The 51,959-nt window shown below is 67.6% G+C and carries 54 protein-coding genes; 31 read left to right on the top strand and 23 right to left on the bottom strand.

Going from position 1 to position 51,959, the window contains the following annotated elements; all coding sequences use genetic code 11:
- Both SP6_RS09715 and sucC read right to left on the bottom strand, forming a co-directional pair.
- On the bottom strand, positions 1 to 726 hold a 726-nt coding region (locus SP6_RS09715; protein ID WP_042468904.1), incomplete at its 3' end, for an electron transfer flavoprotein subunit beta/FixA family protein.
- Between the two features lie 153 nt (positions 727 to 879).
- The gene (sucC, locus tag SP6_RS09710) at positions 880 to 2,079 is read right to left on the bottom strand and encodes an ADP-forming succinate--CoA ligase subunit beta (protein ID WP_007405207.1); all 1,200 of its coding nucleotides are present in this window, start codon (positions 2,077 to 2,079) and stop codon (positions 880 to 882) included.
- 195 nt (positions 2,080 to 2,274) lie between these two features.
- Here sucC and SP6_RS09705 point away from each other — a divergent pair, with 195 nt between their 5' ends.
- Together SP6_RS09705 and SP6_RS09700 are read left to right on the top strand one after the other, a co-directional pair.
- Positions 2,275 to 2,814 (top strand): sterol desaturase family protein, encoded by a 540-nt coding sequence (locus SP6_RS09705; protein ID WP_082052471.1) that lies wholly within the window; start codon positions 2,275 to 2,277, stop codon positions 2,812 to 2,814.
- 26 nt (positions 2,815 to 2,840) lie between these two features.
- Positions 2,841 to 3,173, top strand: a complete 333-nt coding sequence (locus SP6_RS09700; protein WP_007405238.1) for a PilZ domain-containing protein — start codon at positions 2,841 to 2,843, stop codon at positions 3,171 to 3,173.
- A gap of 187 nt (positions 3,174 to 3,360) precedes the next feature.
- Here SP6_RS09700 and SP6_RS09695 read toward each other — a convergent pair whose 3' ends face one another.
- On the bottom strand, positions 3,361 to 4,296 hold the full coding sequence (locus SP6_RS09695; RefSeq protein WP_007405295.1) for a ribose-phosphate pyrophosphokinase: 936 nt from the start codon (positions 4,294 to 4,296) through the stop codon (positions 3,361 to 3,363).
- A 97-nt stretch (positions 4,297 to 4,393) separates the two neighbouring features.
- Between SP6_RS09695 and gltX the strand changes: the two genes are divergently transcribed.
- The 4 genes from gltX (at position 4,394) to SP6_RS20390 (ending at position 7,477) form a co-directional block, all read left to right on the top strand.
- Positions 4,394 to 5,719, top strand: a complete 1,326-nt coding sequence (gene gltX / locus SP6_RS09690; protein WP_007405227.1) for a glutamate--tRNA ligase — start codon at positions 4,394 to 4,396, stop codon at positions 5,717 to 5,719.
- Positions 5,720 to 5,806: 87 nt separating this feature from the next.
- Entirely contained in the window at positions 5,807 to 6,703 is an 897-nt protein-coding gene (locus tag SP6_RS09685) for a tetratricopeptide repeat protein (RefSeq protein ID WP_037568749.1), read from the top strand.
- A 4-nt stretch (positions 6,704 to 6,707) separates the two neighbouring features.
- Positions 6,708 to 7,313, top strand: a complete 606-nt coding sequence (locus SP6_RS09680; protein WP_007405331.1) for an LON peptidase substrate-binding domain-containing protein — start codon at positions 6,708 to 6,710, stop codon at positions 7,311 to 7,313.
- Positions 7,310 to 7,477 (top strand): Trm112 family protein, encoded by a 168-nt coding sequence (locus tag SP6_RS20390; protein ID WP_007405277.1) that lies wholly within the window; start codon positions 7,310 to 7,312, stop codon positions 7,475 to 7,477. Before SP6_RS09680 ends, SP6_RS20390 begins: the two co-directional genes overlap by 4 nt.
- 130 nt (positions 7,478 to 7,607) lie before the next feature.
- On the opposite strand, the gene SP6_RS09675 is transcribed toward SP6_RS20390, so the two are convergent.
- Genes SP6_RS09675 through SP6_RS09665 form a run of 3 tightly spaced genes read right to left on the bottom strand, consistent with a single transcriptional unit; the run spans position 7,608 to position 9,811 of the window.
- Positions 7,608 to 8,180, bottom strand: a complete 573-nt coding sequence (locus SP6_RS09675; RefSeq protein WP_082052469.1) for an MAPEG family protein — start codon at positions 8,178 to 8,180, stop codon at positions 7,608 to 7,610.
- Entirely contained in the window at positions 8,164 to 8,577 is a 414-nt protein-coding gene (locus SP6_RS09670; protein ID WP_007405201.1) for a VOC family protein, read from the bottom strand. The genes SP6_RS09675 and SP6_RS09670 overlap by 17 nt, the downstream gene beginning before the upstream one ends.
- A 19-nt stretch (positions 8,578 to 8,596) precedes the next feature.
- Complete coding sequence (locus SP6_RS09665) at positions 8,597 to 9,811, bottom strand: UbiH/UbiF/VisC/COQ6 family ubiquinone biosynthesis hydroxylase (protein WP_007405282.1); 1,215 nt, start codon at positions 9,809 to 9,811, stop codon at positions 8,597 to 8,599.
- 124 nt (positions 9,812 to 9,935) lie between these two features.
- Here SP6_RS09665 and SP6_RS09660 point away from each other — a divergent pair, with 124 nt between their 5' ends.
- Complete coding sequence (locus SP6_RS09660; RefSeq protein ID WP_007405245.1) at positions 9,936 to 12,257, top strand: DNA translocase FtsK; 2,322 nt, start codon at positions 9,936 to 9,938, stop codon at positions 12,255 to 12,257.
- A 103-nt stretch (positions 12,258 to 12,360) separates the two neighbouring features.
- Here SP6_RS09660 and SP6_RS21240 read toward each other — a convergent pair whose 3' ends face one another.
- The 6 genes from SP6_RS21240 to hemC form a co-directional block, all read right to left on the bottom strand.
- Positions 12,361 to 13,131 (bottom strand): hypothetical protein, encoded by a 771-nt coding sequence (locus SP6_RS21240; RefSeq protein WP_007405306.1) that lies wholly within the window; start codon positions 13,129 to 13,131, stop codon positions 12,361 to 12,363.
- Between the two features lie 65 nt (positions 13,132 to 13,196).
- Positions 13,197 to 13,793: a response regulator transcription factor gene (locus SP6_RS09650; protein WP_007405192.1), complete on the bottom strand. Its 597-nt coding sequence runs from the start codon at positions 13,791 to 13,793 to the stop codon at positions 13,197 to 13,199.
- Complete coding sequence (locus tag SP6_RS09645) at positions 13,790 to 15,436, bottom strand: ATP-binding protein (protein ID WP_206378584.1); 1,647 nt, start codon at positions 15,434 to 15,436, stop codon at positions 13,790 to 13,792. Before SP6_RS09645 ends, SP6_RS09650 begins: the two co-directional genes overlap by 4 nt.
- A 61-nt stretch (positions 15,437 to 15,497) precedes the next feature.
- The gene (locus SP6_RS09640; protein ID WP_007405301.1) at positions 15,498 to 16,466 is read right to left on the bottom strand and encodes a hypothetical protein; all 969 of its coding nucleotides are present in this window, start codon (positions 16,464 to 16,466) and stop codon (positions 15,498 to 15,500) included.
- Positions 16,463 to 17,146: a uroporphyrinogen-III synthase gene (locus tag SP6_RS09635; RefSeq protein ID WP_007405269.1), complete on the bottom strand. Its 684-nt coding sequence runs from the start codon at positions 17,144 to 17,146 to the stop codon at positions 16,463 to 16,465. Before SP6_RS09635 ends, SP6_RS09640 begins: the two co-directional genes overlap by 4 nt.
- Positions 17,147 to 17,153: 7 nt before the next feature.
- Positions 17,154 to 18,065 (bottom strand): hydroxymethylbilane synthase, encoded by a 912-nt coding sequence (gene hemC, locus SP6_RS09630; protein WP_042468901.1) that lies wholly within the window; start codon positions 18,063 to 18,065, stop codon positions 17,154 to 17,156.
- Between the two features lie 67 nt (positions 18,066 to 18,132).
- Here hemC and tsaD point away from each other — a divergent pair, with 67 nt between their 5' ends.
- Positions 18,133 to 19,158, top strand: coding sequence for a tRNA (adenosine(37)-N6)-threonylcarbamoyltransferase complex transferase subunit TsaD (gene tsaD, locus SP6_RS09625; RefSeq protein ID WP_007405228.1), 1,026 nt, complete (start codon positions 18,133 to 18,135; stop codon positions 19,156 to 19,158).
- A complete protein-coding gene (locus SP6_RS09620) occupies positions 19,155 to 20,132 on the top strand; it encodes an NAD(P)H-dependent glycerol-3-phosphate dehydrogenase (protein WP_007405275.1) in 978 nt (325 codons plus the stop codon). The genes tsaD and SP6_RS09620 overlap by 4 nt, the downstream gene beginning before the upstream one ends.
- A gap of 138 nt (positions 20,133 to 20,270) precedes the next feature.
- On the opposite strand, the gene SP6_RS09615 is transcribed toward SP6_RS09620, so the two are convergent.
- Complete coding sequence (locus SP6_RS09615; RefSeq protein ID WP_007405310.1) at positions 20,271 to 22,127, bottom strand: AsmA family protein; 1,857 nt, start codon at positions 22,125 to 22,127, stop codon at positions 20,271 to 20,273.
- 123 nt (positions 22,128 to 22,250) lie between these two features.
- On the opposite strand from SP6_RS09615, the gene SP6_RS09610 reads away from it, so the two are divergent.
- Genes SP6_RS09610 through SP6_RS09595 form a run of 4 tightly spaced genes read left to right on the top strand, consistent with a single transcriptional unit; the run spans position 22,251 to position 24,374 of the window.
- Positions 22,251 to 22,562, top strand: coding sequence for a YggT family protein (locus tag SP6_RS09610; protein ID WP_007405270.1), 312 nt, complete (start codon positions 22,251 to 22,253; stop codon positions 22,560 to 22,562).
- 6 nt (positions 22,563 to 22,568) lie between these two features.
- Entirely contained in the window at positions 22,569 to 22,871 is a 303-nt protein-coding gene (locus SP6_RS09605; RefSeq protein WP_037568746.1) for a DUF167 domain-containing protein, read from the top strand.
- A complete protein-coding gene (gene folD / locus SP6_RS09600; RefSeq protein ID WP_007405232.1) occupies positions 22,868 to 23,746 on the top strand; it encodes a bifunctional methylenetetrahydrofolate dehydrogenase/methenyltetrahydrofolate cyclohydrolase FolD in 879 nt (292 codons plus the stop codon). Before SP6_RS09605 ends, folD begins: the two co-directional genes overlap by 4 nt.
- Before the next feature lie 4 nt (positions 23,747 to 23,750).
- Positions 23,751 to 24,374, top strand: a complete 624-nt coding sequence (locus SP6_RS09595; protein WP_007405196.1) for a MarC family protein — start codon at positions 23,751 to 23,753, stop codon at positions 24,372 to 24,374.
- Between the two features lie 136 nt (positions 24,375 to 24,510).
- Here SP6_RS09595 and SP6_RS09590 read toward each other — a convergent pair whose 3' ends face one another.
- Complete coding sequence (locus tag SP6_RS09590; protein WP_086011129.1) at positions 24,511 to 26,217, bottom strand: hypothetical protein; 1,707 nt, start codon at positions 26,215 to 26,217, stop codon at positions 24,511 to 24,513.
- A gap of 202 nt (positions 26,218 to 26,419) precedes the next feature.
- On the opposite strand from SP6_RS09590, the gene SP6_RS09585 reads away from it, so the two are divergent.
- From SP6_RS09585 to SP6_RS09555, 7 genes are all read left to right on the top strand, one after another.
- Positions 26,420 to 26,803, top strand: a complete 384-nt coding sequence (locus SP6_RS09585; RefSeq protein WP_037569844.1) for a GtrA family protein — start codon at positions 26,420 to 26,422, stop codon at positions 26,801 to 26,803.
- A 4-nt stretch (positions 26,804 to 26,807) separates the two neighbouring features.
- Positions 26,808 to 27,536, top strand: a complete 729-nt coding sequence (locus tag SP6_RS09580) for a class I SAM-dependent methyltransferase (protein ID WP_007406677.1) — start codon at positions 26,808 to 26,810, stop codon at positions 27,534 to 27,536.
- An 86-nt stretch (positions 27,537 to 27,622) separates the two neighbouring features.
- Positions 27,623 to 28,732 carry an 8-amino-7-oxononanoate synthase gene (locus tag SP6_RS09575; RefSeq protein ID WP_007406662.1) on the top strand — a complete coding sequence of 370 codons (1,110 nt, stop codon included), beginning with the start codon at positions 27,623 to 27,625 and terminating at the stop codon, positions 28,730 to 28,732.
- Positions 28,729 to 29,349, top strand: coding sequence for a dethiobiotin synthase (gene bioD, locus SP6_RS09570; protein WP_007406693.1), 621 nt, complete (start codon positions 28,729 to 28,731; stop codon positions 29,347 to 29,349). The genes SP6_RS09575 and bioD overlap by 4 nt, the downstream gene beginning before the upstream one ends.
- Positions 29,346 to 30,593 (top strand): adenosylmethionine--8-amino-7-oxononanoate transaminase, encoded by a 1,248-nt coding sequence (locus SP6_RS09565; RefSeq protein WP_007406661.1) that lies wholly within the window; start codon positions 29,346 to 29,348, stop codon positions 30,591 to 30,593. Before bioD ends, SP6_RS09565 begins: the two co-directional genes overlap by 4 nt.
- Positions 30,594 to 30,664: 71 nt before the next feature.
- Positions 30,665 to 34,114 (top strand): glycosyl hydrolase 2 galactose-binding domain-containing protein, encoded by a 3,450-nt coding sequence (locus tag SP6_RS09560; RefSeq protein ID WP_233420097.1) that lies wholly within the window; start codon positions 30,665 to 30,667, stop codon positions 34,112 to 34,114.
- On the top strand, positions 34,111 to 34,863 hold the full coding sequence (locus SP6_RS09555) for an SGNH/GDSL hydrolase family protein (protein WP_007406678.1): 753 nt from the start codon (positions 34,111 to 34,113) through the stop codon (positions 34,861 to 34,863). Before SP6_RS09560 ends, SP6_RS09555 begins: the two co-directional genes overlap by 4 nt.
- On the opposite strand, the gene SP6_RS09550 is transcribed toward SP6_RS09555, so the two are convergent.
- Together SP6_RS09550 and SP6_RS09545 are read right to left on the bottom strand one after the other, a co-directional pair.
- The gene (locus tag SP6_RS09550) at positions 34,842 to 35,261 is read right to left on the bottom strand and encodes a PaaI family thioesterase (RefSeq protein ID WP_007406659.1); all 420 of its coding nucleotides are present in this window, start codon (positions 35,259 to 35,261) and stop codon (positions 34,842 to 34,844) included. The genes SP6_RS09555 and SP6_RS09550 overlap by 22 nt on opposite strands.
- Positions 35,258 to 35,668, bottom strand: coding sequence for a PaaI family thioesterase (locus SP6_RS09545; RefSeq protein ID WP_227876564.1), 411 nt, complete (start codon positions 35,666 to 35,668; stop codon positions 35,258 to 35,260). The genes SP6_RS09550 and SP6_RS09545 overlap by 4 nt, the downstream gene beginning before the upstream one ends.
- 62 nt (positions 35,669 to 35,730) lie before the next feature.
- Between SP6_RS09545 and SP6_RS09540 the strand changes: the two genes are divergently transcribed.
- Positions 35,731 to 36,516 carry a crotonase/enoyl-CoA hydratase family protein gene (locus SP6_RS09540; RefSeq protein ID WP_007406676.1) on the top strand — a complete coding sequence of 262 codons (786 nt, stop codon included), beginning with the start codon at positions 35,731 to 35,733 and terminating at the stop codon, positions 36,514 to 36,516.
- 79 nt (positions 36,517 to 36,595) lie between these two features.
- On the opposite strand, the gene SP6_RS09535 is transcribed toward SP6_RS09540, so the two are convergent.
- A complete protein-coding gene (locus tag SP6_RS09535; RefSeq protein ID WP_007406660.1) occupies positions 36,596 to 37,051 on the bottom strand; it encodes a peptidylprolyl isomerase in 456 nt (151 codons plus the stop codon).
- A 116-nt stretch (positions 37,052 to 37,167) separates the two neighbouring features.
- Here SP6_RS09535 and mgtE point away from each other — a divergent pair, with 116 nt between their 5' ends.
- From mgtE to SP6_RS09520, 4 genes are all read left to right on the top strand, one after another.
- Positions 37,168 to 38,580: a magnesium transporter gene (gene mgtE / locus SP6_RS09530; protein ID WP_037569850.1), complete on the top strand. Its 1,413-nt coding sequence runs from the start codon at positions 37,168 to 37,170 to the stop codon at positions 38,578 to 38,580.
- A 159-nt stretch (positions 38,581 to 38,739) separates the two neighbouring features.
- Positions 38,740 to 39,999 carry a NupC/NupG family nucleoside CNT transporter gene (locus SP6_RS09525; RefSeq protein WP_007406695.1) on the top strand — a complete coding sequence of 420 codons (1,260 nt, stop codon included), beginning with the start codon at positions 38,740 to 38,742 and terminating at the stop codon, positions 39,997 to 39,999.
- Positions 40,000 to 40,258: 259 nt separating this feature from the next.
- Positions 40,259 to 40,405 (top strand): hypothetical protein, encoded by a 147-nt coding sequence (locus SP6_RS20925; RefSeq protein ID WP_007406679.1) that lies wholly within the window; start codon positions 40,259 to 40,261, stop codon positions 40,403 to 40,405.
- A 25-nt stretch (positions 40,406 to 40,430) separates the two neighbouring features.
- On the top strand, positions 40,431 to 41,747 hold the full coding sequence (locus tag SP6_RS09520; protein ID WP_007406674.1) for a carbohydrate porin: 1,317 nt from the start codon (positions 40,431 to 40,433) through the stop codon (positions 41,745 to 41,747).
- A 26-nt stretch (positions 41,748 to 41,773) separates the two neighbouring features.
- Here SP6_RS09520 and SP6_RS09515 read toward each other — a convergent pair whose 3' ends face one another.
- Positions 41,774 to 42,643: a 3-hydroxyacyl-CoA dehydrogenase NAD-binding domain-containing protein gene (locus SP6_RS09515; RefSeq protein WP_037569843.1), complete on the bottom strand. Its 870-nt coding sequence runs from the start codon at positions 42,641 to 42,643 to the stop codon at positions 41,774 to 41,776.
- Between the two features lie 79 nt (positions 42,644 to 42,722).
- Between SP6_RS09515 and SP6_RS09510 the strand changes: the two genes are divergently transcribed.
- Positions 42,723 to 43,754 carry a DUF1176 domain-containing protein gene (locus tag SP6_RS09510; RefSeq protein ID WP_007406666.1) on the top strand — a complete coding sequence of 344 codons (1,032 nt, stop codon included), beginning with the start codon at positions 42,723 to 42,725 and terminating at the stop codon, positions 43,752 to 43,754.
- A gap of 28 nt (positions 43,755 to 43,782) precedes the next feature.
- Positions 43,783 to 44,397, top strand: coding sequence for a YbhB/YbcL family Raf kinase inhibitor-like protein (locus SP6_RS09505; protein WP_007406669.1), 615 nt, complete (start codon positions 43,783 to 43,785; stop codon positions 44,395 to 44,397).
- Between the two features lie 75 nt (positions 44,398 to 44,472).
- Here the strand turns inward: SP6_RS09505 and SP6_RS09500 are convergent, their stop codons facing one another.
- The 3 genes from SP6_RS09500 to SP6_RS09490 all read right to left on the bottom strand — a co-directional run bounded on the left by SP6_RS09500 (position 44,473) and on the right by SP6_RS09490 (position 46,432).
- Positions 44,473 to 44,712: a hypothetical protein gene (locus SP6_RS09500; protein WP_126053154.1), complete on the bottom strand. Its 240-nt coding sequence runs from the start codon at positions 44,710 to 44,712 to the stop codon at positions 44,473 to 44,475.
- 47 nt (positions 44,713 to 44,759) lie between these two features.
- Positions 44,760 to 45,779 (bottom strand): GGDEF domain-containing protein, encoded by a 1,020-nt coding sequence (locus SP6_RS09495; RefSeq protein WP_007406668.1) that lies wholly within the window; start codon positions 45,777 to 45,779, stop codon positions 44,760 to 44,762.
- A 119-nt stretch (positions 45,780 to 45,898) separates the two neighbouring features.
- Entirely contained in the window at positions 45,899 to 46,432 is a 534-nt protein-coding gene (locus SP6_RS09490) for a peroxiredoxin (protein WP_007406689.1), read from the bottom strand.
- A 95-nt stretch (positions 46,433 to 46,527) separates the two neighbouring features.
- Here SP6_RS09490 and SP6_RS09485 point away from each other — a divergent pair, with 95 nt between their 5' ends.
- Positions 46,528 to 47,346 (top strand): inositol monophosphatase family protein, encoded by an 819-nt coding sequence (locus tag SP6_RS09485; RefSeq protein WP_037569842.1) that lies wholly within the window; start codon positions 46,528 to 46,530, stop codon positions 47,344 to 47,346.
- 131 nt (positions 47,347 to 47,477) lie between these two features.
- On the opposite strand, the gene SP6_RS09480 is transcribed toward SP6_RS09485, so the two are convergent.
- On the bottom strand, positions 47,478 to 49,595 hold the full coding sequence (locus SP6_RS09480; protein WP_007406664.1) for an AsmA family protein: 2,118 nt from the start codon (positions 49,593 to 49,595) through the stop codon (positions 47,478 to 47,480).
- Positions 49,596 to 49,772: 177 nt separating this feature from the next.
- Between SP6_RS09480 and rpmI the strand changes: the two genes are divergently transcribed.
- Positions 49,773 to 49,976, top strand: coding sequence for a 50S ribosomal protein L35 (gene rpmI / locus SP6_RS09475; RefSeq protein ID WP_007406658.1), 204 nt, complete (start codon positions 49,773 to 49,775; stop codon positions 49,974 to 49,976).
- Positions 49,977 to 49,997: 21 nt separating this feature from the next.
- Positions 49,998 to 50,363, top strand: a complete 366-nt coding sequence (gene rplT, locus SP6_RS09470) for a 50S ribosomal protein L20 (RefSeq protein ID WP_007406685.1) — start codon at positions 49,998 to 50,000, stop codon at positions 50,361 to 50,363.
- Positions 50,364 to 50,451: 88 nt separating this feature from the next.
- Here the strand turns inward: rplT and SP6_RS09465 are convergent, their stop codons facing one another.
- Positions 50,452 to 51,093 carry a Crp/Fnr family transcriptional regulator gene (locus SP6_RS09465; RefSeq protein ID WP_007406657.1) on the bottom strand — a complete coding sequence of 214 codons (642 nt, stop codon included), beginning with the start codon at positions 51,091 to 51,093 and terminating at the stop codon, positions 50,452 to 50,454.
- A 361-nt stretch (positions 51,094 to 51,454) separates the two neighbouring features.
- On the opposite strand from SP6_RS09465, the gene SP6_RS09460 reads away from it, so the two are divergent.
- The gene (locus SP6_RS09460; RefSeq protein ID WP_007406688.1) at positions 51,455 to 51,859 is read left to right on the top strand and encodes a DUF1489 family protein; all 405 of its coding nucleotides are present in this window, start codon (positions 51,455 to 51,457) and stop codon (positions 51,857 to 51,859) included.
- Positions 51,860 to 51,959: the final 100 nt, after the last annotated feature.

Here is a 51,959-nt window from a genome sequence, read left to right as displayed (position 1 = left end):
GAGTTTCTCGACCAGCTCATCGACCGAGCCGACCTTGACGCCCGCCTGGCGCTTACCGGGCTCGGCGACATGGGTGATCGTCAGCCGGGGCGCGACGTCGACGCCGTAGTCGGCGGTGGTCTTGGTCGCCATCGGCTTGGACTTGGCCTTCATGATGTTGGGCAGCGACGCATAGCGCGGCTCGTTGAGGCGCAGGTCGGTGGTGACGATCGCGGGCAGCGTGAGGGCCACCGTCTCCAGACCGCCATCGACCTCACGGGTGACGTTGGCGGTCTCTCCATCGATCTCGACCTTCGAGGCGAAGGTGCCCTGCGCCCAGCCGAGCAGCCCCGCCAGCATCTGGCCGGTCTGGTTGTTGTCGCCGTCGATCGCCTGCTTGCCCAGGATCACCAGGCCCGGCTGTTCCTCTTCCACGACCTTGGCCAGCAGCTTGGCGACGCCCAGCGGCTCGACCGGCTGGTCGGCGGTGATGAGGATCGCCCGGTCCGCGCCCATGGCGAGCGCGGTGCGCAGCGTGTCCGCCGCCTTGGGCTCGCCGATCGAGACGACGACGACCTCGGTCGCCGCCCCCTTTTCCTTCAGCCGGATCGCCTCTTCCACCGCGATCTCGTCGAACGGGTTCATCGACATCTTCACGTTCGCCAGATCGACGCCCGTCCCGTCCGCCTTCACACGCGGCTTCACATTGTAATCCAACACCCGCTTCACGGGCACGACGATCTTCATCGCGGTTCCTTCCCGGCTGAACAGCCAAATATGCCGTCGTCTTTGGCGGCGTTGCGAGCGCATCGCAAGAGGTACACCCGACCAACGAAAAGGGGCCCGGACGTTTCCGCCCGAGCCCCCCTTTTATTGGTCCGTCAGGGCCGAAGGTGCGGATCAGGCGACCTTCTGCACCTCGGCGACGATCTTCTTGGCGGCATCGCCCAGATCGTTGGCGGGGACGATGGCGAGACCCGAATTGGCGAGGATTTCCTTGCCCTTCTCGACATTCGTACCCTCGAGGCGGACGACCAGCGGAACCTGCAGGTTCACTTCCTTCGCCGCCGCGACGATGCCGTCGGCGATGATGTCGCAGCGCATGATGCCGCCGAAGATGTTGACCAGGATGCCCTTCACGGCGGGATCGCTCAGGATGATCTTGAACGCCGCAGTGACCTTCTCCTTGTTCGCGCCGCCGCCGACGTCGAGGAAGTTGGCCGGGAACATGCCGTTCAGCTTGATGATGTCCATCGTCGCCATGGCGAGGCCGGCGCCGTTGACCATGCAGCCAATGTCACCGTCGAGCTTGATGTAGGCCAGGTCGTACTTCGACGCCTCCAGCTCCATCGCGTCTTCCTCGGTGGTGTCGCGCAGTTCCATCAGGTCCTTGTGACGGAACATGGCGTTGCCGTCGAAGCCGACCTTGGCGTCGAGCACCATCAGCTTGCCGTCCTCGGTGACGGCGAGCGGGTTGATCTCGATCTGCTCGGCATCGGTGCCCAGGAACGCGGCGTACAGCTTCGACGCGACATTGGCGGCCTGCTTGGCGAGGTCGCCGGTCAGCTCCAGCGCGGCGGCGACGGCGCGGCCGTGATGCGGCATGAAGCCGGTCGCGGTGTCGATGTCGATCGAGTGGATCTTCTCGGGCGTGTCATGCGCCACGGTCTCGATGTCCATGCCGCCTTCGGTCGAGGCGACCATCGAGACGCGGCCGGTCGCGCGGTTGACGAGCAGCGCGAGGTAGAATTCCTTGGCGATGTCGACGCCGTCGGTCACGTACAGGCGATTGACCTGCTTGCCCGCTTCGCCGGTCTGGATGGTGACCAGCGTGTTGCCCAGCATGTCGGTGGCGTGCGCACGGACTTCCTCGGCCGTCTTGGCCAGGCGGACACCGCCCTTGGCGTCCGGGCCGAGTTCCTTGAACTTGCCCTTGCCACGGCCGCCCGCATGGATCTGCGCCTTGACGACGTAGAGCGGTCCGGGGAGCTTGGACGATGCCTCGACGGCCTCCTCGACGGTCATCGCGGCGAAGCCGGCGGGGACGGGCACGCCGAACTTGGCGAGCAATTCCTTGGCCTGATATTCGTGGATGTTCATGCGCTAGCCTTCCGCCTCTCGGGTGGTTCTAGGGAAATTGGGTGCGGCTAAAGCACAGGCTGGCGGACAAATCCACCCCGAAACGGCGTTAATGCAAATGCATTGCAAGTGCGATTTATAGGGGGTCAGGCCGTTCGTCCCATGCGGCCAATGGAATAGGAAGCAAATTCATCGCGGATGGGTTATGGCGACTCGATGAACTGGGCTTTCGGCATTCTTCTGTTTCTCGGCACCGTGATCTTCATGGAGGGGTTCGCCTACGCCGCGCACCGCTGGATCATGCACGGGCCGGGCTGGTTCCTGCACGAAAGCCATCACCGCCCGCGCACCGGCAATTGGGAACTCAACGACCTGTATGCGGCGATCTTCGCCGTTCCGTCCTTCGTGATGATCCTGGGCGGGGTGCAGCTTGGCTGGTGGCCGGGCTTCACCTGGATCGGCGCGGGGATCGCGGCGTACGGCGCGATCTATTTCGGCTTTCACGATATCATCGTCCATAAAAGGCTGCCGACGCGCTATCTGCCCAAGTCCGATTATATGAAGCGGATCATCCAGGCGCACCGGCTGCATCATGTGGTCGAGACCAAGGAGGGGACGGTCAGCTTCGGCTTTCTGGTCGCCCCCAAGCCCGAGGATCTGAAGGCCGAGTTGAAGCGCCGCGCACGCGCCGGGGTCCGCCGCCCTGCGGGCGTCGCAGTCGAGGTTGATCGCGAACGGGCGTTGGCGGAAAAGTAACCTTCTTGTGGCTTAAGGGGAGCGTTATGGAAAAACCGGTCTTCACACCGCCATTCGAGCCGGTCCCCGGCCAGGAACTCCGCCGTTCGCTGCGTCACGCGGTGCGCATGCGCGCGCATCTGCGCGACAAGGGGCAGACCCGGTTCGAGATCGACGTGGTCGACCTGTCGCCCGAGGGGTTCCGAGCCGAGACCAGCTTCACATTATGGCCGGGCACGATCGTATGGCTGACCCTGCCGGGCCTCGCCCCGCTGGAGGCGGTGATCGCGTGGCGCGACCGCTTCAAATATGGTTGCGCGTTCTCCAAGCCGCTCCATCCCGCGGTGTTCGAGCATATCGTCGCGCTGGGGAATCGCTGAGGGCGTAACGCCGCTCGGGTCTGAGCGAAGGGCGTGCGCTTCGACTTCGCTCAGCGTGAATGGGGCTTTGGGAAAGGACCAGCATCCGTTCAGCCTGAGCGTAGTCGAAGGCCACGGGAATCGCGCGCAGCCAGATCGGTGACGGGGGCGCGGGCGATGACGATCGCCGACGGCCCCCGCCCCAAAATCAATCGAACAGGCTGGAAACGCTCGTCTCGTCCGCGATGCGCTTGATCGCCTCGCCCAGCAGCGGGGCGATGGGCAGGTGGCGGATCTTGGTGGTCGCGCCGATCGACTCGTGATTGCCGATCGAGTCGGTGATGACCAGTTCGCGCAGCTCCGAGCCCTCGACTCGCGCCACCGCGCCGCCCGACAGCACGCCGTGGGTGACATAGGCGACGACGTCCTCGGCCCCCGCCTGACGCAGCGCGGCGGCCGCGTTGCACAGCGTGCCCGCCGAGTCGACGATATCGTCGATCAGGATGCAGAAGCGCCCTTCGACGTCACCGATGATGTTCATCACTTCCGACTCGCCGGCGCGCTCGCGGCGTTTGTCGACGATGGCGAGCGGGGCATTGTTCAGCCGCTTAGCGAGCTGACGCGCGCGGACCACGCCGCCAACGTCGGGCGACACGACCATGAGGTTGTCGTTCTTGAAGCGCGCCAGAATGTCCGCCGACATGACCGGCGCGGCATAGAGATTGTCGGTCGGGATATCGAAGAATCCCTGGATCTGACCGGCATGAAGGTCGACCGACAGAACGCGGTCGGCGCCCGCGACGGTGATGAGGTTGGCGACCAGCTTGGCTGAGATCGGGGTGCGCGGGCCGGGCTTCCGGTCTTGGCGCGCATAGCCGAAATAGGGAATGACCGCCGTGATCCGCCGCGCCGACGCTCGCTTCAGCGCGTCGATCATGATCAGCAATTCCATGAGATTGTCGTTGACCGGATAGCCGGTCGACTGGATCACGAACACGTCCTCGCCGCGCACATTCTCCTGAATTTCGACGAAGATTTCCTCATCGGCGAAGCGGCGCACCAGCGCCTCGGTCAGCGGCACCTCCAGATAAGAGGAGATCGCCTTTGCCAGCGGCAGGTTCGAATTGCCGGTCATCAATTTCATGGTCGTACCCCGTCCCCGCAGACAGCCCGTCGTCGCGGCCCCTTTAATCGCGCTGTCACAATAGCGCAAAGGCGATTCCCGGATTATGGCGGCGGACATGACCGTGACCCGTTTCGCTCCCTCGCCCACCGGGCGGCTGCATGTCGGCAATATCCGCACCGCGCTGCACAACTGGATGTACGCGCGAAAGGCTGGCGGGCGCTTCCTGCTGCGCATCGACGACACCGATGCCGAGCGGAGCGAGGAACGCTATGTCGCGGCGATCCGGGCGGATTTGCAATGGCTGGGCCTGATCCCCGATGCCGAGGTGCGCCAGTCGCAGCGTTTCGCGCTGTACGAGGCGCGCTTCGCCGAGCTGGTGGCGAGCGGTCATGTCTACCCGGCCTATGAAACGGCGCAGGAGCTGGACCTGAAGCGCAAGATTCAGCTCGGACGGGGTCTACCGCCGGTGTACGACCGCGCCGCCTTGTCGCTGACCGACGACGATCGCGCCAAGCTGGAGGCGGACGGCGTTCGCCCGCACTGGCGCTTCAAGCTGGATCACGGCGCCCCTATCGAATGGGACGACGCCGTACGTGGCCCCCAGCGTTTCGACCCCGCCACGATGAGCGATCCCGTGATCCGCCGCGCCGATGGGACGTGGCTCTATATGCTCCCTTCCGTGATCGACGATATCGACATGGGCGTGACCCAAGTGGTGCGCGGCGAGGATCACGTGTCCAACACCGCACTTCAGATTCAGATGTTCCAGGCGCTGGGGGCCGAATTGCCGCGCTTCGCCCATGCCGCCCTGCTGACGGGGAACGAGGGCAAGCTGTCCAAGCGACTCGGCTCGCTGGGCGTCGATCACTTCCGCGAGATCGGCATCGAGCCGCAGGCGGTGCGCGCGCTGCTCGCGCGGATCGGCACCAGCGATCCGGTCGAGCCGGTCGCCGACATGGCGCCGCTGATCGCGGGATTCGACTTTTCGCGCTTCGGCCGTGCGCCTGCGCGGTTCGATGAGGCGGAACTGGCGCAGCTCAATGCGCGCATCCTCCATCAGACGCCGTTCGAGGCCGTCGCCGATCGCCTGCCTAGCGGCATGGGCGAAGCGGAGTGGGAGGCGGTGCGCCCCAATCTCCACACCGTCGCCGAGGCGGCGGACTGGTGGCAGGTTATCGAGGGGCCGGTCGAGGCACCCGAACCTGCCGAGGACGACCAGGTCTATCTGACGCAGGCGGCCGAAGTCGCGGGACAGATCGACTGGTCGAGCGACCCTTGGCACGCCTTGACCGCCGTCTTGAAGGACGCGACCGGGCGCAAGGGCAAGACGCTGTTCCTGCCGCTGCGACTGGCGCTGACCGGCCGCGCGCAGGGGCCGGACATGGCCGCGCTCCTGCCGCTGATCGGGCGCGAACGGACGATCGCGCGGCTGAACGGCTGATTTACGCTACGGCCTTTCATTACCGGACCGGCTCGCCCACATAGGGCCGAGCAACACGTAAAGGAGCGTCTTTTGGCCACGTTGGGAATGTCGCCCGCCGACAAGGAAGCCGTCACCGCCTTCCGCCGCGATGTCGTCGAGCCGTCGATGACCAAGCTGGTCATCCTCGATTTCTGGGCGGAATGGTGCGGGCCGTGCAAGGCGCTGGGGCCGACCTTGGAGAAGGTCGCCGAGGCCTATGCCGACAAGGGCGTGGTGCTGGCCAAGATCGACACCGACAAGAACCAGTTCATCGCCAACCAATTCCAGATCCGCTCGATCCCGACCGTCTATGCGATGTTCCAGGGGCAGTTGGTCGCCGATCTGACCAGCGCGCGCACCGAAAGCGCGCTGCGTACCATGCTCGACCAGTTGCTCAAGCAATTGCCGATCCAGTCGGAGGCGGCGGACGCGGCGGCGGAACTGGAACCGCTGATTGCGATGGGCGAGGAAGTGCTGGAGGCCGGCGACGCCCCGCGCGCGCTGTCGATCTTCGACCAGCTGCTCGACATGGCGCCCGAGCATCCTGCCGTGCTGTCGGGCCGTATCCGCGCGCTGCTCGCCGCCGGACAGATCGACGAAGCCGAAGCGGCGACCGAGGCATTGCCGGAGACGCTGGCGAACGACCCCGCCATCCACCGTGCGGTCGCCGCTGTTGCGCTGGCGCGCTCGGCCCCGCCGGCGGCGGATTATGCCGATCTCGCCGCAGAGGTCGCGGCCAACCCGGACAATCACGACAAGCGCTTCGCGCTCGCCAACGCGCAGATGGCGGCGGGCGATCGGGACGGTGCGGCGGACAATCTCCTGCACATCGTCGCGGCCGACCGCAGCTGGAACGAGGATGCCGCGCGCCAGCAGCTGCTCAAGCTGTTCGAGGTGGTCGGAATGACCGACCCCTGGGTGTCGCAGAAACGGCGGCGGCTGTCCGCCATCCTGTTCGGATAAGCGGGTGGCGCGGCTCTCGATCTTTCCGCTAGCGGGCGCGATCCTTTTTCCGGGAATGCCCTTGCCGCTGCACATTTTCGAGCCGCGCTACCGGGCGCTCGTCTCCGACGCGATGGCGCGTGACCGGCGGATCGGCATGGTCCAGCCGGCGGGCGAGGGCGAGAAGCCCAGCCTCTATCAAGTCGGTTGCGTCGGCCGCATCGCCGAGGTCGAGGCGATGGAGGATGGCCGCTATAATCTGGTGCTGGAGGGCGTGTCGTTGTTCCGGATCGTCCGGGAGCTGGAGGTGACGACGCCCTTCCGCCAGGTCGAGGCGGAGTTGCTGCCGGTGGCCGAGGAAGACCTCCTGTCGCTCGGCCGCCGCGCCTCGCTCGAACAGGAATCGCGGCGCTTTGCCGAGCTCCAGGGCTATGCGGTCGATTGGGATTCGGTCGGTCGGCTGGACGACGAGAGCCTGGTCAACGGCATCGCGCAAATCGCGCCCTTCGATGTCGCCGCCAAGCAGGCCTTGCTGGAAGCGCCCGACCTGGAGCAGCGCGCCGAGCTGATCATCCAGTTGATGCAGTTTTTCGGACGCCATGACGGCGAGGATCGGGTGACGTTGCAATGAGCCTGGACCCATGGCTGCTCGAACGGCTGGTCTGCCCGGTGACGCGGACGCCCCTGCGTTATGACGAGGCCGCCCAGGAGCTGGTGTCGGAGGCGGCGGGGCTCGCCTATCCCATCCGCGACGGCGTGCCGGTGATGTTGGTCGAGGAAGCGCGGGAACTCTGAGCCCACGCACCGTTCGGGCCTAACCCCAACCCCAGTTCAGCCTGAGCGAAGTCGAAGGCCAAGGGAAGGGGCCATCCGCAAGGGCATAACGTGCACTTCGACTTCGCTCAGTACGATCGGAGGTAAGGATTCACATCAACCGCGCGATCAGCGCCACCAACACGATAACCAGCGCCGCCACGCTGGAATAGAAACTCAGCGCGAAACCAAAGCTGCGCGCCACCGCGCCACGCGCGTAGTTGGTCCAGAACAGCGTCCGCCCGATCGAGAACAGCGTGGCGAGCGCCGGGACCATCACGCCCGATCCTTCCACTACCCAGGCCAGCGCCAGATAGGCCGGGATCGCCAGCACCACCTGCTCCAGCGTGTTGCGGAGCACCGCATTGGCCATGACGACACGCGGCGAATCGCCGCCCCCGCCCGCCGCCGCATCGATATCGGCCGGCGATTCGAAGCGGAGCGCCGCGACATGCCCGATCGCCGCCGCCAGCCATAAAGCCGCGACCGTCGCCGCCGCCACCGCGCGCAGGACCCGGTCGGTCGGCGACAGGATGGGGGCAAAGCTCCAACTCACCGCCAGAGTCAAAATGACGACCAGTAAGGCCACGCCCATGCCGCGCGCGACGCCGCTCTGGCGCCGGTCGCGGATCGGCCCTCGGGCGGGGCGGGCGGGGTGGCTAGGATAATCAGGCCCAGGGATCATAGCTGCCAAAGCTCCAGACATGGCCTTCGGGGTCGCGCGCGGCATAGCCTCGGCCGCCATAGGGCTTGTCCTCCGGTTCCATGAGGATCGTCGCGCCACCCGCACGCGCCTGCGTCGCATGGGCATCGACATCCTTGACGACCAGATACAGGTCCATCGTCACCCCGCCCGCCTGGGTCGGTGTCTTCGATCCCGCGACGGCGGCATGGGGCGTGAACAGCGCGCTCGACACCATGATCATGCGGTCCTGCCAGAGCAGTTGCGCATGATGGATGACGGTCGGATCGTCCGGATCGGCAAACACCGCATGCCGTTCGAACCCGAAGGCTTCACAGAGGAAATCGATGGCGCGCGGCGCATTCTCGTACCGGAGGCAGGGAATGATATCGGGCCGCATCGCTATCTTGCTCCTGTGGTCAGACCATCACGCCCTGCAACAACCGGGGCAGTTGGCCGGTTTCACCGCGCGCCTCTGCCATGAAGCGGTTCTTGAGCGGCGGGATATGGTTGATCGCGGTGATGCCCAGCCGCCGGATCGCGCTCGCGGTCTTGCCCGGCACGCCGAAGATGCGGTTGAAGCTGTCGGTCGCCACCGACACCATCAGCGTGTCGAGCCCGCGCCATTGCTGATAGCGCTGGAGAAGCGCGGCATCGCCCAGATCCATGCCGGTCCGCTTGCCCTCGACCAGCACCTCGACCAGTGCGGCGACGTCGCGATACCCCAGATTTACGCCCTGGCCCGCGATTGGGTGGATGCCATGCGCCGAGTCGCCGACCAGCACCAGCCGCTCGCCCGTCATCGTCGCGGCGCGGTGGAAACCCAGCGGATAGGCCGAACGCGGGGAGGCATGGCTGAGCGTACCCAGGAACCCGCCCATGCTCTTCTCCGCCTCGGCCAGGAAGGCGCGGTCGGACAGTTTGAGCATGGCATCGCCATCGCGCCCCGGCACCGACCAGACGATCGCCGAGCGATGCCCGATCTCGTCGTCCGGCAGGGGCAGCAGCGCAAAGGGGCCGGTGGGATAGAAGATCTCGAACGCGATATTTTCGTGGGCAACCTCGTGGTGGAAGGCGCTGATGATCGCCTTGTGGTCGTACGACCAGCGCGCCACCTTGATTCCCGCCGCTTCGCGAGTCGGCGATTGGCGCCCCTCGGCGGCAATGAGCAGCGGCGCGCGGACGGTGGTGCCGTCGCTTAAAGTAGCGGTGACGCCCGCAGGCCCCCGCTCGACCGATACCGCGCGCGTCTGCATCCGCAGGTCGACCAGTTCCGCCTCCTTGGCGGCTTCATGGATCGCACGGCGCAGCAGCTTGTTCTCGAACATCGTGCCCAGCGCGCCGTCATCGGCATCGGGAATGAAGTCGAGCGCGCCCGGCTCCAGCCCGTCGCTGACCCGGATATGCCGGATCTCGCAACCCTGGCCCGCCAGTTTCGCGCCGATTCCGATCGCGTCCAGCATCCGCCAGCTCGCCGAGGCGACGGCCGAAGCGCGACCGTCGAAACCGGGGGCCAGGATCACCGCCGGGTCGGCGGGATCGACGATGATCGAAGACAGGCCATGCGCGGCCAGCCCGACGCCCAAAGTCGCGCCGACCAGGCCGCCGCCGAGGATGATGACGTCGCTATCCATGGGAATGCTCCTAGACCTTACCACCGCGCCAAACAATGCGGCAGACGCTCCCGCCTTGACGGGAGAACCGCCAGAGGCGATGAATTTTCCTCGGATTTTCGGACATTCCTGAAGGACAACACCCATGGCCAGCCGCGCGCAGCCGGTATTATGGCGCGAGACGGTGAAGGCGGGGGCCGTGCGCAGCGGCGCGCTGGTCACGGCGATCGCATTATTTGCCGTCACGCTGATGCTGGTGCTGGCGCTGGCCAGCTACCGGGCAAGCGACCCCGCGCTCAACACCGCCTCGGGCGCGGTGCCCGCCAACTGGCTGGGGCTGCCCGGCGCGTGGATCGCCGATATCGCGCTGACCCTGTTCGGGCCCGCCGTCGCACTGATCCTGCCGGTCGGGCCGATCATCGCGACCCGGCTGTGGCGCGACCGTCCGGCGGGGCGCTGGGTGCGGATGCTGCGGCAGGCGGTGATCGGCGTGGCGCTGATGGCCTGTGCCTTGTCCTTCGTCTCCGACTCGGCGGTGCTGGCGCTGCCCGCCGGTTGGGGCGGGGTGATCGGGCTGTCGGTCGTCAATGTCGTGCGCTGGGCGCTGGCGCTCAGCGGGCAGCCGGCGGTGGTCACCTGGGGATCGGTGGGGATCGGCCTCGCCTTCGCGATCGGTGGCGCGTTTTTGTGGGGCCGCAGCCTGGAGCTCGATCTGGCCGAACGCGGGCTTGCGCGGCTGCGCCGTCGCCGGGCCGACGCGTCGGGCGACGAGGCCGACGGGATGCCGTGGGACGATGAGGACGAGTCGCTCTACGCCGATGAGGAAGAGGATGAGGAGCCGCTGACCCTGGCGCGCAAGGCGGTGCCGGTGCGCGAGGATCGTCCCGCCCCGGTCATCGCCGATCGCCAGCTCGCGCCCGCGCCGGCGCGGCCCAAGGCGAGCGCCGATCGCGATGCGCCCTATCAACTGCCCGGTCTCGACCTGCTGACCCCGTCGCCGCCGTCCTCGGCCGGCGCGATCGACAAGGCGGCGCTGGAGCGCAATGCGCGGCTGCTCGAAAATGTGCTCGACGACTTCCGCGTGCAGGGCGCGATCGTCGAGGTGCGCCCCGGCCCGGTCGTCACCATGTACGAACTGGAGCCGGCGCCCGGCATCAAGGCGAACCGCGTCATCGCGCTGGCCGACGATATCGCGCGCAACATGTCGGCGATCTCGGCGCGCGTCGCGGTGATTCCGGGGCGCAACGTGATCGGCATCGAACTGCCCAACGCCAAGCGCGAGATGGTGTCGCTGCACGAACTCGTCGCGTCGCAGAGCTTCGCCGATCAGGCGGCACAATTGCCCATCATCCTGGGCAAGAATATCGCGGGCGACCCGGTCGTGGCGGACCTCGCGCCGATGCCCCATCTGCTGGTCGCGGGTACGACGGGTTCGGGCAAGTCGGTCGGCCTCAACGGCATGATCCTGTCGCTGCTCTACCGTCTGACGCCCGAGCAGTGCCGGATGATCATGATCGACCCCAAGATGCTCGAACTGTCGATGTATGACGACATTCCGCACCTTCTGTCCCCGGTCGTCACCGATCCCGCCAAGGCGGTCCGCGCGCTGAAATGGGCGGTCGAGACGATGGAGGACCGCTATCGCCAAATGTCCTCGGTCGGCGTGCGCAGCCTCGCCAGCTTCAACGACAAGGTGCGCGCGGCCAAGGCCAAGGGCCAGCCGCTCGGCCGCAAGGTGCAGACGGGCTATCACCCGGAAACCGGCCAGCCGGTCTATGAGGAGGAAAAGCTCGAATACGAACCGCTGCCGCAGATTGTCGTGATCGTCGACGAGCTGGCCGACCTGATGATGACGGCGGGCAAGGAAGTCGAATTCCTGATCCAGCGGCTGGCGCAAAAGGCGCGCGCGGCGGGCATCCACCTGATCATGGCGACGCAGCGCCCCTCGGTCGACGTCATCACCGGCGTCATCAAGGCGAATTTGCCGACCCGTATCTCCTTCCACGTCACCTCGAAGATCGACTCGCGCACCATCCTGGGCGAGCAGGGGGCCGAACAGCTGCTGGGCCGGGGCGACATGCTCTATATGCCGGGCGGCAAGGGCATCGTGCGCGTCCATGGCCCCTTCGTCTCGGACGACGAAGTGCACCGTGTGGCGGACCATTGGCGGTCGCAGGGGCAGCCCGACTATATCTCGTCGGTCACCGAGGAGCCGGCGGAGAGCTTCGCGCTCGACGGCGCGCCCACGGGCGAGGATTCAGCCGAGGACCAGCAATATCGCGCGGCGATCCAGCTGGTGTGCGAGAGCCAGAAGGCCTCGACCTCCTGGCTTCAGCGGCAGTTGCGGATCGGCTATAACTCGGCGGCGCGGCTCATTGAGCGGATGGAGACCGACGGTATTGTCGGCCGCCCGGATCATGTCGGCCGGCGTGAGGTGCTTCGCGATACCGAAGGGCATCCGATTTAACGGCGGGTTGTGGGGCATGCACTTCGACTTCGCTCAGTGCGAACGGAGGGTGGGATATGGTCCTAACCGCCGTTCAGCCTGAGCGAAGTCGAAGGCCAGGCGATTATCCCACCGGCTTCAGCGTCGCCGAATCGATGTGCCACCGCAACTGATCCGCGCTGGCACCGGGCACGTCATTGACCCGCCGCACGACATATTGCCCCGTGAAGCGCTGCTGCTTCCCATCATCGAGCTGCGCATCGACGGTCACCGGGATCGTCGCATAGATCGACCCTGCCGCACCCTCGCTGGGGCCCATGCGGCCGATCGTCACGCGGGTCGCGCGGGTCTCCGCAAAGCCCTTCTGGAAATCGGTGAAACGCTGGCCCGGTCGGCCGTCGGGCCCCCATTGCTGCCACGCCGTGGAATAGTCATGCGCGTTGAGCGCGGCATAGTAGCGCCGGACCACGGCCGCGGCGGCCGCGTCGCTCTTGGCGTCGACCGAACAGCCGGACGTCGTCGAGGCATCCTCGCCCAGCAGCGCGCAACTGCGTGCGATCTCGTCCTCGATCAGCGCGCAGCTATTGGCCACATTGCAGGGCGGATGGGTGGCCGGAGACACGGAGGTGCAGATCTTCACCAGCCGCTGCGCCGCCGCCTGCCCGCGTTCGGCGGAGCAGGCGAGTACGCCTTCGGGCTCGGCGGGGCGGCTGATCGGTTGAGCTGTGGCCTCCGGGCCCGGCGCCTCGGCATTGGTCGGGCTGGCCGACGGGGTCGGGCTGGGCGTGCGGACCGTATAGGTCTCGTCCTGGCTCTCGCCGCCCTTGCCGCAAGCGGCGAGCGGCAGCAGGGCACAGGCCGCGATCCATGTCTTGGCGCGGTTGGGGCGAATCATCCACAAATCTCCGGCAAATCCATGCGCCTACAACGCAGGGAGCGGGATCGCGCTCCCCCGGTCGATCAGCGAGCCAGGGCGATCAACTGCGCCACGCTTTGCGTCCGGGTCTTGGCGAAGACGGCAGCGCGGTGATCCTCGATCGTCTTGGGCGACAGGCCGAGCAGCCCCGCCATCGCCTTGTTGCCATGGCCCTGGACCATCAGATCGAACACCTGACGTTCGCGCGGGGACAGTTCGGCCAGCCGCGCCGCCGCCGCGCGCCGATCGCGTGACCAGGCGATTCCTTCGCGCAAGGATGCGCCCAGCCGCGCCTCGTCGATCGGTTTTTCGAGATAGTCGAGCCCGCCATGCCGGCGCACCGCGTCGACGGCGTCGGCGGTGGTCGGCCAGGCGGTGATGAACAGGATCGCGACATGCGGATCGAGCGCGCGCAGGCGATCGGCAAAGCCGAACCCGTCGAGATCACCCATCATCACGTCGCTGACCACCGCATGCGCCGGCATCGTGGAATATTGATCCAGAAGCGTGGCGGGATCGCAAAAGGCCCGGGTGACGAAACCCTGCCGCGCCAGCATCCGCGCGATCGCCGCACCCAGATCGGGATCGTCATCGACGACATGGACGATCGCACCGGCAGGATCGGGGGCGGGTGGCGTCATCGTGGCTCGACCAGCGGAAGCGACAGGGTGGCGAGGACGGTGCCGTCGGCCAGCCGGGTGCGCGACAGGGCGCCGCCATGCGCCTCGACGATCGCGCGGGCGATGAAGGTGCCGACGCCCATGCCGCCATCCTTGGGCGCGGACGTCGCGGCGGCCTGGTTCGTTACCGACAGGATCGCGCGGCCCCGTTCGGCGCCGGCCGACAGCGTGACAGGTGACGGCGGGGTCAGCTCACCGGCCGCCTGCACCGCGTTGCGCAGTAGGTTCATCACCGCCTGCGCCAGCTCCACCTCCTGCGCCAGTACGAAGCGGTCTGGCGGGACGCTCCCAATCTCCAGCGGAACCCCGGCATCGCGCGCCTCGGCGCGGGCCAGCGGCGCGACCATGTCGATCAGCGTGGCGATGGCGACCGGCTGGGGCGGGTCGGCGCCATGGCTGCCGAAGCGTCGTAAGCGCCGGATCATCGTCGCCAGGTGATCGGCCTTGCGATCGATCAGCGCCGCGCTCTCGGCCACCTCACCCCCGATCGTCGCGGTCAGCATGCGCAGATGCCGCGCTTCGATCGCCAGGGTCGACAGCGGCTGGCTCGCCTCGTGGATCACCGCGACCGACATGGCGCGCAGCGTCTTCAGTCGCTCGGCCTGGAAGAGCAGCCGGTCGCGTCGTTCCAGCGTCGCGCGCGCCGTGGCTTGGGCATCGGCGAAGCTGCCCGCCAGATAACCCGCGACGACGATGGTCGCGAGCGCCAGATGGCGCTGCAACCGCTCGGGCGTGTTCATCGCCCCCGCCGTATCGGGCAGGACGAGTAGCACGACGATCAGCAACGCCACCCAGGCGATGGCCCGGCCGAAGCGCAACCCGATCCAAGCGACCGCGACCAGCACGGGCGCCGGCTGCATCCCTAGCCCCCCGGCGGCGAGCACACGCGACAGCCCCAGGCCCAGGGCCAATACGCCCACCGTTTCCGCCAGGACCGCGGCGGAGGGGCGCGCAGGGCTCTGCCAGCACCGCCCCCGCACCAGATCGCTGATCCACAAAAGCGGCGGCGCGACGAACAGGGTGCCCAGCAGATCTCCGACGACAAAGGCGGAGAGCGAGACGATGACCTCGCGCATATTGGTCACGCCGGTGAGCTCGGGATTATAGAGCGCCTGCGGGACCGCCAGCGCGGCGGCGGCCAGCGGTGCCAGGGTCGCCGCCAGACCGAAGGGCATGGGCGCGCTCAGCAATGTGGCGCGCCGCCGCCTTGCGAACCAGGTGATCCCCGCAACCGTCAGACCATAAGCGAGGACGGGGCGGACGATGCCCCAGATGGTCATCACCCCACCCGCGCGGTCGAGCGTGACAAAGCCCAGCGCGACATTGTCGGCGACCTCGACCGCCGCGATCCACGGGGTCAGCCGCGCCCCCCTCCGCCATAGCAGCGCCAGGCGGATCCCGGCGGCGGGGAACCAGAGCGAGTAGAAGCCCGATCCGCTCCACAGATGCGACGCGCGGTGCGCGGCGGCAAAGGCCAGGGCATAGAGCGCCAGCGCCCACCAATCCTGCCGATCGAGCCACCTAAAGGCTCGGGTCCGGTCGGCCGCCGCATGACCGTCCATGCCGGCCGGCGCGATCGGGGAATGGCGGGGCGGCGCGGTCATGACATCCTGTCTGGCGCAGCCCACGCCGGCGCGGCATCCGGGAAAATCCCGGATTGATCGATCAGATGGAGGGTGCGACCGGCTGGGTCGTGGGGGCGGGTGCCGCCTGGTCGCCGGAGCCTTGCGAAGGGGTTTCGTCGGACGCGGTGTCGGGAGTGCCGACGACCGGACTGGTCACGATGGGCGCCGGCGCCGTGACCGGGGCGACCAGCGCGGCATTCTCGATCAGGTCGAGCGCGTGATGCGACAGCACATAGCGGCGCGCGGCGCGCTGCCACGCCTGCGCCGATGCCGCACCGGCGCCCGGCAGACGCGTCACCTCGGCCCGGGCGGCCTCCACCTGACCGCTGTCGAGCAGCCGCTGGGCGCGAGCGAGCCGGTCATTGGGATTGGACGAGGGGGCGGTCGCCTCGCGAATGACGATCAGCCGGCCCAGCTCCTGCCGAAGCCCCTCCCACCAGCCGTCGCTGGCGTTGACGACCAGTTCGGGGCTGAGCGTGTCGAGCCCCTGGCGTAACGTCTCCAGCGTGACCGGTTGGCGCGAGGCCATGATGAGCACGGTGACGGCGCGCGGCTCGCTGCCGCCGAAGCGGGTGCGGAGCTGCTCCTCCAGATAGCCGAGCGGCTGGCCGCGATCGATCGAGCGGCGCGCGGCGGCGGCGACCAGGATCGATTCGGCGCGACCGGCTTGTGTGCCCGCGGCGGCGGCATCGGTGGCGATAGCGGCGGCGCGGGCTTCCAGCGTCGCCAGTTGCGCGGCCAGCGCCGCTTCCCTTGTGGCGAGCGCGACCGGATCGGTTCCCGCCCGCGCGGTATCGCCGCCGGCTGTTTCGGCATTGGTGCCGCTACCCGGCTTGGCGGTGACGGCGCGCGGTGCGGTCGTGGTGGTGCCGCCGAACCAGGACAGGTTGCGCATCGCATAGGCCATCAGGATCAGCCCGGCGGCGAAGGCGAGCAGGATCAGCGCGATGGTCGCGCCCGTTCGGGGCCCGCGCGGTGGCGGTCGGTCGAGTGGCGCGAAGTCGTTCATGCGCCGCTTATCCCCGTGGCGGCTGTCCGGGTCAACGCCTGCGCCGCGGCGATCATGGCATCGTCGCGTGGCGCCTCGGCCAGCGCGACCGCGCGCCATCCGTTTCCGGCGGCGGCGGCGGTCTTGGCGCTGATCGCGACCAGCGCGATCGTGTCGCGGGCGAGACCGGCCGCATCGACGCGTTCGGCCAACCGTGCCGCCGCACGCGCCGAGTGGAGAAGGACGATCTCGCCGGCCAGGCTGCGCACGGTTTCGAGCGGGATGGCCACGGCTTCGGCTGCATAGACGATCCGCACCATCGCCCCCGTTGCCACACGATCTCGCCCGGCCAGATGGAGCAGCCGTTCGAAGCCGCGCGCGTGGGCGGTTGCCACGACGGCGGCGGCATCCGTGTCGCCTGTCAGCACGACGGACAGCCCGGCGGCCCGGGCGGCGGCGGCGGTGGCGGGGCCGACCGCGATGACGGGCCGTGCCGCTAGCCCGGCCAGCCCCGGTCCCGCCAGCCGGACGCCCTGCGCGCTGGTGAAGAGCAGCGCGTCGATGGTCTTGGGATCGGGCGGAGTCCAATCCAGCGCCCTGGCGACGAAGAACGGCAGCGATCGTGCCGCCAGCCCCGCATCCTCGAGCGCGGCGATCGTCGCGGCATGGCCGGGTTCAGGCCGGATGACGACGATCGCCATGGCTGGCTTAGCCCCCGGCGAACAGGCGGCGCACCTCGGGCGGCGCACGGTCGAGCAGGTCGATCGCCAGCCTTGGGCCCAATTCCTCGCCCAGCGCCCCCTCGACCCAGCCGCTCACCCGTGCCGAGCCATCCTCGGCCAGCAATTCCGCGCGCAGCGTCAGCATCTCGCCCGACAGCGAGGCGAGCGCGGCGACCGGGCTATGGCAATCCGCCTGCAACGCGGCGAGCAGCGAGCGCTCGGCCATGACGCAGGCATGGGTCTCGGCATGGTCGATCGAGCCGATCAGCATGGTCGCCGCTGCATCGTCGGCGCGCGTCTCGATCCCCACCGCGCCTTGGGCGGGGGCGGGGAGCATCTGGTCGGTGGGCACGGCATGGCCGACCTCACGTCCCAGCCGGTCGAGCCCGGCGGCGGCGAGCAGGGTCGCGTCCATCTCGCCGCTGGCCAGCTTGGCGAGGCGCGTATCGACATTGCCGCGCAGCAGGGTGATGGTCAGGTCGGGGCGATGCGACAGCAATTGCGCGCGGCGACGCGGGCTGCTGGTGCCCACCACCGCGCCGGGGCGGAGTTCGGCGATGGTCTCGGCGCCGATCAGCCGGTCGCGGACATCGGCGCGCGGCAGCATCGCGGCGATGTGCAGCCAGTCGGGCCGGATCGTCTCGACATCCTTCATCGAATGGACCGAGGCGTCGATCTCCCCGTCGAGCAACGCGCGGTCGAGCTCCTTGGTCCACAGCGCCTTGCCGCCGATCTCGGCGAGTGCGCGGTCCTGCACCCGGTCGCCAGTCGTCTTGATGGGGACGATCTCAATGGCGTCTTCGTCCCATCCTTGCGCGTCGGCGAGCGCCGCGCGCACCATATGTGCCTGGGTGAGGGCCAGCGGCGAACCGCGCGTACCGAGCCGGAAACGAACCATGGCACAAGCCTTTGCCGCATCAATGCCCCCTTCGACAATGGGCATACGAGGGGGTATGGGGTGGGCCATGCTGATCCTGGGACTGGAATCCTCGTGCGACGAGACGGCCGCCGCGCTCGTCACCGATGACGGCCGCGTGCTGGCGCATCGTCTGCTCGGGCAGGAGGCGGCGCATGCCCCGTTCGGCGGCGTCGTCCCCGAAATCGCCGCGCGCGCGCATGTCGAGGCGATGGAGCCGCTGGTCGCCGCCGCCTTCGCCGATGCGGGCGTGACGCTGGCCGATGTCGACGCGATCGCCGCGACGGCGGGGCCGGGGCTGATCGGCGGGGTGATGGTCGGGCTGGTGACGGGCAAGGCGCTGGCGCATGCAGCGGGCAAGCCGCTGATCGCGGTCAACCATCTGGAGGGCCATGCGCTGTCGCCGCGCCTGTCGGACCGGGAGCTGGCCTATCCCTATCTGCTGCTGCTGGTGTCGGGCGGGCATTGCCAGTTGCTGCTGGTCGAGGGCGTCGGGCGCTATCGCCGGATGGCGACGACGATCGACGACGCGGCGGGCGAGGCGTTCGACAAGACCGCCAAGCTGCTCGGCCTGGGCTATCCCGGCGGCCCGCGAGTCGAGGCGGCGGCGCGCGAGGGCGATCCTTATGCGGTGCCGCTCCCTCGCCCGCTAAAAGGGGCGGCCGAGCCGCATTTCTCCTTTGCGGGTCTCAAGAGCGCGGTCGCGCGGGCAGTCGGGCATTATTCGCCCGAGGACATCGCCGCCTCCTTCCAACAGGCGGTGGTCGACTGTCTGCTCGACCGTACCCGCCGCGCGCTCGCCGACGTGCCGCCGGTGACCGCGCTGGTCGTGGCTGGCGGCGTCGCCGCGAACGGCGTGATCCGGGGGGCGCTCGAGTCGCTTGCTGCCGAGCATGGGTTGCGCTTCGTGGCCCCGCCGCTCTGGCTGTGCACCGACAATGCCGCGATGATCGCCTGGGCCGGGATCGAGCGGTTCCGCGAGGGGCTGACCGATCCACTCGACACGCCGGCACGGGCACGCTGGCCACTCGATCCGGCGGCGGAGGCGGTGCGCGGCGCGGGGGTAAAGGCATGAGGATCGGGGTGATCGGCGCAGGCGCCTGGGGCACCGCACTCGCCCAGGTCGCGGCCTATGGCGACCGGCCGGTGCGGATATGGGCGCGCGATCCGGCCGTGGCGGAGGCGATCAACACCACTCATGCCAACCCGCTCTATCTGCCGAACATCGCGCTCTCGCCCAGCATCGAGGCGGTCAGCGATCCCGCCGCCATGGCCGAGATGGACGCACTGCTGGTCGTGACGCCGGCCCAGGCGGTGGGCGCGGTGCTGGCGACGATGCCGGTGGGGCATACGCCGCTGGTCCTGTGTTCCAAGGGGATCGAGGCGGGCACGCGGCGGCTGGTCGGCGAGGTGGCGCGGTCGCTCTTTCCGGAGGCGCCGATCGCGGTGTTGTCGGGGCCGACCTTTGCGCATGAAGTGGCGGCGGGGCTGCCGACGGCGGTGACGCTGGCCTGCGAAGAGCCCGACCTCCGCAAGGCCTTGTCCGCGCGGATCGCCGCGCCCCATTTCCGGCCCTATGCCACCGACGATGTGACCGGTGCGGAGATCGGCGGCGCGATCAAGAACGTCCTCGCCATCGGATGCGGCGTGGTCGAGGGGGCGGGGCTGGGCCAGAACGCCCGTGCCGCGCTGATCGCGCGGGGCTTTGCCGAGATGACGCGGTTCGGGCTGGCGCGCGGGGGGCGGGCGGAGACGCTGGCCGGACTGTCGGGGCTGGGCGATCTGGTGCTGACCTGTTCGTCGACCGCGTCGCGCAATTTCTCGCTGGGCGTCGGGCTGGGGCAGGGGCGTTCGGCGGCGGAGCTGCTCGCCGATCGGCGAACGGTCGCGGAGGGCGCCTTCACCGCCCCCGTGCTGCGCCAGGCAGCGGGGGACGCGGGCGTCGACATGCCGGTCTGCGCGGCGGTGTGCCGGTTGCTCGACGGGGCCGATGTGCGCGACGTCATCGGGGCGTTGCTGGCCAGGCCGCTTAAGGCCGAGGGGGCCTGATATCCACCGCTCCGTTCAGCCTGAGCGAAGTCGAAGGCCAAGGGATTCCGGTGGCCCAGGCACCCTTTTACCAGCGTTCCAGCGTGGCCTTCGACTTCGCTCAGGCTGAACGGGGAGAGGGTGTGCGCAGGGAAGGTCTTACCGCAACACCTGCCGCGCCAGCGCCCCGCACGCGGCATTCTGCGCCTTCGGTTCCGAATCGCCGGTGATCGCGCGGCCGATCGACTTGAAGATATTGCCCACCGACTTCACCTCCCGGGGGATGGTGAGGTCGGGTTTCTCCAGCGTCCCCGTCACCGTCGCCGCGCCCGACAGCCGGAGCGTCGCGCCCTGTTTGGGCGCCCCGGTCAGCCGCAGCGCCAGCCGCTCGTCGGGGAAGGTCACGGTGCCGGTCCCGTCCAGCCGGCTGCGCGAGGTATCGACGATCAGCGGATCGGCGCGGCCGGTGCCGTTCCGCATGTCGACGCCCAGGATCATACAGCGCAACGTCGCGCGGCCGCTATCGCCCATGAACGCCGCGCCCGCATCGAATCCCAAAGCCGCCGCATAGCGATCGGGCAGTGTGCCATTGGCGACGACCAGCCCGATCCGCCCGTTGGAGCGGCCGATCGCCGCGCGGACCGTCTCGCCGCTGCCGGCGAGCTTGGCATGCGCCGCGACCTGGCCGGTGATCGGGGTCTGTCCGGCCAGAGACAGGACGCTCGCCCCCGACAGGCGTAGGTTGAGCGACAATTGCGGTACCGAGCGGCCGCCGCGCTGATCGATCACCGCCTGGCCGCGCACCACGCCTTCGCGCAGGGCCATGCGGATATCGCCGATGGTCAGCAATTGATGGTCCATCGTCATCCGGCCCGACAGGCTGGTGATCGGCGAGGCGCCTTGTGCGCTGACCACCCGCCCGACCTTGAACCGGATCGTGCCGTCGGTCGTGTCGATCTTGCCGATGTCGATCCGGGTATTGGGGACCAGGCGCGGCCCGATCCGCCGTTCGAGCGCGGCCGCCTCGGCGCGACCCTCGGGCGAGGACAGGTCGTCGAAATCGAGCTGCCCGGCCGCCACGTCGCCATCGAGCAGGGTGCGTCCTTCCTTCTTGTCGACGGTCAGCCGCCCGGTCAGGTCGGAGCGACCGATTCGCCCCCTGAGGTCGGTGATCGTCCAGCGCGGATTGTCGTGGCGGACATGCGCGCGCAGTTGGACGGGACGCGTGCGGAACAGCCCGGCCTCGATCACCGCGTCGATCCGCTTCAGGTCGTCGGCGCGTGCCGTCAGGTCGAGCGTCATCGCATCAGTATCGAGCGGCCGATCCATCGTGCCTTGCGCGTTCATGGTCAGCAGATCGCCGGTGATCGCCGCGGCAAAGCGCCAGGGCCCCGGCCGGACCGGTGCGCCGGTGAAGCGCAAGGTCACGGGCGCGCCGCGAATCCTTCCCTCGCCCTCGGCGCGCAGACCGTGATCGGGATCGGCGGCGATACGGACCAGCGCCTCGCGGCCCTGTTTGGCGTCGCGATAGCTGACCACGCCATCGGTGACGACCAGCCCCTGCAGATCGCTCGCGCTGCCGCCCTGTTGCGGCTCGCCGGGGCGCGACCAGTTGGTACGGCCCTGCTTGTCGCGAACCAGCGCCAGCCGCAGGCCCGAGATGCGGATATCCTCGGGCACGAAATCGCCCTTGAGCAGCGGCCAGACCGAGAAGCGGATTTCGGCCCGTTCGAGCCCCGCGAAATCGCCCTGACCCGCCCAGGCGGCTTGCGGAATGCGCAAATCCTCAATTGCGATCGTCGGGTGGAAGCCGATGGTGTCGACCCGGTGGACCGATCCGATCGTCACCGGCCGCCCGAATCGCGCCGTCGCCTCGCGCGTCACTGCGCCGCGCAACACGCCCCAGGGAAAGACCGCCAGAAGCAAAAGAACGAGGAGTGGCAAGGCGATCAGCAACCCGATCGCGATCCGCCCCCAATGCCGCCGCCTGCCCGGACGATCCGTAACCTGTACCATGTTAAGCGGGACGCGCGGGCCCGTGCTTCGTTCCGCCTGCGTCAGGACCATGACGCACGATTATTGCCCCGGCCGTCCTCGCGCCCTAGATACGGATAAATCCGTCATCGGGAGCTCCCTGCGTTGGTCCTCATCCTTCAGATCCTTCAGATTCTCCTCAACGTCGTCTGGTGGGTGATCATCGTGCAGGCGATCCTGTCGTGGTTGATCGCCTTCAACGTCATCAACACCTCGAACGACTTCATCCGGTCGGTCTGGTATGCGCTGCAACGGATGACCGATCCGCTCTATCGCCCGATCCGGCGCATCCTGCCCGATTTCGGCGCGCTCGACCTGTCGCCGATGGTCGTGCTGCTCGCGGTCATCATCCTCGACAAGATTCTGGATACCGCGATCGCCAACCAGATGTATGGGGGCGCGGTCGTCGTCGGCTGACGGCGGGTGGCCGCCTGGACACAGCGTGACGACGGGATCCAGATCGCGGTCCGGGTGACGCCACGCGGCGGGCGCGATATGCTGACCGCCGGGACCGAGGATCATTTCGCCGCGCGCCTGTCCGCCCCGCCGGTCGACGGCGCGGCCAATGCGGCGCTGGTGCCGCTGGTCGCCAAGCATTTCGGCGTGGCCAAGCGCGCGGTGACGATCGTCGCGGGCGAGACGGCGCGGCTCAAGCGCCTGCATATCGCCGGCGACCCACACATACTGGCGCGCATGGCCGAGGCGCTTTATGGCGGTGCACCATGACCAGCGCCACGATCATCGACGGCAAGGCATTCGCCGCCGGCCTCCGCACCCGTATTGCCACCCAGGTCGTGACCTTCCGCGACGCCGCCGGCCGGGCGCCGGGGCTGGCGGTCGTGCTGGTGGGCGAGGACCCGGCCTCCAGCGTCTATGTCCGCTCCAAGGGCAAGGCGACGCGCGAGGCGGGGATGGAGAGCTTCGAGCATCGCCTGCCCGCCGATACCGATCAGGCGACATTGCTGGCGCTCGTCGAGCAGTTGAACGCCGATCCGACCGTGGACGGCATCCTCGTCCAGCTTCCGCTGCCGGGTCAGATCGATGCGCAGGCGGTGATCCAGGCGATCGACCCGGACAAGGATGTCGACGGATTCCACCCGGTCAATGCCGGGCGGCTGGCGACGGGTGTCGAGGGCTTCGTGCCCTGCACCCCGCTGGGCTGCCTGATGCTGCTCAAGAGCATCCATCCCAGCCTGTCGGGCATGGACGCGGTGGTCGTCGGCCGCTCCAACATCGTCGGCAAGCCGATGGCGCAGCTGCTGCTCGGCGAAAGCTGCACCGTGACGGTGGCGCATAGCCGCACCCGCAACCTGGCCGAGGTGGTCGGCCGCGCCGATATCGTCGTGGCGGCGGTGGGCGTGCCCGGCCTGGTCAAGGGCGAATGGATCAAGCCCGGCGCCAGCGTCATCGATGTCGGCATCAACCGGATCGAAACCGGCCTGGTCGGCGACGTCGAATATGATGCGGCCGCCGAGCGCGCGGGCGCGATCACCCCGGTGCCGGGCGGTGTCGGCCCGATGACGATCGCGGTCCTGCTGCGCAACACGCTGGTTTCGGCGGGGCGGCGCGAAGGCGTCGCGATCGACCAGACGGCGCTGTAACCCGGTGCTCGAACTCTATATCTCGTCGCTCATCACCTTCTTCGTGGTGATCGACCCGCCGGGCTGTGCGCCCATCTATGCGGGGCTGTCGGCGGGGGCGACGCCGCAGCATCGCCGGGCGATGGCGATCCGCGCGGTCTTCGTCGCCTCGGTCATCCTGTTCGTCTTCGCGCTGTTCGGCGAGGCGTTGCTGCACGGCCTGGGCATCGAGATGCCGGCCTTCCGCATCGCGGGCGGCATCATGCTGTTCCTGATCGCGCTGGAGATGGTGTTCGAAAAGCGCACGCAGCGGCGCGAGGATCGCGCGGCCAAGGTCGCCGACGACCCGCACGAGGCGGAGGATGTGTCGATCTTCCCCATGGCGATGCCGATGATCGCGGGGCCGGGTTCGATCGCTACCGTCATGCTGTTGATGAGCCGCAACCAGGGACTGCAGGCATCGCTGGTCGTGCTGGGCGCGATGGCGACGATCCTGATCCTGACGCTGGTCGCGCTGCTGGCCGCCGGGCCGCTGATGCGGTTGCTGGGCGCGAAGATCGAGGCGGTGATCACCCGCGTGCTCGGCGTACTGCTCGCGGCGCTGGCGGTCCAGTTCGTGATCGACGGGGTGACGGCCAGTCTGAAGTAATCCTCCCCGGAACGGGGAGGGGGAACATGCGAAGCCTGGTGGAGGGGGCTTGGCAGCAAAGGACGTCCTTTGTGGAAGCCCCCCCTCCGTCAGGCCTGCGGCCTGCCACCTCCCCGTGCCGGGGAGGAACTGCTCCTCAGTCGATCCGGTACAGCCTGAGCGGCGACCCCTTGGGCAACGGCAGTGGGGTCAGCCAGTTCGGTACCCAGCCATGCGCCATCCGGTCGTAGAATCCACCCGGCGCCCGCGCCCGGTAATTGGTCGACTCGGCCATGTCGGGGCAGATCAGCAGCAGCGTCGCACCGTGCCGTTTCATGATCGCGCGCGCCTGTGCCTCATTCCCCTGGAACGCATGCTGCACGTCGAGGATCGCATCGCCATTGCGGTGATAGGGGCCCGCGATCGCGTCATGATGCGTCGTCACGATCAGGCGCGGGCCCAGATCGACGAAGGTGAAGATCGTCGCCGCCGGATAGGCGTTGAGCCGCGTCAGCACCGAGGTGCGCACGCACCGCCCGGTCGCGCGGTTGACGCGCGCGGCATAGGCATTGACCTGGGTGGCGGGCAGCTTCTTCAGGACCAGACCGGCGACGATCCCGGTCGGCAGGATCACCGCCAGCACCATCACCGGTACGCGCAGCAGCGGCGAGCGCAGCCGGTTTATCCAGGGCAGCGCCATCCACAGCAGGGCCGCGATACCCGGCACCGCCAGCATCTGCCCCGCTGGCGCCGCGCGCACCTGCCATAGCAGCATCGCGCAGGCGAAGCTGGTGAACAGCGCGATCGCGGTCCAGCCCATCGTCCGATAGCGGATCGCGGCGGCGATCGCGCCGATCATCCCGAACACCGGCATGATCGCCATCGGGATCGCGACCCGTAGCGGATGCTTATAGATCGGCTTGGCCTCGCGCACATTGTTCAGCCAGTTGCGCTGAAGCTCGGGGCTGACCTGTTCGGGGCGGGTCAGGCATTGCGGAAACAGGCTGGCGAAGCCGCCCGCGATGATCCCGCCGGCGACCACCGCCAGCCCCAGCCGTGCAGCCCGCGACGCCGGATTGATTCGCGCCATCACGAAGAGCAGCGCGCCCGCCACCACCGTCACCGACAGCCATACCGGGGTGAGTGCATCGCAGCGCATCGCGTAATTGGCGTTGGAGGCGAAGGCGGCGAACCCCGCCGCGCTCCCCCCGCCCAAGGTCAGCGCATAGACGGCCAGGCGTGGCGCCTCCGCCCGGTCCCACACCCAGCGCAGGGTCAGGATCGCGCCGGCCATCGCGGCATAGGGCAGCATTTCCAGCCCGATCGCCAGCGACGCCGCGCTGGCGAGACCCACCAGCGCCCCGCCGCGCCGTCCTTCAGGATCGCACAGCCCGGCAACGGTGACGGCCAGCATGGCCAGCTGCCATCCATGATGGTCGATGCGCATCGGCATGAACATCAGCATCGTTGAATTGGCGCACAGCAGCAGCCCCAGCCCGACCGGCCAGGCATAGGCCGAGACCAGCCGGCGCAGCGTGGCGGACAGCGCCAGCATGACCACCGACAGCGGCAGCAGCGGCGCCAGGCCGCAAGCGAGTCGCTCCGCCCAGGCCGGGGTGGTGAACAGGCGGAAGAACAGGATCAGCCCGGCGATCGGCAGGTCGACGATGCGGCTCCAATGGATGTCGAACCCGACCGGCGGATTGAGTCGGTACTGGCGCAGGTCATACCATCCCTGCCCCGCCATCCAGGCGCGCACCTGCATCAGGCGGATATTGTCGTCGGTGTCGCCCAGCGACCACCAGCGGATCTGCCCCCAGCGCTCCTGGAGATACCAGGCGGTCACCGCGAGCCAGACGATCATCACCCATTGCCGCCAGTTGCGGTCGATCTCGCCTTGCAGACGTTCCAAAGACGCTTCCCTCACACCCGCCCGCGGCCTAAGGCCCGGACGATAGGACCAGTATCGCGCCGCTCTATCGCGGGCGGCGCAAAGGGCAAGGTTGGGGCAGAGCGGCACGGTGGCGACTCTTCAGCATCAGATCGATCGGTGGCGGAGCAGCGGCATGCTCGGCCAGTTGATCCGGTTCGGGATTGCGGGCGGATTGTCGACGGTCGTCTATTCGGCGGTCTATCTGCCGCTGACCGCCTGGGTGCTGCCCGAGTCGCAAGCCGTGCTGGCGGTGCCGCCATCCTTCCTGGTCGCGGTGATCTTCGGCTTTTTCTTGCACAGCGCATGGAGCTTTCGCGGCCACGGAAGCCGCGATTCGAGCGGCAAGCAGCATCTGAAATTCCTCGTCGTCCAAGGCTTTGGCCTTGCCCTCAACGCGCTCTTCACCTGGATCGTGACGGGCCTCTTGCATCAACAACCCTGGGTCGCGCTGATCCCGGTGGTCACGATCACGCCGATCGCGACCTTCGCGCTCAACCGCCAATGGGTCTTCGGATAAGTTCATGGACCGTATCGTTTACGACCGCATGGCGGCGCATGATTCCACCCATTGGTGGTACCGCGCCCGTCGCGACATTCTGGCCGATTATCTGACCCGCTATGGCAAGCTGCCCAAGGCCGCCCGCATCCTGGAGATCGGTTGCGGCACCGGGCATAATCTGCCGATGCTGGCCGCGTTCGGCACGGTCGACGCGATCGAGATCGATCCCGCCGCGCGCGCCATCGCGTCGGAGCGACTCGGCCGTCCGGTCGGCGATGCGCCGCTGCCCGAGCTGCCGGGGATCGAGCGCGACGCCTATGACCTGATCGCGGTGCTCGATGTCGTCGAGCATATCGAGGATGATGTCGCCGCGCTCGCCGCGATGAAGGCGTGCCTCAAGCCGGGTGGCAAGATCCTGATCGCGGTCCCGGCGCATCAATGGATGTGGTCGGCGCATGACGTGGTGAACCATCACCATCGTCGGTATTCGAAGACGACCTTGGGGTCCGCGATCGAGAAGGCGGGCCTGAAACCCCGCAAGCTCGGCTATTTCAACTCGCTGCTCTTCCCGCTCGCCGCGGCCGCGCGGATCGCCGGACGGATCACGGGGCGCGACGACAGCGACGACTCGCCACCGCCCGCGCCGCTCAACAAAACGTTCGAGGCGATCTTCCGGTTGGAGCGGCATCTGGTCGGCCGTGTGCCGATGACCCCGGGGGTTTCGATCGTGACCTTGGCGGAGCCTGCCTGACGGCGGGTGGAGCGAAGTCGAAGGCCACGGGAATCCCTAACCTTTCCGGGTTCCGCTCTCCTGCCTAGCTGGGTAGGGAAGCCCCCATGCTGGACTTTCATCGCGCCGATCTGGCCCGACTGGCCGCGCGGGACCGATTGCGGGTGCTGGCCCCGCAGCGTGGCAAGGATTTCGCGTCCAACGATTATCTGGGCTTGGCGAACAGCCCCCGCCTCGCCGCCGCCATCGCCGCCGCGGTCGAGGAGGGCGTCCCCGTTGGGTCGGGCGGATCGCGATTGCTGCGCGGCAATCACCCCGAACATGAGGCGCTGGAGGCGGACGCCGCCGCGTTCTTCGGGGCGGAGGCGAGCCTGTATTTCTCCTCGGGCTACGGTGCCAATGTCGCGATCCTGGCGACGCTGCCACAGCGCGGCGACCTGATCGTCCACGACTCGCTCGTCCATGCCAGCATGCATGAGGGGATGCGCCTGTCGCGTGCCGAGGCCGTGGCGGCGGCGCATAACGATGCATCGGCCTTCGAGGATGCGATCCGGGCATGGCGCGACCAGGGCGGCAAGGGCACCGTGTGGATCGCGGTCGAAAGCCTTTACAGCATGGACGGCGACACCGCGCCGCTCGCCGATCTCCAGGCGGCCGCCGATCGGCACGATGCGATGCTGGTGGTGGACGAGGCGCATGCCACCGGCGTCTTCGGCGAGCGGGGACAGGGGCTGAGCATCGCAGGCGAGCGGGTGGTGACGCTCCACACCTGTGGCAAGGCGATGGGCTGCGAGGGTGCGCTGGTCGCCGGGCCGACGATCGTGCGCGACTATCTGGTCAATCGCGGGAGGGGCTTCATCTTCTCGACCGCGCCCTCGCCGCTGATGGCACGCGGGGTGCGCGAGGCGCTTCGCATCCTGGCCGACGAGCCCGAGCGGCGCACCGCGCTGCACGACCGGATCGCGCTGGCGGGCGCGCGGCTGGGCCGCCGCGGTGCGCTGGCGCAGGGCACGCCGATCCTGCCGCTGATCCTGCACGACAATGGCCGCACCATGCGCGCCGCTGAGGCGCTGCAGGCGCTTGGCTATGACATACGCGGCATCCGCCCGCCGACCGTGCCCGTGGGCTCGGCGCGGCTGCGGCTGTCGATCACTTTGAATGTCGAGGCGGCGGACATCCTCGCCCTCGACCAAGCATTGCAAGAGGTTCTGGCATGAGCGCCATCATCGTCACCGGCACTGATACCGAGATCGGCAAGACCGTCTTCTCCGCCGCGCTGACCGGCGCGTTGGGGGCGAGCTATTGGAAGCCGGTCCAGGCGGGAACCGACGAGGAAGGGCATGGCGATGCCGAGACGGTGTCGGCCCTGAGCGGACGTCCGGTCCTGCCCTCCGCCTATCGGTTGAAGACGCCCTGCTCGCCGCATCTGGCCGCCGAGATCGACGGGGTGACGATCGAGATCGATCGGCTGGTGCTGCCGCAGGTGGACGGGCCGCTGGTCGCCGAGGGGGCGGGCGGCGTGCTGGTGCCGGTGACGCGGCAGTTGCTGTTCGCCGATCTCTTCGCCCGCTGGGGCCGGCCGGTGGTGCTGGTCGCGCGGACCGGGCTGGGGACGATCAACCACAGCCTGTTGTCGATCGAGGCGTTGCGCGCGCGCGGCGTGGACGTGCTGGGGGTCGCGTTCGTCGGTGACGCAGTCGAGGATAGCGAGGCCACCATCGCCGCGATCGGCGGGGTGAAGCGACTCGGCCGCCTGCCGCGTCTGGCCACGCTAAATCGCGAGACACTGACCGAGGCGTTCGCGGCGCATTTCCGGAGCGAGGATTTCCGATGACCTCGCCGGTCTGGCATCCCTTCACCCAGCATGGTCTGGGCGAGCCGATTCCTAAGGTGGCTTCCGCCTCTGGCGCGGTGCTGACCACCGTCGATGGCCGCGAGGTGATCGATGCCATCTCTAGCTGGTGGGTGACCACGCACGGGCACAACCATCCCCGCATCAGCGCCGCCATCGCCGAGCAGGCAGGCAAGCTCGACCAGATCATCTTCGCCGGCTGGACCCATGAGCCGGCCGAGGAGGTTGCCGCCGAGCTGGTACGGATCACGCCGCCCAAGCTGACGCGGGTGTTCTTTTCCGATTCTGGTTCGACGGCGGTCGAGGTCGCGCTGAAGATGGCGCTGGGCTACTGGCTCCACCGGGGCGAGCCGCGCCACCGCATCCTCGTCCTCGAACACAGCTATCATGGCGACACGATCGGCGCGATGTCGGTCGGCGCGCGGGGGGTATACAACCAGGCTTATGCGCCGTTGCTGTTCGATGTCGGCACCATCCCCTATCCGACCGACATACAGGCGACGCTCGACACGCTGGAGGCGGAGTGCCGGGCGGGCGCGGCGGCGTTCATCGTCGAGCCGCTGGTGCTGGGGGCGGGGGGCATGCTCTTCTACGCCGCCGAAACGCTGGCCGCGATGCGTGAGATATGCGCGGCGCATGGCGTGCTGTTCATCGCTGATGAGGTGATGACCGGATGGGGGCGCACCGGCACGATCTTCGCCTGTGACCAGGCGGGCGTGGTCCCCGATATCCTCTGCCTGTCCAAGGGGCTGACCGGCGGTGCGGTACCGCTGGCGGTGACACTGGCGACCGAGGCGATCTTCCAGGCGCACTGGTCGGAAACCGATCGGTCGAAGCAGTTCTTCCACTCGTCCAGCTACACCGCCAACCCGATCGCCTGCGCGGCGGCGGCCGCCAATCTGGCGATCTGGCGCGAGGAGCCGGTGCAGGCGCGGATCGACGCGCTCGCCGAGCGGCAGCGGGCGCATCTGGCGACGATCGCGGGGCGGGATGCGGTGCGAAACCCGCGCGCGCTCGGCACCATCGCGGCGTTCGAACTGGGGGCGGGGCAGGATTATCTCTCCGATCTGGGACCCCGGTTGCTGGCCCATTTCCGGGAGCGCGATCTGCTCGTCCGGCCGATGGGCAATAGCATCTATGTCATGCCGCCCTATTCCATTACGCCCGAGCAACTGGCGCGCATTTGGGGCGGCATCGATGAGGCGATTGCCCGCTTCGGGAGTTGAGACGGGCCGGGGCCTTTGACTTTACGGCATTTCATTTGCTTTATCCGGCGACGATCGAAAAGGGAGCGGGCATGGGCGTGGCGAAGACTGGGGCGATGGGGGCTCTGGCATCGGTGACGGCGCTGATGTGGGGCCTGGCCGCCACCGCGCAGACGACCCCGCCCGCCGCCAACCCGGCCACCCCGCCGCTGGGCCCGATCAACGCCGATCTGCCGCAGGGCGGCGATGCCTATCGCCGCGCGATCGTCGCGAGCCCGGTGGTGGCGCCCAACTGGACATTGTCCGCCTGGGTCCAGCCGCGCGATGTCGTGTCCAAGGGCACGATGCTGATCGGGGGATTCGGCGATCCGGCCGGCGGCCCGCGCCGTTTCCTGGCGCTGGTCGACGGGAAGCCCGCGCTGGTGACCGAGGCCGGTGTGGTCCAGGGCGGCAGCGACGCCGATCGCAACAAATGGACGCATATTGCCGCCAGCTATGACGGTAAGGTCGTGCGGCTGTTCGTGAACGGGCGACAGGTGGTGCAGCGCGGCCTGACCCTGGCGCCCGTGCCCGGCGTCGCAACGCTGGCGCCGCGCGGCTATCTGCCCGTCTTCGCCGGCAAGGTGGTCGACTTCCGCATGGTGCGCGAGGTCGTCGATCCGCTGGCCATCCGCGTCGCCGCCAGGCGGGCGCCCGATCCGGCTCGCCTGGCGCTCCAGACCGGCAGCCCGAGCTGGCCCTATCAGACCCGCCAGATGCAGGGGCAGACCGCCCCGCAAGACGCCTGGACGCTCCCCCAGTCCAAGGCGCCGATCCCGACCAGCGGCACGGCCAAGCCCGAATCCAAGGACCCCCCACTGGTGTCCACCGCGACCGGCCAATGGGCGGTGAATGGCTGGCGGCTGATCGAGGCGGCCAAGATCGGCCCCGGCGGCGCCGATCTGTCGCAGGGCAATTATGATGCCGGCAAATGGTATGCGGCCACCGTGCCGGGCACGGTGCTGACCACGCTGGTCGATCGCGGCGTCTATCCCGATCCGGCGGTGGGGCTGAACAGCCTGTCCATCCCCGAGACGCTGGCCCGGCAGGATTACTGGTACCGCACCGAGTTCGACACGCCGCCCGAGGCCGCCGGGCGGCAGATGTGGCTGACCTTTAACGGCGTCAACTATTCCGCCGAGGTGTGGGTCAATGGCCGGATGGCGGGGACGATGAAGGGCGCCTTCATCCGGGGCCGCTTCCCCGTGACGCTGACGGCGGGGCGCAATGCCATCGCGGTCCGCGTCTCGCCGCCGCCACATCCCGGCCTCGCACATGAGGAATCGATGACGGCGGGGGTCGGCGAGAATGGCGGCGTCCAGATGCTGGATGGCCCGACCTTCGTCGCGACGGAAGGGTGGGACTGGATTCCCTCCGTCCGCGATCGCAACACCGGGCTGTGGCAGGGCGTGACGCTGGCCGCGACCGGCCCGGCGGTGATCGGTGATCCGCAAGTGGTCACGACGCTGCCCAAGCCCGACAATTCGGTCGCCGATGTCGAGATCACGGTGCCGGTCACCAATAACGGCCAGGCACCGGTGACGACGACCGTGCGCGCGGTGTTCGACGATGTCGTCGTCGAAAAGCCGGTGACGGTCGCCCCGGGCCAGACGGTGAAGGCCGTCCTGTCGCCGTCCGAATTCGCGCAGCTCTCGGTCAAGAATCCGCGCCTCTGGTGGCCCAATGGCTATGGCGAGCCGGCGCTGCACAAGCTGGCCCTGACGGCGGCGGTCGATGGCGCGCTGTCCGATTCGAAGGATGTCCGTTTCGGCATGCGGCAGGTGACCTATGACCTGTCGCTGTTCGACGGCGATGGCGATCTGGAGCGGGTGACGCTCGACCTCAACCGCGTCCGGGGGGCGCAGCGGATCATTGATACCAGCCACAAGGGCATCCGCAAGACGGCGAACGGCTGGGCGATGAGCTTCACACCCGGCGCGGACCAGTCGGCGGCCGTGACGAAGGTGCAGGACGATCCGCGCCTCGCCCCGTACCTCGTGCTGCGCGTCAACGGCGTGCGGATCGCCGCGCGGGGCGGCAATATCGGCATGGACGACTTCATGAAGCGCGTCGACCGTGCGCATCTGGAGCCGTTCTTCCGCCTCCACCGCGACGCGCATCTCAATATCATCCGCAACTGGGTGGGCCAGAATACCGAGGAGAGCTTCTTCGATCTGGCCGACGAATATGGCCTGATGGTCCTGTCCGACTTCTGGGAGTCGACCCAGGATTATAATATGGAGGCCGAGGACCCGCAGCTGTTCCTCGCCAACGCGACCGATGTGGTGCGCCGCTTCCGCAACCACCCCTCGATCGTCGCCTGGTTCGGGCGGAACGAGGGTGTGCCCCAGCCGATCCTCAATAACGGGCTCGACACGCTGCTGCGCGCCGAGGACGGGACGCGGCTTTACATGCCCTCGTCCAACGCGGTGAACCTGCAAGGCTCGGGGCCGTATAACTGGCGGCCGCCGGTCGAATATTTCACCGATCATGCCAAGGGCTTCTCGGTCGAGGTCGGCACGCCCTCGCTGCCGACGCTGGAGGCCTGGAAGCGCGCCATCCCGGCCGAGGCGGATCGCTGGCCGATCGGCGATGTCTGGGCCTATCATGACTGGCACCAGACCGGGAACGGCGCGGTCAAGAGTTTCACCGACGTGCTCGAACGCCGCTTTGGCCCCGCCACCGGCCTCGAGGATTTCGAGCGCAAGGCGCAGATGATGGAATATGAATCCTATCGTGCCATTTTTGAGGGGATGAATGCGGGGCTGTGGACCGAGAATTCGGGGCGGATGCTGTGGATGACGCAGCCCGCCTGGCCGTCTTCGGCGTGGCAGATCTTCTCGTCCGACTATGACACCCATGCCGCCTTTTACGGGGTGAAGAAGGCCGCCGAGCCGATCCATGTCCAGATGAACCTGCCCGATTACCGGGTGGTGTTGGTCAACAACACCCGTGACGCGCTGAAGGGCGTGCAGGTGCGCGCAAAGATCGTCGGGCTGGACGGCCGGTCCGAGGGCGAGCAGGAGGCGAAGATCGCTGCCAATGCCGAGGGGGTGACGCCGGCGCTGACCCTCGATCTCGCCTCGGCGATGAAGCGTGGGCCCGTGCTCGTCCGGCTGGAGGCGACCGATGCAGGCGGCCAGATCCTGTCCACCAACAGCTATTGGCAGGCGCAGGACGAGGCGGGCTACCGCGCGCTGACCGGCATGGGCGCGGCCACCGTCAGCGCGACCACCAGCCTGCAGGGCCAAGGCGAGGAGACGCTGGCCAATGTCACCCTGACCAATAGCGGATCGGTGCCGGCGATCGAGACCAAGCTGACCGTCATGAATGCGGACGGGACCCAGGTTCTGCCCGCCTATTTCAGCGACAATTACGTCACCCTGTTGCCCGGAGAGACGCGCGTGATCGAAATCCGTTACCCCTCCGCCAAGGCGGACAAGCCCAGCGTCGCGCTTCGCGGCTGGAACGTCACCGCCACCAGCGCGGAGCTGCGTCCGTGAGCCGCCTCGTCCTGGCCGCGCTGATGGCACTGACCTTCGCCGCGCCCGCATCCGCGCAGCAGAAGGAGACGGACGCGCAGCGCTGGACCCGCGAATGGGAGGAGCGGTTGCACAATGACTTCGGCTATCTGGCGCGCTACCGCGACGACAATGCGAAGCTCGGCGCGCCCGTGGCCGGACAGCCGCGCGTGGTCTTCATGGGCGATTCGATCACCGAGGGCTGGGTCGGCAAGATGCCGCAATTCTTCGTGCCCGGCCGGGTCGGACGCGGGATCAGCGGACAGACCACCTCGCAGATGCTGCTGCGCTTTCGTCAGGACGTGATCGATCTGCACCCGGCGGTAGTGCAGATCATGGCGGGCACCAACGATATCGCGGGCAACACCGGCCCCACCACCGATGCGCAGGTGCAGGCCAATATCATGTCGATGGTCGAGCTGGCGCAGGCGCATGGCATCCGCGTCATCCTGGCCTCGATCCCGCCCGCCGATCATTTCGAATGGAAGCCGGGGTTGAAGCCCGCGCCCCGTATCGCCGCGATGAATGCGTGGTTGAAGGATTATGCGAAACGGGTCGGGGCGACCTATGCCGATTACTGGTCGGCGCTGCATGTCGGTGACGCGCTGAACCCGGCCTTCGGCACCGATGGCGTGCATCCCAATGAAGCGGGCTATGCCGCCATGGCGCCGGTTGCCAATGCCGCGATCAAACAGGCGCTGGCCAAGCCTCAGCCGCGCAGGATGCGGTAGTTCAGCCGTGCGGTCGCGATCGGTTGGTCGCGATCCTCCTGCCAGGCGACCGCCTCGACATTGGCGGTGCGCTGGCCGAGACGCAGGATGATGCCGACCGCGCGGGTCGGATGCTGGTCGCGCCCGGTGCGCAGATAATTGGTGGTGATCGTCACCGGCTTGATCCGGGCGGACCCGTCGCCCGCCAACCGGTGGGTGAGCGCGGCGATCCCCGCCACCTCCAACAGGCCTGCGATCGCGCCGCCTTGCAGCAGCCCCGGCCAGCCCATCACATGCTCGCCGAACGGCATGACGAGGTGCGGATCGCCCTCGACCCAATCGATCGAACAGCCGAGCCATTCGGCATAAGGCGGCAGGACCATCGCCTGCCCAATCGCGGTGCGCGGGGGCGTGGTCATGCGGTCATTCCGATAAAGGTGCCCGCGACATGCGCGACCGGATCGTTGGGGTCGCCGTCATGCGCGATACCCCGGACAAAGGCGATGCTGCGCGTCAGCCGATAGCATTCGCCGCGCCCGATCACCGTCCGTTCGGGCACGGCGGGGCGCAGGTAATCGACCCGCAGGTCCAGTGTCACATGCGCCTCGAACTTGCCCCGCTTCAGCCAGACCGCCACGCTGGTCGCCATGTCCATCATCGCGACGATCGGGCCGGAGGCGATCACGCCGCTGGTCGGATCGCCGATCAGCCGCGCGTCATAGGGCAGCGCTAGTTCGGCCCAATCCTCGCCATGCGCGCGATAGGCGATGCCGAGCTGCTGGCCATGTCCGCCACCCAGGCCGCCCATCGCCACGAAGCGTTCCATATCGAACCCCATAAGCCCATGGTCTACACCGGGGGCATGCCCCAGCGCAAAAGGAGAGAGCGATGCAGGACCGGGTGACGATCGAGGTGACGGACGGCGTCGCCGATGTCCGGCTGGCGCGCGGGGAGAAGCTGAACGCGATCGATCGCGCCATGTTCGATGCGCTGGCGGAGGCGATCGCCACGCTGTCGGACCGGCCCGATCTGCGCGCGGTGGTGCTGTCGGGGAAGGGGGACGGCTTCTGCTCCGGTCTCGACATGGCGGCGATGGCGGGGGGCGATCTGGCGGGGCTGGACCTGTCGGCGCGGACCCATGGCCCGGCGAACCTCGTGCAGCAGGTGGCCTGGGGCTGGCAGACCTTGCCGGTGCCCGTGATCGCGGCGGTTCACGGCGTGGCGTTCGGCGGGGGGACGCAGATCATGGGCGGCGCGGACATCCGGATCGCGCATCCGGCGACCCGCTTCGCGATCCGCGAGGTGCATTGGGGAATCGTCCCCGACATGGGCGGCTTTGCGCTGTGGCGCGGCGTGCGCGAGGATGCCTTGCGCGAGTGGATCTATACCGCGCGCGAGTTCGATGCGGCCGAGGCGCTGGCGGCGGGGTTCGTCACGCGGCTGAGCGAGGATCCGCGCGGCGAGGCCCTGGCTTTGGCCGGTAAGATCGCCGAACGCAGCCCCGATGCGGTGCGCAGCGCCAAGCGGCTGTTCGGCACGATGGCGACCACCGAATCGGCGGCGATGCTGGCGATGGAAAGCGCCGAGCAGGTGGCGCTGATGCAGGGTGCGAACCACCGAGAAGCGGTGCGGGCGAATATGGAGCGGCGGCGACCGGCGTTCCGCGACGCCTGACCCATGTTCGTCATGACGGGCGGACATGAAAAAGGGGAGCCTCTTTCGAGACTCCCCCATTCCATCCGGCGCGCGAAGATTACTCCGCAGTCGCCTTGATGATCTTGCCCGGATTGCGGGGGGGCTCGCCCTTGGGAAGCGCGTCGACATGCTCCATGCCGCTCTCGACCTGGCCCCACACCGTGTACTGACGGTCGAGGAAGCGCGCGTCGTCGAAGCAGATGAAGAACTGCGAATTGGCCGAGTTCGGATCGTTGGTCCGCGCCATCGAGCAGGTGCCGCGCACATGCGGCTCGGCGTTGAATTCCTGCTTCAAATTGGGCTTGTCCGAACCCGACATGCCGGTGCCGGTGGGATCGCCGCCCTGCGCCATGAAACCGGGAATCACGCGGTGGAACACGACGCCGTCGTAAAAGCCTTCATTGGCAAGCCCGCCGATGCGCGCGACATGCTCGGGCGCCAGGTCGGGACGCAGGGTGATGACGACATCGCCGCTGTCGAGCGTCAGGGTCAGCTTGGAAAAAGTCTCGGCCATAAGGGTCTTCCTTGGTTGATGTGCCGCAGGTAGGCATTCCCGTGCCCGCTGGCAAATGCAGGCGCCTCGGGATAGAGGCGTGACATCGCGTTCATGTTCCATTGCGGGAGGCCGAGATCAGCGACACCGAACTCCCCGAACTCGAAGCCGAGGCCCTGCCACCCGAGACGCAACTCGACGAGGACGACCGGCTGAAGCCCGAATATGTGACGGCGGTCCTCGATGCGCTGGAGGCGGGTGACGACGAAGGCGCCCGCGCGCTGGTCGAGCCGCTGCACCCCGCCGACATCGCCGACCTGTTCGAGCTGGTGGGGGACGAGGAGCGCGTCAACCTCGCGCGCGCGGTCGCGGACCTGCTGAACGGCGACGTGTTCGCCGAGATGAACGACTATGTGCGCGAGCAGCTGATCCAAGCGCTCGAACCGCATGAAGTCGCCGACATCGCCTCCGAACTCGACACCGACGATGCGGTGGCGATCATCGAGGACATGGACGAGGACGAGCAACGCGCGGTGCTGCGCGCGCTCGACCCCGATGACCGCGCCGCGATCGAGGAGGCTTTGTCCTTCCCCGAGGAGTCCGCCGGCCGCCTGATGCAGCGCGAGCTGATCGCGGTGCCCGAACATTGGACGGTGGCCGAGACGATCGAGTTCCTGCGCGGCGACGAGGAATTGACCACCGACTTCTGGGAAATCTTCGTCGTCGATCCGGGCCACCGGCCGATCGGCACCTGTCAGTTGTCTTGGATCCTGCGCGCGCCGGGCGGAATCGCGATCGGCGACGTGATGAAGCGCGAACAGACGCTGATCCCGGTCGATATGGATCAGGAAGAGGTGGCGCTGCGCTTCCAGAAATATGCGCTGATCTCGGCCGCCGTGGTCGATGCCAGCGGGCGGCTGGTTGGTATGATCACCGTCGACGACATCGTTCACATTATCCAGCAGGAGGCGGGCGAGGACGTGCTGCGCCTGTCGGGCGCGGGCGAGGGCGACATCAACGAGCCGGTCTTCGACAGCTACAAGAGCCGCGTCCGCTGGCTGATCGCCAATCTTGTCACCGCGATGGTCGCCTCGTCGGTGATCGCCGCGTTCGAGGGGACGATCGCGCGGATGGTGGCGCTCGCCACGCTGATGCCGATCGTCGCGGGCGTGGGCGGCAATGCGGGGACGCAGACGCTGGCGGTGACGGTGCGCGCGCTGGCAACCAACCAGTTGACCCGGTCCAATACGGCGCGCGCGATCATGCGCGAGATTCGCGTGGCGATGATGAATGGCGCGACCGTCGCCGTGGTGATCGGACTGGGGGTCAGCCTGGTTTTCGCCAACCCCGCGCTGGGGCTGGTGATCGCGGCGGCGATGATGACCAATATCCTCGTCGCGGGGCTGGCGGGCGTGTTGGTGCCGGTGACGCTCGATCGGCTCGATGCCGACCCGGCGGTGGCCTCGTCGGTGTTCGTGACGATGACGACCGATTCGATCGGCTTCCTGGCGTTTCTGGGACTGGCGACCGCATCGGGGCTGACGGGGTGACATAAATTCCTCCCCTTGCAAGGGAGGATTTTTTCCCGCGATTCCATCACCCAATCAAAACTATAGCGGTCGCCCCGCGCCATGCTTATGATGCACCCCCGCGCAGCCGGGGGGCCGCGTCATGTCTCCACCCGTAACGCGGATAGTTAAGCAGCGCGCATGAATCGTTTTGCCATCGGTATCGCCGGCATCCTTGTCATCCTGGCGATCGCAGTCGCCCTGTCCACCGATCGCCGTGCCATCCGCCCGCGTGTCGTCGGTGCGGCCTTTGCGTTGCAGGCGGGGATCGCCGTCCTCGTCCTCTATGTCCCCTGGGGCAAGAAGGTGCTTCAGACCTTGTCGGCCGGGGTTGCGGGCCTGCTCGGCTATGCCAATGAGGGGACCAAGTTCCTGTTCGGCGCGCTGGCCTCCGATCCGCTGGGCCGCAACTTCGCGATCCAGGCGCTGCCGGTCATCATCTTCTTCGCCGCGCTCGTCTCGATCCTCTATTATCTGGGGATCATGCAGCTCGTCGTGCGCTGGCTGGGCGGCGCGATCGAGAAGGTGATCGGTGTGTCGAAGGTCGAATCGCTCTGCGCGGCGGCCAATGTGTTCGTCGGCCAATCCGAATCGCCGCTCGTCATCCGCCCCTATCTGGCAGGGCTCTCGCCACCGCAGCTCTTCACGGTGATGACCAGCGGCATGGCGGGCGTGGCGGGGACGATCCTCGCCGCCTATGCCTCGATGGGCATCTCGATCGAATATCTGCTGGCGGCCAGCTTCATGGCGGCGCCCGGCGGCATATTGATGGCCAAGATCATAATGCCCGACCGGATCGAGCCGCCGGCCGGGCAATTGCCGCTGGGTGACGTGATCGAGGACGAGAAGATCGCGCTGGCCGAGGCCACCCATGACGAGGAAAAGCCCGCCAACATCATCATGGCGGCCGCGCAGGGCGCGCAGACCGGTGTGAAGCTGGCCGTCGCGGTCGGTGCGATGGTGCTGGCCTTCGTCGCGCTGGTCGCACTGGCCAACGGGTTGCTCGGCGGATTGGGCAATCTGGTCGGCATTCCAGGGCTCAGCTTCCAGGCGTTGCTCGGCTATGTGTTCCAGCCGATCATGGCGCTGCTCAACGTGCCGTGGAACGAGGCGGGGATCGCCGGCGGTCTGTTCGGCGAGAAGATCGTGCTCAACGAGTTCGTCGCCTATATCGATCTGGGCAAGCAGGCGGCACAGCTTTCGCCGCGTACCGTCGCGGTCGTGACCTTCGCTTTGTGCGGCTTCGCCAATTTCTCCTCGATCGCGATCCAGATGGCGGTGACGGGGAGTCTCGCCCCCAACCAGCGGCCGACCATCGCCCGGCTCGGCATCCGCGCGCTGATCGCGGGCAGTCTCGCCAACCTGATGTCGGCGGCGCTGGCGGGGTTGCTGATCGCCTGATCGCCATTCGGGGTTGATCCTCTGTACGAGAGGGCGTTATGGCGCGCCCTGTCGGCTGCAATCGTGGCCGGCCTGCACATAGGATCAAAATGCCCCGATCTAGTCCCTTGTCCGGCGACGAGGACAGTAGACGCACCCGCGTCCACTTGCTCGCCAGCCGTTTGACGGGCCTGACGGGGTCGACGATGTCGGCCCGCTAAAGCCGTTTGTCGCCGACCTTCCGCCGGGCTCGACCACACGAACCCGAAGGAGGTCTGCCATGACCCGTAAGATGTTCCGCGCGCATGTCCGCGCCCAGTCGCTCGCCACCGTGATGGCCAGTGTTCCCCTTGAGCGCGCGCGGTTGCTCCGCGCCGTCGCGTCCACCCGGCCCCAGGCGATTCGCCGGACCAGCCCCTCGGCCTGACCGCCCGCTCTCAAGGAATCCCTTCATGACCCGGATCGTATCGCGGGCCGCGCTGTGCGGCCTGTTGCTCTTCGCGCGCGCCGCCGCCGCGCAGGACCTGCCGCGCCAGGAGGATGTCGCCCTGCACGCGCAGGCCACGCTGGTGGCGCAAGGCGTGGGCGGTTTCACCTCGCCCTATATCGGCCCCAACAGCCTGACCCCGCATCAGGTCAAGGAAACCACCGACCTCACGGCCTATCTCGGCGCGCGCCCCTGGAATGGCGGCGAGCTGTGGGTGAATCCGGAGATCGACCAGGGCTTCGGCCTGTCCAACACGCTGGGCGTCGCCGGTTTCCCGAGTGCCGAGGCCTATAAGGTCGGCCGGTCGGAGCCCTATTTCCGGCTGCAACGCGCCTTTTTCCGCCAGACATTCGCGCTCGGCGATGCGCGCGAGGGAGTGGCCGGCACCGCCAACCAATTGGGCGGATCGCGTCCCGTCGACCGGATCGTGCTGACCATCGGCAAATTCGGGGTCGGCGACGTGTTCGACACGAATCCTTATGCGCATGACCCGCGCGGCGACTTCCTCAATTGGGCGGTCGTCGACACCGGCAGCTTCGATTATGCCGCTGACGCCTGGGGCTATACCACCGGCATCGCCGGCGAAGTCTATCGCGGTGACTGGACGCTGCGCGCCGGGTTGTTCAACCTGTCGACCGTTCCCAATGGCGAGCGGCTGGAGCATGGTTTCGGCCAATATCAGATGGATGGCGAGATCGAGCATTGCCATGAGGTCGCCGGACGGCCGGGATCGGTGCGCTTCGGCATCTTCCGCAACCGGGGCAAGTTCAGCCGCTTCGACGAGGCGCTGGCGCTGGCCGCCGCGACGGGCGGCGTGGTCGATCCTTCGCTCACCCGGCGACGGATGACGCGGATCGGCGGCTATATGAACATGGACCAGGCGCTGACCGATACGCTCGGCCTGTTCGCGCGGGTCGGGGTCAGCGACGGGTCGATCGAGCCCTATGACTTCACCGATATCGACCGGACCGCGCAAATCGGCGGGTCGCTCTCCGGCAAGGGCTGGGGCCGGGCGCAGGACCGGGTCGGGCTCGCACTGGTCGCCAATGGCATTTCGGCCGAGCATCGCCGCTATCTGGCGGCGGGTGGCCTGGGTGTGCTGGTCGGCGACGGCAAGCTGCCCCATGCGGGCGCGGAGGAGATTGCCGAGGCCTATTATGACGTAGCGCTGTTCCGCTCGCTCGCGGTCACGCTGGATGCGCAATATATCGAACATCCCGGCTACAACCGCGATCGCGGGCCGGCCGAGGTGTTCGCGCTAAGGGTGCACGGGGCGTTTTGATCCTCCCCGGTACGGGGAGGAACAAATCACCGCGTCGGCACGGGCTCCGCGCCGGTATAATCGTAAAAGCCCCGCTTGCTCTTGCGGCCATACCAGCCCGCCTCGACATATTTGATCAGCAGCGGGGCGGGGCGGAATTTGGGGTCACCCGTCCCCTCGAACAGCACGCGGGTGATTTCCAGACAGGTGTCGAGCCCGATGAAATCCGCCAAGGTCAGCGGCCCCATCGGATGGTTCAACCCCAGCTGGCAGGCTGCGTCGATATCCGGAATCGTTGCCACGCCCTCGCCCAGCGCGAAGATCGCCTCGTTGATCATCGGCATCAGCACGCGGTTGACGATGAAGCCCGGCGCGTCATTGGCATGGACGACCCGCTTGCCCAGTTCCTGTGCGAACGCCTCGACCTTGGCGACCGTTTCGTCCGAGGTGGCGAGGCCGCGGATCAGCTCGATCAGCCCCATGACCGGCACGGGGTTGAAGAAATGGACGCCGACGAACCGCCCCGCATCGGGCGCGGCCTGGGCCAGTCGGGTGATCGGGATGGACGAGGTGTTGGTCGCCAGGATCGCGGTGTCGGACAGGGTCTTGCCGACCTCCTCGAAGATCGCGCGCTTGATGGTCTCACGCTCGGTCGCCGCCTCGATCACCAGTTCGCAATCGCTCATGGGCGACAGGCTGCCCACCGGCGTGATCCGCGCGAGCAGCGCATCGGCATCGGCGCGAGTCGTCTTCTCCTTGGAGATCAGCCGGTCGAGTGCCTTGGCGATCCCCGCCTTGCCCGCCTCGGCGCGCTCGGCCGAGATGTCGGCCAGTTTCACCGCATAGCCCGCCGCCGCCGACACCTGCGCAATGCCGGCGCCCATCTGCCCGGCTCCGATCACACCTACGGACTTCATCGCAAAACTCTCCTTATGTCTTTGCCCGACGCCCTATCCGTTTCGGAACGCGACCGCCAGCAGACGGGTTTGATCGGACATGATCCGACACCGCCTGGCTCCGCTGATCCTGGTCGCCACTTTGCCGGCCGCCACCGCCGCCGCACCGGGCGATCCCGTGCCGGTCAAGCCCAGGCTCTTCCAGGACTGGATCGTCGCCTGCGACAATGGAGGGAGATGCGAGGCCGCGTCGCTGTCGCCGGATGACGGCATGTTGCAGGATGCCGGCCTGCTGGTGCGGCGCGACGCGGATGGCGCGCTGTCGGTGCGGGTGGCGGACATGACCGGCAAGGCGCCGCAGGCCACGGTCCGGATCGATGGCCGCGCCGTCGCCTCCACACCCCTGGCCCGACAGGTCGAGGGGACATGGCGCGGCGCACCGGCCAAGGCACTCGCTGTCGCCCTGGTGAGGGGGCGAAAGGCGGCGATCCTGACCCCGAGCGCGCATCCCTTGTCGCTGCGGGGCGCAGCGGCGGCCTTCCGCTACATGGACGATCGTCAGCGGCGCGCGGGCACGAAGACGGCGCTGGTGGCCAAGGGCGCACGTCCCTATCGCGGCACGCCGCCTGCCTTGCCCGTGGTGCGGATCGTCACGCCACCGCCGGGTAAGGCGCCGACCATTCCCGGCGCCGCGATCAACGCTGCACGGCGCCAGTTCGGCTGCGCGACCGATGATGGCAGTCCGGTGAGTGCCGACGCATATCGACTGGATGCGCGCGCGACGCTGGTCCTGCTGTCCTGCGGCGCGGGGGCCTATAATTACATGGTCCAGCCGCTGATCTGGCGCGACAAGCGGCTGACCCCCGCCGCCTTCGACTATGCCTTCCGCTTCGGCGAGCCCAAACCGCCCGGCCAACCCCAGACGCTCGTCAACACCGACTGGTCGCCTGACGGCCGTCTGTCGAGCTGGGCCAAGGGGCGAGGGCTCGGCGATTGTGGGGATGCGGCGCAATATGGCTGGGACGGGACGCGCTTCCGCCTGCTGAGCGCGGCGGTGATGACCGAATGTCGCGGCGCGATCGATACGCTGAGCGTGTGGCGTGCCCGCGCTGTGCCCGCCGGCACCCGGTAAAGGCTGAGATACAGGCAAGGAGAGGATCATGCTCGAACATCTGCCCGCTTGGCTGGGCAAGGCGATGAGCGGCTGGCGCGCCGGCGTCGAGTCGCTGGCTATCACCCGGGCCGATCTGGTCCCAACAGCTAGCCTGTCGCTCAACAGCCCGGCCTTTGGCGACATGGCTCGCCTGCCCGAACGATTTACCGCCGATGGCGCAGGCGTGTCCCCGCCGCTTTTCTGGAGTGACCCGCCGGCAGGCACCGCGATGCTGGCGCTGTTGGTCGAGGATGCCGACGCGCCGACACCGCAGCCATTGGTCCATGCGATCCTATGGAACCTGCCGCCGCGGGCCGGTGAATTGGCCGAGGGGGCGATCGTCGCCGATGGCCCGGGTTCGGCCGAGCAGGGCGATGTCGGCCGCAATTCCTATCTGGGCGAGGGCTGGCTGCCGCCCGATCCGCCGCGCGGGCATGGCGAGCATCGTTATGTCTTCCAATTGTTCGCGCTGGATGCGGTGGTTGAGATCGGCGGCGAGACGCCGGGGCGCGGGGCGATGCTGGACGCGATGGCGGGGCATGTGCTGGCTGCCGGAGTGCTGACCGGGACCTATTCGCGCGAGGAGGAAGCGCCCGTGGGGCCGGTCGGCGCGATCGCCTGACCTCCTGAGGCGGCCATCAGGCCGGGCGTCGAGACAGGACGACCCGGCCTATGGCGAGCGTCTGACGCATGAGCGTCAGGCGATCGGAAAGATCGGCGCGGCGCTGGTGATGGCCAGCCCGGCGAACACCAGGGCACCCAGGCAGGAAACGAGGAACTGGCGGGCTTGAACGGTCTGGAACATGGCAAAACTCCCTTTGTCGATCCGGTCACCAACTGGCTGATGACCGATGCTGGGAGCTTTGCAGGGGGCGTGCCAGTTTTCTAAACCATTGAAATATAAGAGAAAATAAAAAGGCTGCATCGATTTCAGCAAATTGCGCCATTCCAATGGGAAAATTCCGCCACCCGATGGCGGAATTTTCAGTCGGCGCAGATTCGGTTGCGGCCTTCATTCTTCGCGCGATAGAGCAGGGCATCGGCACGCGCGAACACCGTCTCATGCGTGTCGTCGGGGCGGAAGGCGGTGATGCCGGCAGAGAAGGTAACCTCACCGATCGCTTCTCCGGTTTCGCGTACCCGCAGCCGCTTTTCGCGCACCGCATCGCGCGCCCGGTCGATCAGCGCCCTGGCCTCGGTCATGGTCAATTTCGTCATCAGGATCGCGAATTCCTCGCCACCATGACGACAGACCAAATGACCGCGCCCTTCCTCGCTCAGGATCTGGCCGATCGCGTTGAGCACCCGGTCGCCCACCGCATGGCCATGTTCGTCATTGATTCGCTTGAACCGGTCGACATCGCACAGCGCGAGATAGCAGGACTCCGGCGACTGGAAACACTGTCCGATCGACTCGTTGAACGCCAGTCGATTGGCCAGCCCGGTCAGCGGATCACGGCGGGCCGAGGCGCGCGCCTCGACCAGCTTTTCGCGCAGCGCATCGGCCTCTGCGGTTGCCTGTTCCAGCCGCCGCTCGCTGTCATGGATACGCTCCAGCATCTCGCCGGTCAGCTTGGCCAGTGTGGCCAGCCCGATCGGTTCGCCCCGCTGAATCTCCGCCGCGCTGCGTTCCAGATTGGCGCTGAACGCCGAGGTGTCGGCCTGCATCGTGCGGATCATCGCTGACAGGGTCTCGACATGATCCTGGGTCTGCTCCGCCAGCGCATCGGTGCGGGTCGCGGCCGCGTCGACCAGATGGTCGCGCGTCGGGGGCGCGGGCGGCGGTGCCTGACGCTGCCCGGCGGTAGGGCCGCCCAGCCGCTGGATATCATCCTGATGCAAACGCACGCCGCCGTCGATCAGCGCGGCGGCGGCCTTGGCCAGGCTGCTGTTCGGCTGGGTCAGGATGGCATGGACGAACGCATAATGCGCCGGGTCCGGGACCAGGCGGTGATCCTCCAGAAACTGGCCGATGCGTTGATATAGCTTGTCCGTCGATGTCATCGCGCGATACCCGCGCTATCCATCGCAATCGTTGCGGGTACCAGGTTACCCTGGCGGCGATCCCGCGTCGATTGGACATCCTTCCCTTGATTCATGTCTAGCCCCCGGCCGCGCTATACTCAGCGCTTGGCGGTCAGTCCACGCACCGCGGCCAGTGTCGTGGCCACATGCTCGGCGGGGTTCATATCGTCGTGCACGAACGCGATTCGGCCATCGCGACCAATGACATAGCTCGTGCGCGAGGTGATATCGCGCCCTTCCATCTGGCGGCCGAGCGCGACGTCATAGCCCTTCACGATCGCCGGGCCTGCGCTGGCCACCGGGAATTTGCCCGCGCATTCGGCCTTGGAAAAGGCGGCGAGCTTGTCGACCGGATCGGCCGACATGCCGATCACCCGGGCGCCGGCGGCGCGGAAGGCGTCGATCTTCTCGGCAAAGGCGCGCGCCTCGGCGCTGCACCCGCTGGTGAAGGCGGCGGGGAAGAAATACAGGACGACGGGGCCGTGCCGTAGCTGATCCTTCAGGTTCAGCGTGAAGACCTTGCCCGCCACCGCGCCGCGCGTCGTGAAATCGGGAGCCACAGCGCCCGGGCGCAAGGCGGCGCTGGCCGGGACGGCAAGCAGCGCAAGAAAGACGCCGAACAAGACACGCATCGCGATGAATCCCTCCAAAAACAAGGTTAACGCGTAACCTTTCGCATGGACGCCGTCCATTGCTGATCGCGTGATGCTATCCTATCGCCTGTCTCATGTCCGTGCATAAATCCGATATCAACTTGGCCCTCGCTTTGGCCGACGCTGCGGGCGCGGCGATCCGCCCTTATTTCCGCCGTGAAATGGGGCTGGAGATCAAGGCGGATAACTCGCCCGTGACCCTGGCCGATCGCGAGGCGGAGGCGGCGATGCGGCGCATCCTGGAGGCCGAGCGCTCGGGTGACGGCATTCATGGCGAGGAATATGGCGTCAAGGATGGGGTGACCGGGCGGCAATGGGTGCTCGACCCGATCGACGGCACCCGCAGCTTCACCGTGGGGCGGCCGATCTTCGGCACGCTGATCGCGCTGGTCGACAATGGCTGGCCGGTGCTGGGCATCATCGACCAGCCGATCGCCGGGGAGCGCTGGCTGGGCGTGATGGGGCGGCCGACCCTGTTCAACGGACAGCCGGCGCGGACGCGGCCCTGCGCGGCACTGGAAGGTGCGACGATCGCGACCACCAGCCCGCATCTGTTCGAGGACGAGGATGTGCCGCACTATATGGCGCTGGTCACCGCGATCAGCGGCCAGTCCCCACGCCAGGGGCCGGTCTATGGCGGCGACTGTTACAATTATGGGCTGCTGGCGAGCGGCCATGTCGACATCGTTTGCGAATCGGGGCTGAAGCTGCACGACTTCGCTGCCCTGGTGCCGGTGGTCGAGGGCGCGGGCGGACGGATGTGCGACTGGAACGGCGATCCGCTGACCGCCGACAGCGCGGGCCATGTGCTGGCGATCGGCGATCCCGCGCGCACGGAAGAGGTGCTGGAGGCGCTGCGTAACGTGCCGCATGATCATGGGCATGATCACTGATTGAAGGACCTCCCCTACGAGGGGAGGTGGCAGGCGCAAGGCCTGACGGGGGGATGCCGTACAGGACGTTCCTTGCAGCATGCCCTTCCACCATGCTGCGCATGGCTCCCCCCTCCTCGGGCCGGGGAGGATCAGAAGATTCCCAGGAACTTCTTGCGCTGCGCCTTGGCCTCACCTTTTGTCTGGCGGCCGTCCTTGGACTTGGCGGTGGTGCCATTGCCGACATCGTCACGCGGCGCGCCCTTGGTCGTACGCTGGGCATTGGCGCGGGCACCCGACAATACCGGGCCGCATGCCGCCGCCTTGGCGTCGCCGACATCGACGAACGCCAGCACCCCCGCCAGCGGTGTCGCAACGACTGCCAAGCCCAGCCCGGCGCCTGCCCGCGCCAGCAGATCGCCGCTGATCGGGTTGATCCCCGGCGCGGCGAAATTGCCGGTCAGGCCGACCGGCGACTGGCCCGAGAACAGGCTGAACTTCTTGGCGTCGGCGCGAATCGCCATGTCGATGGCCTCGTTGCGGAAACTGAAGCCGCCGCGCCCGACGATGACGTTCTTGGACGTGTCGATCAGGATCGGGTCCGCCGCCGCCACGCCATTGCGGACGGTAAAGGCAATCAGCCCGCAATTGATCCGCACCGGTTCCTTCAGTCGCTCCTCGAACATCTTCTGGACGAAGGTGCCGATGTCGAGTTCGGCCAATTGCGCATTGCGGGTCCAGAGCGAGCCGGCGGGCAGGATGAAGGCCATGCGCCCGTTCGCGCTGGCCAGCGAATCATGGATGGTGTCGCCACGCCCCTGCAACTGGATGCGGCCCTTCACGGTGCCGCTCGTCCCTGCCTCCGCCACGCCCCAGCCGGCGAGCAAGCGGCCGAGCGGCGTCGGCGACAGGCGGATGTCATAGCCGATGCGGCTGGGCCTGGGCCGCGTGTCGAACACCAGGTCGGAGGATACGTCCCCACGCGCCATGGCAAAGCGCAACGGCGAGAGGGTCAGCTTGCCGCGATCGAGCGCCAGCGTCAGATCGACATTGGAGATCGGCACCTTGCGCGATCGGACCGTGCCGATCGTCCATTTCAGATCGGCATCGAAGCGCTGCATCGTCGCCACCGGCAATGCCGCATCGGGCAACAGCCGCTGCGCGCCCGCACCGGTCGCAGCGGCGGCGGCCTGTGCGCCCTTGGTCGCGACGATATCGGGATTGTAGCCGATGAACGGCGCGGCATCGATGATGTCGAGTTTCTTGGTGGTGAGCGCCGAATCGAGGTGCAGCCGCTGGCCATTGGTGACGGTCAGCCGCCCCGCCAGGTCGCTGTCACCGAAGGTGCCGGCCATGCGGGTGAAGCGATAGGCCTCGCCATCCTTCACCATTTGGGCCCGCAAATCATAAGTACGAGTGCGCGGGATGACGACGCCGATGATGTCGAGCAGGGTCGACATATCCTTGCCACGGGCCCGCGTGCGCAGCGGCACATTCTCGATATCCGCGATCGAGGGCAGGGTGCCCGCCACATCGATCACATTGCCGGCCGCGCGCATCCGCGCGATCAGTTCGTTCTTGCCGCGATTGGCGGTCGCATCGGGCGATAGAAGCTGCGCGGTAAGTTTGAAGGGCGTGCTGCGGATCACGCCCTTGCCGCGCACCCCGACCGCCTGGCCGATGCGCGCATCCTGCGACCGGATATCGTCCAGTGCGAGGTCGGCGGTCACCCGCATCCGGGGATCGCGATAGCGTATCGTCGTCCCCGTGACATTGGCCGTGTCGATCCGGGGAAATTCCAGCGGCTTGCCACCCTTCTTCTGGCTGAAGGTCCAGCTGTTGGTGCGGTGATCGGGCGTCCATTCCAGATCGACCGCGCCGTTGGTCAATTCCAGCCAGGTGAAGCGCCGCTTGCCGAACAGCAGCGACAGCGGCGCGATCCGCGAATCGATCCGGTCGGCGGTGAACAAATTGGGGCGGCTGGCCCAATCGGGATTGGAGATGGCGATCCGCTCGGCGACGAACTTGATCCGCCAGGGCGCGAAATAGAGCTGGAAGTCGCCCCCCACCGTCACCGTTCGGTGGGTCAGCTTTCCCACGACCGATTCGAAGGGATGGCGCAGGAAACGCCCTTTGGTGACGAACAGCACCAGCCAGATCGCGGCGATGACGAGCAGCAGGCCAACCCCGACCCGCAATGCCCATCGCCGCCACCGGGCGCGGCGGACGGCGGGGCTGGCGTTCGTTTCGGCCGCGGATAGCTGATCCATGGCCTTTCCAAGCGTCCGAGCGAAGCGGCGGTTCCCCCGGACGGGTGCCGGCGCTATCGGTTGCATTCCGGCGTCACTTCGTCTAAGCGGCCCGCTTCCCGAGCGAGGTGTCACGAACGGCCCGGCCATCAGGGCTGCCGCGGCCGTTTCTGCCTTGCTCATAGCGAAAGGACCAAAATGCCCAAGCTCAAGACTAAGAGCGGCGTCAAGAAGCGCTTCAAGCTCACCGCGACCGGCAAGCTCAAGCACGGCGTCGCCGGCAAGCGCCACCGCCTGATCAGCCATAACGGCAAGTATATCCGCCAGAACCGCGGCACCTCGGTCCTGTCCGATGCCGACACCAAGACCGTGAAGGCCTGGGCGCCTTACGGCCTGAACTGATTTCTGGAAGGATAGAGAGATATGGCACGCGTCAAGCGGGGCACGACCACCAAGGCGAAGCATAAGCGGATTTTGGATCAGGCGAAGGGCTATTATGGCCGTCGCAAGAACACCATCCGCATCGCGCGCCAGGCCGTCGAAAAGGCTGGTCAATATGCGTATCGCGACCGCAAGGTTAAGAAGCGGACCTTCCGTGGTCTGTGGATCCAGCGTATCAACGCCGGTGTCCGCGCCGAGGGTCTGACCTATTCGCAGTTCATGCACGGGTGCAAGCTGGCAGGCATCGAACTGGACCGGAAGGTCCTGGCCGACATCGCGATGCACGAGGGCGAAGCCTTCTCGGCGATCGTCGCACAGGCGAAGGCCGCTCTGCCGCAGGCCGCTTGAACAGCGACTGACGGTTAGCGCCGGAAATCGAAAAGGGCGTCGGTGGGGTTCCACCGGCGCCCTTTTTCGTCGGGGAAGGCAAAGGGGTTCAGCGCGCGGGTGGCAGCCAGTTGGGCTCGAACTTCGGCCGCCGTGGCGGCAGCGAGGACAGGCGTCGCAGCGCGGGCAGGTCGAGCAACTGGAATCGGTGTCCCTGTCGCGCCAGGAGCCCCTCTTCTTCCAGTCCCCGGATCGTGCGGTTCACATGCACCGCCGTCAGCCCCAGCAGATCGCCTATGATCTCCTGCGTCAGCGGCAGGTGGAAGCCGTCATCGACCACAAGGTCGATCGGGCTGAGCCGCGTATGGAAATCGACCAGCAGTCGGGCCATCCGCTCGCGTGCCGAGGCGTTGCCCGTCATCGCCAGTGCATCCATCAGCGCCAGCCGTTCCATCTGGGTCGCGATGGTGAACAGCGCGGCGAGACGCGGGAAGGTCTCGTACAGCTTGCCGAAGCGTTCATAGGGAACGAAGGCCGTGACGGACTCGGTGACCGCGGTCAGCGTGTCGGCCGCCTCGGGTAACACCATGCTGGGCGTGCCGAGCATGTCGCCGGGCAGATGCACCTTCTGGATCAGGCGGTTGCCGCTGCGCAGGACGATGGACGAGGTGACCCAGCCCCGGACGTGGAGATGGAATCCGTTGGTCGCCTCGCCTTCGCGCTGGAAAATCTCACCACGCCGCCGGACCACCTCGCCATCGCCCAGTTCAGCCAGCGCCCGCGCCTCGCCGGGCGTCAGTGCCGCGAATGCCTCATATCGATGAATCGGATACGCTATTTTGGCCTCCCTCGACCCTGGTCCTCGTACGGTCCATGATGGCCGCCGATATGTCCCAACAGTTTGCCATAAGAGAAGCCCACGCGTCATTCGCAGACGTGGATTAGCCGGGTAGAAAAAAATCGTCCTATTTCAGTCGATGGGGCGCGGTCTGTCCAGCGTTCAGACAAGACGCCCCGTATCGCTTTGCACGGCTGGCCATGACGAAATTGGGCCCATCGAACATCATCACGACCTAGCCTAACCAGCTCTCCGCCCCCACATGGGCGGCGACATGGCGCTGCATTTGACCAAGGTCGCGTTCGGGGCGGCCAGTATCGATCATCTGGCCGAACGACTGGCCTTGCGGGCGAAGGACGGCCCGGTCTTCCTCACCACGCGCTATCTGCCCAAACGGCATGACGAGGTAGCGGGGCAGGGATCGCTCTTCTGGATTCTGAAGCATCAACTGGTCGCGCGGTCGCCGATCCTGTCCTTTGGCGAGGCCGAGGGCGGGCGTTGCGCGATCCATATCGATCCGGCGCTGGTGCTGGTCCAGGCGCTGCCCAAGCGGGCGCATCAGGGCTGGCGCTATCTGGAGGCGGCGGACGCCCCGCCCGACCTGAGTGGCGCCGCGACGGGGATCGAGACGATGCCGCCGGTACTGGTCGGCAAGCTGGTGGAACTGGGGCTGATCTAAAAAACATCCTCCCCTGCAAGGGGAGGGGGACCATGCGCAGCATAGTGGAGGGGTGTCGCCAGCTATGAGCTAGGTCTCACTTCGCCGACCGGAACACCCC

The sequence above is a fragment of the Sphingomonas paucimobilis NBRC 13935 genome (genome assembly GCF_000739895.2).
In the GTDB taxonomy this organism is placed as follows: domain Bacteria; phylum Pseudomonadota; class Alphaproteobacteria; order Sphingomonadales; family Sphingomonadaceae; genus Sphingomonas; species Sphingomonas paucimobilis.
This window is presented reverse-complemented; position numbering and strand designations above follow the sequence as displayed.

Bases quoted from the DNA above. Each gene is read 5' to 3' on its own strand.
- sucC (WP_007405207.1), bottom strand. From the start codon at position 2,079: ATGAACATCCACGAATATCAGGCCAAGGAATTGCTCGCCAAGTTCGGC.
- SP6_RS09705 (WP_082052471.1), top strand. From the start codon at position 2,275: ATGAACTGGGCTTTCGGCATTCTTCTGTTTCTCGGCACCGTGATCTTC.
- SP6_RS09700 (WP_007405238.1), top strand. From the start codon at position 2,841: ATGGAAAAACCGGTCTTCACACCGCCATTCGAGCCGGTCCCCGGCCAG.
- SP6_RS09695 (WP_007405295.1), bottom strand. From the start codon at position 4,296: ATGAAATTGATGACCGGCAATTCGAACCTGCCGCTGGCAAAGGCGATC.
- gltX (WP_007405227.1), top strand. From the start codon at position 4,394: ATGACCGTGACCCGTTTCGCTCCCTCGCCCACCGGGCGGCTGCATGTC.
- SP6_RS09685 (WP_037568749.1), top strand. From the start codon at position 5,807: ATGTCGCCCGCCGACAAGGAAGCCGTCACCGCCTTCCGCCGCGATGTC.
- SP6_RS20390 (WP_007405277.1), top strand. From the start codon at position 7,310: ATGAGCCTGGACCCATGGCTGCTCGAACGGCTGGTCTGCCCGGTGACG.
- SP6_RS09675 (WP_082052469.1), bottom strand. From the start codon at position 8,180: ATGATCCCTGGGCCTGATTATCCTAGCCACCCCGCCCGCCCCGCCCGA.
- SP6_RS09670 (WP_007405201.1), bottom strand. From the start codon at position 8,577: ATGCGGCCCGATATCATTCCCTGCCTCCGGTACGAGAATGCGCCGCGC.
- SP6_RS09665 (WP_007405282.1), bottom strand. From the start codon at position 9,811: ATGGATAGCGACGTCATCATCCTCGGCGGCGGCCTGGTCGGCGCGACT.
- SP6_RS09660 (WP_007405245.1), top strand. From the start codon at position 9,936: ATGGCCAGCCGCGCGCAGCCGGTATTATGGCGCGAGACGGTGAAGGCG.
- SP6_RS21240 (WP_007405306.1), bottom strand. From the start codon at position 13,131: ATGATTCGCCCCAACCGCGCCAAGACATGGATCGCGGCCTGTGCCCTG.
- SP6_RS09650 (WP_007405192.1), bottom strand. From the start codon at position 13,793: ATGACGCCACCCGCCCCCGATCCTGCCGGTGCGATCGTCCATGTCGTC.
- SP6_RS09645 (WP_206378584.1), bottom strand. From the start codon at position 15,436: ATGACCGCGCCGCCCCGCCATTCCCCGATCGCGCCGGCCGGCATGGAC.
- SP6_RS09640 (WP_007405301.1), bottom strand. From the start codon at position 16,466: ATGAACGACTTCGCGCCACTCGACCGACCGCCACCGCGCGGGCCCCGA.
- SP6_RS09635 (WP_007405269.1), bottom strand. From the start codon at position 17,146: ATGGCGATCGTCGTCATCCGGCCTGAACCCGGCCATGCCGCGACGATC.
- hemC (WP_042468901.1), bottom strand. From the start codon at position 18,065: ATGGTTCGTTTCCGGCTCGGTACGCGCGGTTCGCCGCTGGCCCTCACC.
- tsaD (WP_007405228.1), top strand. From the start codon at position 18,133: ATGCTGATCCTGGGACTGGAATCCTCGTGCGACGAGACGGCCGCCGCG.
- SP6_RS09620 (WP_007405275.1), top strand. From the start codon at position 19,155: ATGAGGATCGGGGTGATCGGCGCAGGCGCCTGGGGCACCGCACTCGCC.
- SP6_RS09615 (WP_007405310.1), bottom strand. From the start codon at position 22,127: ATGGTACAGGTTACGGATCGTCCGGGCAGGCGGCGGCATTGGGGGCGG.
- folD (WP_007405232.1), top strand. From the start codon at position 22,868: ATGACCAGCGCCACGATCATCGACGGCAAGGCATTCGCCGCCGGCCTC.
- SP6_RS09590 (WP_086011129.1), bottom strand. From the start codon at position 26,217: ATGATCGTCTGGCTCGCGGTGACCGCCTGGTATCTCCAGGAGCGCTGG.
- SP6_RS09585 (WP_037569844.1), top strand. From the start codon at position 26,420: ATGCTCGGCCAGTTGATCCGGTTCGGGATTGCGGGCGGATTGTCGACG.
- SP6_RS09580 (WP_007406677.1), top strand. From the start codon at position 26,808: ATGGACCGTATCGTTTACGACCGCATGGCGGCGCATGATTCCACCCAT.
- SP6_RS09575 (WP_007406662.1), top strand. From the start codon at position 27,623: ATGCTGGACTTTCATCGCGCCGATCTGGCCCGACTGGCCGCGCGGGAC.
- bioD (WP_007406693.1), top strand. From the start codon at position 28,729: ATGAGCGCCATCATCGTCACCGGCACTGATACCGAGATCGGCAAGACC.
- SP6_RS09565 (WP_007406661.1), top strand. From the start codon at position 29,346: ATGACCTCGCCGGTCTGGCATCCCTTCACCCAGCATGGTCTGGGCGAG.
- SP6_RS09560 (WP_233420097.1), top strand. From the start codon at position 30,665: ATGGGCGTGGCGAAGACTGGGGCGATGGGGGCTCTGGCATCGGTGACG.
- SP6_RS09550 (WP_007406659.1), bottom strand. From the start codon at position 35,261: ATGACCACGCCCCCGCGCACCGCGATTGGGCAGGCGATGGTCCTGCCG.
- SP6_RS09545 (WP_227876564.1), bottom strand. From the start codon at position 35,668: ATGGAACGCTTCGTGGCGATGGGCGGCCTGGGTGGCGGACATGGCCAG.
- SP6_RS09540 (WP_007406676.1), top strand. From the start codon at position 35,731: ATGCAGGACCGGGTGACGATCGAGGTGACGGACGGCGTCGCCGATGTC.
- SP6_RS09535 (WP_007406660.1), bottom strand. From the start codon at position 37,051: ATGGCCGAGACTTTTTCCAAGCTGACCCTGACGCTCGACAGCGGCGAT.
- SP6_RS09525 (WP_007406695.1), top strand. From the start codon at position 38,740: ATGAATCGTTTTGCCATCGGTATCGCCGGCATCCTTGTCATCCTGGCG.
- SP6_RS20925 (WP_007406679.1), top strand. From the start codon at position 40,259: ATGACCCGTAAGATGTTCCGCGCGCATGTCCGCGCCCAGTCGCTCGCC.
- SP6_RS09520 (WP_007406674.1), top strand. From the start codon at position 40,431: ATGACCCGGATCGTATCGCGGGCCGCGCTGTGCGGCCTGTTGCTCTTC.
- SP6_RS09515 (WP_037569843.1), bottom strand. From the start codon at position 42,643: ATGAAGTCCGTAGGTGTGATCGGAGCCGGGCAGATGGGCGCCGGCATT.
- SP6_RS09510 (WP_007406666.1), top strand. From the start codon at position 42,723: ATGATCCGACACCGCCTGGCTCCGCTGATCCTGGTCGCCACTTTGCCG.
- SP6_RS09505 (WP_007406669.1), top strand. From the start codon at position 43,783: ATGCTCGAACATCTGCCCGCTTGGCTGGGCAAGGCGATGAGCGGCTGG.
- SP6_RS09495 (WP_007406668.1), bottom strand. From the start codon at position 45,779: ATGACATCGACGGACAAGCTATATCAACGCATCGGCCAGTTTCTGGAG.
- SP6_RS09490 (WP_007406689.1), bottom strand. From the start codon at position 46,432: ATGCGTGTCTTGTTCGGCGTCTTTCTTGCGCTGCTTGCCGTCCCGGCC.
- SP6_RS09485 (WP_037569842.1), top strand. From the start codon at position 46,528: ATGTCCGTGCATAAATCCGATATCAACTTGGCCCTCGCTTTGGCCGAC.
- SP6_RS09480 (WP_007406664.1), bottom strand. From the start codon at position 49,595: ATGGATCAGCTATCCGCGGCCGAAACGAACGCCAGCCCCGCCGTCCGC.
- rpmI (WP_007406658.1), top strand. From the start codon at position 49,773: ATGCCCAAGCTCAAGACTAAGAGCGGCGTCAAGAAGCGCTTCAAGCTC.
- rplT (WP_007406685.1), top strand. From the start codon at position 49,998: ATGGCACGCGTCAAGCGGGGCACGACCACCAAGGCGAAGCATAAGCGG.
- SP6_RS09460 (WP_007406688.1), top strand. From the start codon at position 51,455: ATGGCGCTGCATTTGACCAAGGTCGCGTTCGGGGCGGCCAGTATCGAT.